Consider the following 46,631-nt stretch of genomic DNA (forward strand, 5'->3'; position numbering starts at 1 on the left):
TTGGCGAGGATGTGGTGCGCGAACTCAATCGCCTGGGAATGCTGGTGGATCTGAGCCATGTCAGCGAAGCGACGATGCTGGACGCGCTGCGGGTGACGAAGGCGCCGGTGATCTTCTCCCACTCCAACGCCCGTGCGCTGTGCGACACGCCGCGCAATGTGTCGGACGCGGTGCTGAAACAGGTGGCGGCCAATGGCGGCATGGTGATGGTCAATTTCGCCGCCCAATATGTGTCCGAAGCCCGCCGCATCTGGGGCGCGGACCGCAGCGCCGAGATCGCCCGCTATAATGCGCCGCCCTTTGGCGGGCTGTATATCGGCAACCCGGACGGTGCGGCAAAGGCGCTGGTAGCGTGGGAGGCAGCGCACCCGGAGCCAGTGGCGACGATCGGACAGGTGGCCGACCATATCGAGCATATCGTCAAGCTGGCGGGCCATGACCATGTCGGCATCGGCAGCGATTTCGACGGGGTTGGCGATCTGCCGGAGGGATTGAGCGGGGTGGAAACCTACCCGGCACTGCTGGCGGAACTGATGCGGCGCGGCTGGAGCGACGCGGATGTCGCCAAGCTGGTCGGCGGCAATGTGCTGCGGGTGATGGAGGCGGCGGAAAAGGTGAGTAGCTCCCTTACCCCTCTCCCTTGAAGGAGAGGGCTGCGGAGACTTGGCTGCTTGCAGCCTTAGTCGCAGCTGGGTGAGGGTGAACAACCTCACGACAGCGCGCCACATCCGCGTCCATCCCCCTCATCCAACTTCGCCTAGGCGGCAGGCCGCCAAGGCTTCGTATCCTTCTCCCCGCCGGGGAGAAGGCTCATGCTAATCAATCTTTCCGCGCCCCCTGCACCTCCGCCACCAGAGCCAAAACCTGTTCCGCGTGCTCCTTCCGGCAGGTCAGCAGGTCGGGCATATAGACGTCGCGCTGGTTATAGATCAGCGGGCTGCCATCGATGCGGGAGCAGTGCAGGCCGTGAGCTTGCGCAACCGCGACGGGGGCCATGCTGTCCCATTCATATTGACCGCCCGAATGGAGGTAGATGTCCGCCTGCCCCAGGATGATCGCCATGGCCTTCGCCCCGGCGCTGCCCATCGGCACCAGTTCCGCGCCCAGTTTTTCCGCCACTGCGACCGCTTCGGCGGCGGGGCGGGTGCGGCTGACGACCATGCGCAGTTTATCGGGCGCGGGCGGGAGGACGCGCGGCTGGTCGGTGCGGATGACGACGCCGCCATCCAAGCCAGGCAGCGCCACCGCGCCGATTGCCGCCTGCCCGTCGATCGCCAGGCCGACATGCACCGCCCAGTCGGCGCGGGCCTCGCCATATTCGCGGGTGCCGTCGACCGGATCGACGATCCAGACCCGCGACTGGCTGAGCCGGTCCTCATTGTCCTTTTCCTCTTCGGACAGGAGGCCGTCCTCCGGCCGCACCTCCCGCAGGGCATGGCACAGGAACTGGTTGGCGGTCTGGTCGCCCGCCTTGCCCAGCGCCTTGGGACTGAACAGCCCCGATTCCCGCACGTCGAGCAGGATTTTTCCAGCAACCTCTGCCAGATGGGCCGCCAGCGCGGCGTCGGTCATGCCGCCGCTCATGGGATCAGCCTCGCGACGATGGCGTCGGCGGCTTCCTCGGCGCTCATCGCCACGGTATCCACGCGGATTTCCGGGTCGAGCGGGGCTTCATAGGGGCTGTCGATGCCGGTGAAGTTTTTGAGCTGCCCCGACCGTGCCTTCTTGTAGAGACCCTTGACGTCGCGCGCTTCGGCATCGGCCAGCGGCGTGTCGATATGCACCTCGATAAACTCGCCCGGCTGCATCATCTGCCGCACCATGTCGCGTTCCGAACGGAAGGGCGAGATGAAGGCGGTGATGACGATCAGCCCCGCATCGGTCATCAGCTTGGCGACTTCGCCCACCCGGCGGATATTTTCCACCCGGTCGGCATCGGTGAAGCCCAGATCCTTGTTCAGGCCATGGCGGACATTGTCGCCGTCGAGCAGGAAGGTGTGACGGTTCATCCGCGCCAGCTTCTTTTCGACCAGGTTGGCGATGGTCGATTTGCCTGCGCCCGACAGCCCGGTGAACCACAGCACGGCTGGCTTCTGGTTCTTAAGACCCGCATGGAAATCGCGGCTGACGTCGGTGGCCTGCCAATGGACATTCTGCGCCCGGCGGAGCGAGAAGTGCAGCATACCCGCCGCGACCGTGGCGTTGCTGATCTTGTCGATCAGGATGAAGCCGCCCAGCGTCCGGTTCTGCGCATAGGCCTCGAACACGATCTGCTTGTCGGTGGACAGGTTGGCGACGCCGATGGCGTTCAGATCCAGCGTCTTGGCCGCCAGATGCTCCATCGTGTTGACGTTGACCTGATATTTGGGCTGCTGGATGGTCGCGGTGACCATCTGCGTGCCGATCTTGAGCCAGTAGGAGCGGCTCGGCAGCATCTCCTCATCCGCCATCCACACGATGGTCGCTTCGAACTGGTCGGCGGCCTGGGGCGGATTGTCGGCGAGCGCGATGACATCGCCGCGCGAACAGTCGATTTCATCCTCAAAACAAAGCGTGACCGACTGGCCAGCGACCGCCTGATCCAGATCGCCATCCATCGTGACGATGCGGCTGATGGTGGAGGTCTTGCCCGATGGCAGGACGCGGATGGCGTCGCCGGGCTTGACCGTGCCGGTCGCGATCAGGCCCGAAAAGCCGCGGAAGTCCAGATTCGGGCGGTTGACCCACTGCACCGGCATACGGAAGGGCTTGTCAGCATCGACCGCGCTGTTGACCTCAACCGTTTCGAGATGCTCGATCAGCGCCGGACCGGTGTACCAGGGCGTGTTTTCCGACGGGCCGGTGATATTGTCGCCCTTGAACCCGGAAATCGGCATCGGCGTGAAGGCGGCGATGCCGATGCTGGCGGCGAACTCGGTATAATCCGCGACGATCTTGTCGAAGATCGCCTGATCATAGCCGACCAGATCCATCTTGTTGACGGCCAGCACGATGTTGCGGATGCCGATCAGGTGGGCGAGATAGGAGTGACGACGGGTTTGCGTCAGGATGCCCTTGCGCGCGTCGATCAGGATGACGGCCAGGTCCGCGGTCGATGCGCCGGTCACCATGTTGCGGGTATATTGTTCGTGGCCGGGCGTATCGGCGACGATGAACTTGCGCTTTTCGGTGGCGAAGAAGCGATAGGCGACGTCGATCGTGATGCCCTGTTCGCGTTCGGCGGCAAGGCCGTCGACGAGGAGCGCGAAGTCAATCTCCTGCCCCTGCGTGCCGACGCGCTTGGAGTCCGCCTCCAGCGCGGCAAGCTGATCCTCGAAGATCATCTTGCTGTCATAGAGCAGGCGGCCGATCAGCGTCGATTTGCCGTCATCCACCGACCCGCAGGTGATGAAGCGCAACATCGTCTTGTGCTGATGCACGTCCAGATAGGCGTCGATATCCTCGGCAATGAGGGAATCGGTCTGATAGACTGAATCGTTGGTGATGATGTCCGACATCAGAAATACCCCTCCTGCTTCTTCTTCTCCATGCCCGCGCCGCCGGCATCCTTGTCGATCGCGCGGCCCTGCCGTTCCGACGTGGTGGTCAGCAGCATTTCCTGGATCACTTCAGGCAGGGTGGCAGCCTCGCTCTCCACCGCGCCGGTGAGCGGATAGCAGCCCAAAGTCCGGAAGCGGATCGAGCGTTCGACCGGCACTTCGCCCGGTTCGAGCGGGAAGCGGTCGTCATCGACCATCAGCAACATGCCGTCACGCTCCACCGTCGGGCGCTTGGCCGAGAAATAGAGCGGGACGATAGGAATGTCGTTCAGATGGATATATTGCCAGATGTCCAGCTCGGTCCAATTGGAGATGGGGAAGATGCGGATGCTCTCGCCCTTGGCTTTGCGGGCATTGTAGAGGTTCCACAGTTCCGGGCGCTGGTTCTTGGGGTCCCAGCCGTGAGAGGCGGTGCGGAAAGAGAAGATGCGCTCCTTGGCGCGGCTTTTTTCCTCGTCGCGCCGCGCGCCGCCAAAGGCTGCGTCGAAGCCGTAGAGATTCAGCGCCTGCTTCAGCCCTTCGGTTTTCCACATGTCGGTGTGCAGTGCGCCATGGTCGAACGGGTTGATGCCCCGGTCCTTGGCTTCCTGATTCTGATAGACCAGCAATTCCATGCCGCTTTCCTGCGCCATCCGGTCACGCAGCTTGTACATTTCTTGGAATTTCCAGGTCGTGTCGACATGCAGCAGCGGGAAGGGCGGCGGCGAAGGATAGAAGGCCTTGCGCGCCAGATGCAGCATCACGGCTGAATCCTTGCCGACGGAATAGAGCATCACCGGCTTTTCTGCCTCCGACACCACTTCCCGCAGGATGTGGATGCTCTCGGCTTCGAGTCGCTCCAGATGGGTCAGGGTTTTTGCGTCTACCATGCGGTCCTCAGCTTGTTTGTGCGCCTCTTATGGCAGCAAAGCCAATGTTCTGGACCTCCCATATGGGAGGATGTATGAGCATCACTCATGCGACTGGATGATGGCGGACTATTGGCGGCCCTGCACGAAGGGATGTTCCAGCAACCGCTGTGGCAGGACTTCCTGGAAAAGCTGCGGCTGCGCACTGGCGCGGTCTATACCACGCTGGTTTTTCGCCCGGTCGATGAGGATGCGATCGTCGAGTTGCACGCCGGGCCGCCGCCGCCGACCCATTTGCACAGTTTGTTCGTCGAAAAATATGGGCGCGACCCTTTCCCCTACCGCCATATGCGCGACGGGCGGGTCTATGCCCTTGCCGAACTGCTGGAAGAGAGCAATCCGGTCCATCGCGCCTTCAACAGCGAATTGCTGGTGCCGCAGGGGATCACCGACATGCGCTCCATCCGCGTCACGGAACCCAGCGGTGTGGATGGCTGGCTGGCCTGCGCGGGCGGGCGGTCCATCGGGCCGGCGGTCAGCGCACTCCTGACCGCGCTGGCACCCCATTTGCGCATCGCGCTGCGCGCCTTCGTCGCGCTGGAGCGGGAGAAATTGCGATCGACGCTGACGTCCGAAGCGTTCGGGCGGCTCAATTTCGGCTGGCTGACGCTCGACGCGCGCTGCCGCATCATCGACATGACCGCCCATGTCGAACAGTTATTCCAGCGCACCAGCGTGCTGCGGCGCGGGCGCTACGACCGGCTGACCCCGGCCTCGCCGCTGATCGACCGCGAACTGACCGCGCTGGTCCGGCACATGGCCGACGATCCCGACAGCCGCCCGCGCGCCATTAACCTGAGCCGTGATCCATGGATGGACATATTGGTCGCGCCGATCCGGGGCCGGTCGGTGTCGGCAGGATCGACCCCGGTGGCAATTGCCTATTTGAGCGGCGATCGCTGGTCACAGGCGGACCGGTGCGAACAGTTGGTCGAACTGTTCGGCCTGTTGCCCAGCGAAGCGCGACTCGCCTGGGCGATCGCGCAGGGCATCCCGATCAGCGAGGCTGCCGCGAACCTGGGCATCACGGTGGAAACCGCGCGCAACTACAGCAAGAAAATCTATGCCAAAACGGGTGCACGGGGCCAGGCGGAACTGGTGCGGATCGTGCTGACCAGCGTGCTGGCGATTGCGTGAGATGAGTAAGGCCCGATGACTACACCATGATCCGTTCGTTTCGAGCGAAGTCGAGAAACGAACGGTGACGGGGCTTCTACCCTCCAACGATCATGACTCACACCACCCCCGCCTCCAGCAGCCTGATCGTTCCCGCGCCCGCATCAATCTCCGCCTGCACACCCACCGGCAGGCTATACTGATTGGCGACATGGCCGAACAGCGCGCCCTGAAAGGCCGGGACGCCCAGCGGCGCCAGATGCTGTTGCAGCACTTCCGACAGAGTGAAGCCGCCATAGGAGGGGCCAGCGGCGGTGCAGCCGCTACACTGGCCGAACACTACGCCCGCCAGCTTCCCCAGCACGCCGCCCAGCGCCAGCTGGGTCAGCATCCGGTCGATGCGATAGGGGGCCTCGTCAATATCCTCGATAAACAGGATCGCGCCGGTGAAATCGGGCAGCCAGCCCGTCCCCATCAGCGCCGCCAGCACGGTGAGGTTGCCGCCGAGCAGCCGCCCGCGCGCCACGCCGGGGCGGAAGGTGCGGATGCGGCCCGTGCGCTGGACCAGCCGGTCCTCCGTGCCCGGCGGATTGGCGAAAGTCGGGGTTTCGCCGTCGAACGCCACCGCCCGGAACGCATCCCAGGACAGCTTGCCCCAGCTGCTCGCGGCATTGGGACCATGGATGGTGGTGAAGCCCGCCTTCGCCGCGAAGGCCAGATGCAGCGCAGTAATATCGGAAAAGCCGACCAGCAGTTTGGGGTTTGCCCGGATTGTCGCGAAATCCAGATAGGGCAGCAGGCGCGCGCAGCCCCAACCGCCGCGCACCGCGAACAGCGCCTTGACCGTGGGATCGGCATACATCGCGTTAATGTCCGCCGCCCGGTCCGCATCCTTGCCCGCCAGATAGCCATGGCGCTGCGCCAGATGGGGGGCGTCCTTTGGCTTCAGCCCCATGGCGAGGATCGTTTCGCGCACCAGATCCAGATCGAACCCGTCATCGGTAAAGCCCGCCGGTTCGATCAGTCCGACCGTGTCGCCGGGGCGCAGACGGGGCGGCTTGACCAGCGCTGGCGGCGCAACCGGGGGTGCCTTGGCCGCCACCAGCATCGCGCCCATCCCGCCCATCAGTGCGCGGCGATCCATGGCAATCGTCAAAAGCTGCTCCTGTCCTTGCGCCGATAGCCGCCACCCGTCCACAACAGGTCTATGTCGGGATAATGGCAATCCCCGGTCGGCGGACGACCAAAGGCCAGAAACACGCAGTCGCCATCGCTTTCGTTCAGCAGATGATGGCCGTTCGCTTCCCCCTTGGGAAAGGCCGCCATATCGCCTGCACGCATGAGCGTGCGGGCGTCATCCTCGACCAGCACCGCCTCCCCCGCCAGCATGACGACGAACTCATCCTCATCCTCATGCCAGTGCCGCTGGGCGGAGGCGCCGCCGGGTTTCAGCACGACATGGCTGACGCCAAAGTCGGTCAGGCCATGGGCCGGTCCCAGCCGCCGCACCCATCGCTCCGCCACGGCCGCGTCATGGGGGGCGGGATAGCCGGTGCTGTTGGTCTGCACGATATGCTCTAGCGCGATCCGGGGCATGACCTGTCCTCCTGCTGCTGGCCAAGCGGTCCTCCATTCGCTAACGCCGGGGCATGACCATGACCAGAGCCAATGATGATGTGGTGGCGCTCGCGCAGCGCCTGCTCGCCTGCCCGTCCGTAACCCCCGCGACCGGCGCGGTGTTCGCCGCGCTGGAGGATATGCTCCTGCCCTTGGGCTTTAGCGTGGACCGTTTCGTCGTGGGCGAAGCGCCCGACGGGCCAGTCGAGAATCTGCTGGCCTGGCGCACCACCGGCGCGGGGCCGCATTTCGCCTTTGCCGGGCATCTGGACGTGGTGCCGCCCGGTCCCGGCTGGACCAACGATCCGTTCGTGCCGGAGATTCGCGGCGACCTGCTCTACGGGCGCGGCGCGGTGGACATGAAGGGATCGATCGCCGCCTTCGTCGCGGCGCTGGCCACCCTGCCCGACGATCTGCCCGGCACGATCAGCCTGATCATCACCGGGGACGAGGAAGGGCCTGCCGTCTATGGCACGCTGGCGCTGATGGAGCGGATGGCGGCGGGCGAATTGCGCCCGGACCTGTGCGTCGTGGGGGAGCCGACATCGTCCGCGCGGCTGGGCGATGTCGTCAAGATCGGGCGTCGCGGGTCGGTCAATATGTGGATCAGCGTCGCAGGCACGCAGGGCCATGTCGCCTATCCGCATCTGGCCGACAATCCGGTGCCCCGTCTGGTCCGTATCCTGGCGGCCATCGACGCGCTGGTGCTGGACGAAGGGACCGACTGGTTCCAGCCCAGCAATATCGAGATTACCGACATGGAGGTCGGCAACCCGACCACCAATGTCATTCCGGGTGCCGCAAATGCGCGCATCTCGATCCGATTCAACGACCAGCATAGTGGCGCGTCGCTGGTAGAGCGGATCAGCGCGATCGCGGCGACCGAAGGCGCCACGGTGATGGCCAAGATCAGCGGCGAACCCTTCCTGACTGCGCCCGGCACATTGTCCAGCTTGGTGTCGGACGCGATTCGGCAGGTGACGGGCGTGGAGGCGGAACTGTCCACCACGGGCGGTACGTCCGACGCCCGATTCCTCTCGCGCCTCTGCCCGGTGGTGGAATTCGGTCTGAACAACGCGACCATGCACAAGCTGGACGAGGCGGTCGCGGTGCAGGATTTGCGCGATCTGGTGGAGATTTACCGGCTGGTCGTGGAACGGGCGTTGGGCTGAGGGGAAGCTATCCCGCCCCCCGCTCCAGCACAGCGGGCTGCGCCGCATAGCGGCTCAGATAATCCTCTTCGCCCGTCGGCATCGCCAGATGATAGCCCTGGAAGAGGGTGCAGCCGATGACGCGCAGCATGTCCATCTGCGCCTGGTTCTCAATGCCTTCGACCACGACTTCCATCCCCAGCCCCTGAATAAGGCCCACGACGGCGGAGCAGATGGTGCGCGCTTCGGCGGAGGTGGCGATATCGCGCACCAGGCTGCGGTCGATCTTGACCCGGTCGACCGGCAGTTCCTTCAGCCGCGACAGGTTGGAATAGCCGGTGCCAAAATCGTCAATGGCGATGCGTACGCCGTCGCGGCGCAGCGCGGCGAGTTGATCCAGCACGCGCGGTTCCATCTCCATCGCCAGCGATTCGGTGATTTCCAGCTCCAGCATCCCGTCCGGCACATGATGCGTGGCGATGGCGTGGCGCAGGCGCAGGAAGAAATCGGCCTGCCCCAGTTCGCGGGTCGAGATATTGACGGCGATCCGTTGATGGATGCCTGCGCTGGACCAGCGGGCAGCGGTTTCGCACACCCGGTTCATGACCCAGTCGCCCAGCGCGACGATGGCCCCGCTTTCCTCCGCCACCGGCACAAACGCACCGGGCATGACGATATTGCGTTCGGGATGCGCCCAGCGCACCAAAGCTTCGGCAGTGACCGCACGGCCAGTCAGGACGTCGATCTGCGGCTGGAACTCCAGCAGAAACTCGTCGCGTTCCAGCGCCAGCAGCAGGTCGCGCTCCAGATCGGCACGATCGGATGCCTCCAGTGCCAGCGCATCGCTATACATTTCGGCACGGCCGCGCCCTTCATGCTTGGCATGATACATGGCTATGTCGGCGGCGCGCAGCAGAGTCGACAGCGTGTCGCCATGATCGGGATAGCAGGCGATGCCGATGGATGCGCCGAGATCAACATGCTGGCTGCCAAGGTCGAACCGTTCGCTCAGCGCGAACTGGATGGCGCGGGCGATCCGCGCGGCGGCGTTGTGGCCCGACAAGGTAGGGAAGAACATCGTGAATTCGTCACCGGCCAGACGACCGATGACCGCGTCGCCCATCCCCGCGCCAATCTGCGCCATCACCACTTCGCGCAGGCGGCCCGCGACGCGCGCGAGCAACTGGTCGCCCGCGGCATGGCCCAGCGTGTCGTTGACGCTTTTGAACCCGTCGAGATCGATGAAGAACAGGGCGGCCATGCCCCCCTCCTCGCGCTCGGCAAGCTGGCGTTCGACCTGGCGACAGAAACTGGTGCGGTTGGCAAGGCCCGTCACCTGATCGAACAGGGCAAGCGCCTGGACATGGTCGAGATTGGTGCGGACCTGGCTGAACAGGCTTTCGAGCGCGACCGACAGATCGGGCAATTCCAGCCCGATTTCGCGTGGCACGCGCGACTGGAGATCGCCATGGGCGGCGGCAAGCAGGCGCTCGGTGGCGGCGTCGATCGCGGTGGCAGTGGTGGCAATGGTGCGGCTGGCGGACGCCCAGCTCATCGTGCCGCAAAGAATCGCGATGATCAGCGCGCGGCCAATCTGGACGATGTCGTCCTGCGCGCCCGGCGTGTAACCCAGCACCAGCGACAGAATGAACACCAGCGCCCCTGCGGCGCAGGCAAAGGCAGCAGCGCGGCTTTTCAACGTAACGCCGTGCATCTGCCTCCTTACCCCCGCAAGCGACCCCGAAAGAGGATCATGATCCGCCGGATATGAAGGACAGTGGTTAAGAAAAGATCAGCGAAAGCCGCGAAACCCGTTATTTTTTGCGACGCAAAACGAGATAAAGCGCGCCGTCGCCGCCATGACGCGGATGGGCGACCCGGACGCTGGCGATGCGGTCGGCATAGGGGCTGGTTTCGAGCCAATGGCCGATTTCCGCGCGGATCACGCCGCGCCGTGACGCCCCATCCGCCGCGTTTTTGGGCGGCTTGCCGGTCACGACGAGGAGGACGCGGGCGTCCCGCGCCAGCCCCGACGCAATCGCCTGATTGAGCCGGACATGCGCCGCCGACAGGCTGTGGCCGTGCAGGTCGATGCTCATGTCCGGGTTGATCGTGCCGCCGCGAATCCGCTTTTCCCAGCCGCTATCCAGCACCGCCGCTGGGGTGCGGATGGGTGCCGGGGCCGGGGTCAAGCGTGGGGGTGGCGTTAACCCTGTTTTGACCGCGACAGCCACTGTCTGGGTCGGGAGCGCTGGCATGACCCGGCCATGCGGGCGGATCGGCCGGACCGATCGGGTCAGCGCGGTCCAGAGCGCGGCTTCATCGGGGGACAGGTGCCGCCGCGCCATCGAACGACCGGTCAGGGTAGGACGAGGCGCGCCGCCGAGCCGATCGGCAGCAACACCAGCGCGCTGCCGCGTGCCGACATGCCGCCCGCAATACCCCGCGCCCGCGCGCCCGCGCCCCAGAAACTGTCGAAGCGGTTGGCGCCCTTGATCGCGCCGCCCGTATCCTGCGCGATCCACACGCCATTGGGTTCGGCGCGGTCGAGCGAGAGCAGCACCGGCGCGCCCAGCGGCACGAATTTGGGGTCGGCGGCAACCGTGCCCTCCGCCGTCACCGGCACGCCCAGTGCGCCGATCGGCCCTGCGCCGGTCAGTTCGCGGAAAAAGACGAAGCTCTTATTCTCGTTCATGATCGCCGCGCCCTCGACCGGATTGGCGCGCAGATAAGCCATGATATCCTGCATCGATCCGGCCTGGATCAGGCCGCGATCCTTCATCAGCTTGCCGATGCCGCTATAGTCGCGGCCATTCTGCCCATCATAGCCGATCCGCATGACGCTGCCGTCGGGCAGGTTGAGCCGCCCGCTGCCCTGCACCTGGAGGAAGAAAAATTCGACCGGATCAGCGGCCCAAGCAAGTTCCAGCCCGCGCCCGGCCAATGCGCCCGCCACGATCTGCGCACGTTCGTCATAGGGGATGAATTTGGTGCCGGACACCTTGCCACGGATCGTGCGGCCTTTCAGGCTCTCGCTGAACTGGCCGAGATCGACGTCGATCAGGTCGGTGGGGCGGCGATAGATCGGCACCTCATAGCCGGGCTGGCGGGTGCGCGATCCGGCGATTTCCGGTTCATAATAGCCGGTGACGAACGCCGCGCCGGTGCCGACCTGCACCGCTTCAAAATAGCGGGAGAAAAACTCGCTTGCGCTGGCTTCAGACCAGCTGGAGGCCGCCGCGCAGGCATTGTTCCAGTCCGATCCCTTGGTCAGGCCGCTCTGGTCGGTGCGGCGCATCAGCGTGGGGCAGGATATGCGGAAGGCTTCGAGCGCCAGCCGCGACCGTTCGCCCGACGGGATCAGGCTGGCGATATCGGGACCGCGCGTCACGCCAAGACCCGCCGCCGTGCTACTGTCCAGCGCCGGATCGGCAGGCACTTCGACGGGCAGGGTCGGACGCGGCGTGGCAGGAGTCGGGCGCGTCGCCTCACCAGATGGTACGGGACGGGACGGGGTGGCGAGGCCACTGGCCGATGGCGGGATCATCCCGCCTGCGCAGGCGGACAGCGCCAGCGCTGCGATCAGCGCGCCCGCCGATTGCCGAACACTCATGCCGCGATCACGCTTCGTCGGTTTCGCTAAGCTTCCAGTTGGGATCGGCGCTGCGAATGTCGCGGGTGAAAGTCCAGATATCGTTGGTGCCGACCGCGTCGGTCATCGATCCGGCGACGACATTGCCGTCCTTGTCGCGGGTGACGGCGGCGATGTCGGCCTCAAACCGCAGCGCGACCTGAGCAATGCGGCCATCGACCGATGCCTCGACAATCTGGGCCTTTTCGATGCGGACCAGCCGGTTGTCGAGGACATGCCCCTCCGCCTCACGGGCGGCGATCGCATCTTCAAACGATGCACGCACATCCTCGTCACACAGCCAAGCCAGTTCATCGCGGTCGCCGCGCCAAAAGGCCTCCAGCACCATGCGATAGGCGCTTTTCGCGCCATCGACGAATTGCGGCACGTCGAAGCTGCGGTCGGCGGCGATCAGCGCGCGGACACCCATTTCAGCGCCGGGTGCGATCAGTCCATCGGCCAGACGCACCGAATCGCCCGCCATTTCAGTGGCGGGGCGCGGTTGCAGGACCGTCACCTTGGCGCGGTCCTCCGCCGGGCGCAGCGCAGGCTCCTGTTCGTGCCCGGTACGCTTGCCGAGAACGGAATAGAGCCGCAGCGCCAGAAAACCGGCGATCATGGCGAGGATGACAATCACATACACGGAAGGCTATACCCTTTGTGTGGGGACAATGTTCCGACCAACATAGGCATGTTTGCACGCAACTTCAAATAGGGGGTTGCACGGCGCGGCATTGCCCTGTCCTTCCGCCCCTGCTAAGCGCGCGGGCATCGCAAAGGGGGGCTTGCCGCCCGCCGGACAACAGGGAAAGCCAGGACAGACGATGGCCGACGAAGTCGACACCAACTACACCGTGAACACCCAGGTCAACGGCGCCGACACTGCGCCGCAGATCGCGCTGATCAGCCAATATGTGAAAGACCTGTCGTTCGAGAATCCGAACGCTCCGGCCTGCTACCAGTGGCCCGACCAACCGCAGATCGACGTCCAGTTCAACATCGGTGCCGACAAGGTCGGCGAAGAAGTGCTGGAAGTCTCGCTGAAGATCGAGGTGAAGGCTGTCGCGCCACAGGGCACCGCCTTTGCCGTCGAGCTGCTCTATGCCGCCCTGTTCGGGATGCGCAACGTGCCGGAGGATCAGGTTCAGCCCTTCATGCTGGCCGAAGCCCCGCGCCTCATCTTCCCCTTCGCCCGCCGCGTGCTGGCCGACGCGATCCGCGACGGCGGCTTCCCGCCGCTGCTGCTCGACCCGATCGACTTTGGCGCTCTGTATTTGCAGCAGGCGCAGCAGATGGAAACGACCGCTGGCGAGCCTGCCGGTCACGCCTGACATCCATCTTCAACCGTTCGTGCTGAGTAGGGACTGAGCTTGTCGAAGGCCCGTATCGAAGCATCCGCACTATCCTTCGATACGCCGCTTCGACAAGCTCAGCGGCTACTCAGGACGAACGGGGTTTATATCGTGAGAGGGCGGCTATGGGCCTGCTGAGAGCCACCTCCACCATCGGCGGACTGACGCTGGTCAGCCGGATTTTGGGGATGGTGCGCGACATGCTGGTGGCGCGCTTTCTGGGCGCGGGGCTGGCGTCCGATGCCTTCCTGATCGCCTGGCGCCTGCCCAACCTGTTCCGCGCCCTCTTTGCCGAGGGCGCTTTTGCCGCCGTGTTCGTGCCGATGTTCAACCGGACGATGGCGGAAGGGGACAAGGACGCACCGGGCAGTGGCAAGGCGGTCGCGGTCGCCTTTGCCGGGCAGATCTTGTCGATCCTGTTCCCGGTGCTGGTCCTTTTTTCGCTGCTCATGATGGCGCTGGCCGCGCCGGTGGTCTGGGCGATGACCGGGGGCTTCCCCGATGGTGGCCCGGCCAAGTTCGATCTGGCCGTCACGCTGACCCGTATCACCTTCCCCTATCTGGCGCTGATCAGCCTTGTGTCGCTGCTCGGCGGCATATTGAATTCGCTCGATCGCTTCTGGGTCAATGCCGCCGCCCCGGTGCTGCTCAACCTGTGCATGATCGGCGCGGTGGTGTTTTTTCGCGGCGCGACCCCGATCGAGACCGCGCATACGCAGGCGATTGCGGTCACCGTCTCCGGGCTGTTGCAACTGCTGTGGCTGATCTGGGCCTGCCGCCGCGCGGGCGTGGTGCTGCGGCTCCAGCGGCCGCGCCTTTCGCCGCAGGTGCGCCGGTTGCTGGCGCTGATCGGCCCGGCGGCGCTGGGCGCGGGCGCGATCCAGTTCAACCTGTTGATCTCGACCAGCCTCGCCGCTCGCTTCCTGCCGCAGGGGGCCGTGAGTTATCTTTATTATGCCGACCGGCTGAACCAGTTGCCGCTGGGCCTGATCGGTATTGGCGTTGGCACCGCCATCCTGCCTGCCCTCTCGCGCCAGATCGGGTCGGGCAATGAACAGGCCGCCAGCCATACCCAGAACCGGGCGATGGAGCTGGCGCTGTTCCTGGCCCTGCCCGCTGCCGTCGCGCTATGCCTCTCGGCAACGCCACTGATCCGCGGGCTGCTCCAGCATGGTGCCTTTACCGCGACCGACACGATCGGTGCAGCAGGTGCACTCGCCGCCTTTGCCCTGGGCGTTCCCGCCTATGTCCTGATCAAGGTGCTGACACCCGGCTTCTACGCGCGACAGGACACCAGGACGCCGGTGCGGGTCGCGGTATTCTCCATGCTGTTCAATCTGGTCGGCAACCTCACCCTGATCTGGCCGTTCGGCCATGTCGGCGTGGCCATCTCCACCGCGATCGCCGCGTGGGTCAATGTGCTGATCCTCTACTGGCTGCTCCATCGCCGCGACCAGTTGCGGATGGACGCGCGGTTCCGGGGCAAGGCGCTGCGCATCATCCTGGCCAGCGCGATCATGGGCGGGGCGCTGCTGCTGCTCAATCCGCTGGTCGATCCCTATATGGCAGGCAACCTGACCCAGCGCGTCGTCGCGCTTGGCCTGTTGTGCGGCATTGGCGGTCTGGTCTATGGGGCGGCGGCCCTGATCGTCCGGGCCTATAGTATCACCGAATTGCGTGGCGCCCTGCGCCGTGCGCCCAAAGCGAGTTAATCGACCCATGCGCGTCCTTTCCGGCATCCAGCCCACCGGCAATCTGCACCTTGGCAATTATCTGGGCGCGATCCGCAACTGGGTGAAGATGCAGGACGAAATGGATGCGGACTCGCAATGCTTCTTCTTCCTCGCCGATATGCACTCCATCACCGTGCATGAGGGGCGCGAACAGCGTATCTGCAACGTGCGCGACATGGCCGCCGCGCTGGTCGCCGCCGGGATCGATCCCGACCGGTCGGTCCTGTTCAACCAGGCGCGCGTTCCCGCCCATGCGGAGCTCTGCTGGTTATTGAACGGCACCGCGCGGATCGGCTGGCTTAACCGCATGACCCAGTTCAAGGACAAGGCAGGCAAGGATCGCGAAGGCGCATCGGTCGGCCTGTTCGTCTACCCCGTGCTGCAAGCCGCCGACATATTGCTCTATCAGGCGACCCATGTGCCGGTGGGCGAGGACCAGAAACAGCATCTGGAACTGTGCCGCGACATCGCGACCAAGTTCAACACGGATTTCGGCGCAGACGTTTTCACCCTGCCCGCGCCGATCATCCCAAAGGAAAGCGCGCGCATCATGTCGCTGCGCGATGGGACGGCGAAAATGTCCAAGTCCGATCCGTCCGACCTCAGCCGCATCAACCTGACCGACGATGATGATGCGATCATGGCCAAGGTGAAGAAAGCCAAGAGCGATCAGGACATGCTGCCTGAGACAGCCGAAGGGCTGGCGGGACGTCCCGAAGCAGGCAATCTGGTCGGCATATTGGCGACGATGACCGGTCGCACCACCGACGCGGTCTGCGCCGAATTTGCCGGCAAGGGCTTTGGCGCATTCAAGCCGGTGCTCGGCGAAGTGCTGGTCGAAACGCTCCGCCCGATTCGCCAGCGCTTTCTGGAGCTGCGCACCGAGGACGCGGCACTCGACGCGATCCTGGACAAGGGCGCAGCCAGGGCGGCGACGGCGGCAGAACCCACGCTGCGTGCGGCCTATGATGCGATGGGGTTGATGCGCTGACGGGTTTGACCGGTCGGCAACGTCCCTGACCTGACAGAACATGCTTTGCGCCCGTTCGGTTACTTCGTGCGTTCAAATGATGTTCAGTTGCGTTTTGCTATCGCACGGCGCACATAGTTCATTAGGCTCCATGCCTGGTACAGGACGCAGAAAAATGACCCGTTTCAAGAAGTTCGGCATGTTCGCGGCGCCCGCTCTGGCGCTGGCGGCGCTTTCTGGCTGCGCCACCCCGTTCAAGGCTGATGTGGCGCGCTTTCAGCAGCTCCCGGCCCCGGCTGGCCAGAGCTTCACGATCGTCGCGGATAATCCGCAACTGGCTGGCGGCCTTGAATTTTCCCATTATGCCGCGCTGGTTGGCCAGCGGCTGAGCCAGACCGGCTATGTCGCGGCCAGCGATCCGGCCAGCGCTGACCTGATCGTCCGCGTAGCCTATGATGTCGATAATGGCCGGGAGAAGATACGCTCGACCGGCTTTGGCGGCGGCTGGGGCGCGGACCCCTTCATGTATGGCGGCGGCTGGGGGATGCGCGGTCGCTGGGGTCGGCCATGGGGCTATGGCTTTTATGATCCCTGGCTGTTCGGCGGCAGCGGCTTCAACGATGTATCGAGCTACACCGTCTATACCAGCGACCTCAGCATGAAGATTGATCGCGCCGCCGACAATCGCCGCCTGTTCGAGGGCAAGGCGAGCGCGCGGTCGCTGTCCAACAAGCTGACCTATCTGGTCCCCAACCTGATCGACGCGATGTTCACCAATTTCCCCGGCCAGAATGGCGAGGATGTGAAGATCACCCTGCCGCCCGAAAAAAAGGGCTGACACAGGCACAAGCTACGGGGCGGCTCCCAGCCTGACCCGATTGGCCCGGCGATCTTATGTGGTCGCCGGGCCTTCTTTTTTGGCGAGGAGCGTACCCCGCCCCCTTTCCCTTGAGGGAGAGGGATGCGCAGACTTGGCAGCTTGCTGCCCTAGTCGTAGCTGGGAGAGGGTGTCCCAGCCTCCCAGTAGAACGCACGTCCAGCGTCGAACCCCCTCATCCAACTGCGCCTAACCTCACTGCGTTCGGCAAGGCTCCATATCCTTCTCCCCACCGGGGAGAAGGCGCGGGTGCGCATTTTTTCCTGTCCTCTTGGCCACAACAGCCGTTAGCCTGTCCCCGCGCTTCGTTGCGTGGGGGAAGCTAAGCCTATGTCCTTGACCGTCCGCATCCTGATCGCGTTGCTGCTGGGCTTGAGTTGCGGCATTGCGCTGACCGAATGGGGCGGGGCGTGGGAGGGGGATGCCGTCGCGCTGGCGCAGCCGCTGGGGTCGGCCTGGCTCAATGGTCTCCAGATGCCGCTCATCCCGCTGATCTTCGCGCTGCTGGTGACCGGCATCGCGCAGGCCGCCACGACCGCGCGGACCAGCGGCATGGCCGGGCGGGCGATCCTGTTGTTTGCCATATTGCTCACCGCGTCGGCCACGGTCGCCGCGCTGGTCGGGCCGCTGATGCTGCATCTCTGGCCGGTGCCGCCCGGCGCGGTCGGCGCGCTGACCGGGGCGGAGGGCATATCGGAGGTGCCGGATGTGCGCCCGTCGGCGCAATGGCTGCTGGGCTTCATCCCGACCAATCCGATCCGGTCGGCGGCTGATGGCCAGGTGGTCGCGGTAGTGCTATTCGCATTGATCTTCGGCTTTGCAGTCACCCGCATTGCCGACGCCCGCCGCGCGCAGTTGACGGAGATGTTTCAGGCGCTGGCCGATGCGCTGCTGGTGGTCGTCGGCTGGGTGCTATGGCTGGCCCCGATCGGCGTGTTCGCGCTAGCGCTGGTGGCGGGCGCAAGGTCCGGCCTCGCGACCGCCGGCGCGCTGCTCCATTATATCGGCTTCATCGTGCTGATCTGCCTCATCGTCACGCTGCTGGTCTATCCGCTGGCGGTGCTGCTGGGGCGGATCGCGCCGGGCCGTTTCGCCCGCGCTGTCCTGCCCGCGCAAGCCATCGCCTTCTCGACCCAAAGCTCGATCGCGTCGCTCCCCGCGATGATCCAGGCGAGCGACAGGCCGCTGGCAGTGCGCGAAACCAGCCGCTCGATCGTCCTGCCGCTTGCCATCTCGCTGTTCCGCATCACCAGCCCGCCCGCCAATCTGGCGGTCGCCCTCTATGTCGCCGCGATGAACGGGGTGGCGCTGGGGCCAACGCAGTTGGTGATGGGCGTATTGGTCGCCGCGATCGTCAGCCTAGCAGCGGTCGGCCTGCCCAGCCAGATCACCTTCTTCACCACTACCGGCCCCATTTGCCTCGCCATGGGCGTCCCGGTCGAGGCACTGCCGCTGCTGCTGGCGGTGGAAACGGTGCCCGATATTTTCCGCACCGTCGGCAATGTGACGGCGGATATGGCAGTGGCGCGGATCGTGGATCAGCACGGTGAGGCCAGAGAATAACCACAGCGTGCTCCCGCGCAGGCGGGAGCCCAGATCCGACGCCTGAACTGGGTTCCCGCCTGCGCGGGAACACCGCACCCTGCGTTACGGCACCCTGCGTTACGGCACCCGGCGCGCCGTGAGAATCTTCACCGGGGTTTCGAGCATCTGGCCCTTCATCACCCCTTCCCCTGCTGTCGCGGATTTGGGCGCGGTCAGGATGGCTTTCACCACATCCAACCCCTCGACCACATGGGCGAACACGGCAAAGCCCTGATTGTCGCCCGCCGCATCCGTGTGCGCATCCATAGCGGGCATCTTGCCCAGCACGATGAAGAAGTCGGCGGTCGCGCTGCCCGGCGCATAGCGGGCCATCGACAAAGCACCATCATCATGGGTGAGACCGGTCTGCATCGTGGGTTCATGCTTGATCGGCGGCAACAGCCGCTTGGGATCATTTTGCGCCCCGCCCTGGACAAAGCCATAGTCCGCCGCGCCGACGCCGCGATAAAAGCTGGTGCCGTCGAGGCGCTTGCCGTCGACATAAGCGAGGAAATTGGCGGCGGTCACTGGTGCCTTGTCGGCATGGACCGCGACGATGATTCGCCCGGCGCTGGTGTCGATCGCAACGCGCGCATCGCCCTGCGCCATGGCAGGGAGAGGCAGAAAGAGGGCGATGAGAAGGAGCAGGGCGCGAATCATGCGCCTAGCCTAGCTGCTCCAATGCCGGACGCCAGAGGGTTTGATCACCCCTCCAGCTGGCGCAGCAGCGCGCGCACGTCGGCGTCGATGTCCGGGTTGCTCTCGCGCAGCCCCTCGATCGTGCGGACGGCGTGGATGACGGTGCTGTGGTCGCGCCCGCCAAAGATGCGGCCGATTTCGGGCAGGGAACGCGGTGTCATCTTCTTGGCCAGATACATGGCGACCTGACGCGGGCGGGCGACGGCGCGGGCGCGGCGCTTGGATCGCATTTCCGACGCGTCGATCTTGTAATGGGCAGCGCACACCTTCTGGATTTCATCGACGGTGATGCGCCGAGCATTGGCGCGCACCGCATCGGCCAGCATCCCCTGCGCAAAGTCGAGGTCGATCGCGCGGCCGGTCAACTGGCCATAGGCAACCAGCTTGTTGAATGCGCCTTCCAACTCACGGACGTTCGAGCGAATCGAGCGGGCAAGGAAATCGATGACCGCGTCAGGCACCGGCGGATCGCCCGCAACGGCACGCTTGGCCTCCAAGATGGCGAGGCGCAGGTCGAGATCAGCCGGCAATATGTCGGCGACCAGTCCGCCCGCAAGGCGCGACAGGATGCGCGCGTCGATCGATTCAAGCCGCTGGGGCGGACGATCGGCGGTCACGACGATGCGCGCGCCCGAATCGATGAGGTCATTGATCGTGTGGAGAAATTCCTCCTGCGTCGATCCCTTGCCCGCGATGAACTGGATGTCGTCGATCAGCAGCAGCCGGGCGGCGCGCAGCCGCGCCTTGAACGCCATCGTCTCATTCGCCCGCATCGCATTCACAAATTCCATCATGAAGCGTTCGGCCGACATGTAGAGAACCGGCGCTGCGGGCGAATGGTCCGAAAAGGCGCGGGCAATGGCATGGAGCAGATGCGTCTTGCCCTGGCCCGTGCCGCCATGGATGAACAGCGGGCTGAACCGGGGTTCCGCTTCCCCCGCCATCGCCAGCGCTGCCGAGCAGGCGAGCCGGTTGCTGTCACCGGTGACAAAATCCGCAAAGCCATGGCGCGGCTGGAAATTGGAGGCGACCGGTTTTGGCGCAGGCGCGGCGACTGGTTCGACAGGGACGACTTCGAGCAGGCGTGGTCCGGTCGCATCGGCCGCGCGATGCAGACGCACTTCGCGCACGCCGACATTGGCCGCGCGCCATGCCATGCGCAGCCGGTCGCCAAATTGGCCGGACACGAAATTGGCGCTGAAATCGGTGGCGACGAGCAGGTCAAGCGTCTGCGATTCGGGGCAATAGTCGCCCAGCCGAACGGGCTTCAACCACTGGTCGAACATGCGCGCGCCAATGTCGCGGCGCAGCCCGGCGCGGATAGCGGCCCAAGCGGCCTCAAGGCTGGAATCAGCCTGGCTCCCCTCTCCGTCCTGCCAAGCTGTCACTAACGCATGATCCTTCATAGACTTCGCCGACCCTACCCGCTGCCCCCCGGTTATGGGCAGGAAAAATACGCACGACACCCGATCGGAAAAGCCCCCGCTTTACCGAGTATGATGCGTCAACCAGTCACATGACGACCGCCCAAAGGTGATTCGATGGCGGCCGGATTTCAAAAATAGACAGGGGTGCAGGGTTGGATCAAGGGCGGGGGCATTCAAAAAAATGAAATAAAGCCGTTGACTCGGCAAACCCACGGAAAATGAAGGACAATGAAATTATCATTGTTTTTCAGTGTCTTGCTTATGCGCGGCTATGCTGCATCGCATCGAATCGCGGGAAATGCGCGTGTCTGCAATATGACTGGCCTGTGACCGACGCTGACGGAACGACAAAAAGCCCGCCCCAACGATGGGGGCGGGCCTTGTCTGTGCAGATACTGACCCGGAAGGGTTCAGGCGAGTGCGCTGACAGCCTTGGTCAGGCGGCCGAACTTGCGCGCAGCCGTATTCTTGTGCAGCACGCCACGGGCGACACCGCGCGCCAGCTCGGGCTGCACGGTCTGCAGCGCGGTAGCGGCGGCTTCCTTGTCACCGGTGGCAAGCGCGGCTTCCACCTTCTTCACCAGGGTGCGGATCCGGCTGATGCGGGCGCCATTGATGGCAGCGCGACGTTCGTTGCGGCGGATGCGCTTCTTGGCTTGCGGCGTATTGGCCATTTAGAGTCCTCGGTTCTCGTCAATATATGAAAAGAGACCAGTCGGACTCGCCAACCCGCCTCGTGAAGGTGCGCGCCTTACAGCGGTTCATTCCGGTCGTCAACCGGTGGGCAGTATCCTACTTCTGGCATTTCGGGCAGAAAAAGGTCGATCGACCGCCATCCACCCGGCGTTGCACCGTGCCGCCGCACGGGCATATCTCGCCTTCGCGGCCATAGACACGCCATTGTTTGGAAAAATAGCCCAGTTCGCCGTCCGGCCGCGCATAATCGCGCAGCGTCGATCCCCCCGCAATGATGGCGGCGGCCAGCACTTCGCGAATCGCATCGACCAGCAGGGTCAGGCGCGGGCGGCTGATCTTCCCCGCCGCGCGGGTCGGCGCGATGCCCGCCATGTTGAGCGCCTCGCACACATAGATATTGCCCAGCCCAGCGACGATTCGCTGGTCGAGCAGCGCCGCCTTGATCGACGTCGCCTTGCCCGCCAACGCGCGCGCCAACACCGTCGCGTCGAAATCCGGTCCCAGCGGCTCCGGTCCCATCCGGGTGAAGGGGCTATAGGCTTCCCACGCATCGCTGCGCACCAGATCGACCGAGCCAAAGCGGCGCGGATCGTTGAGCGCCAGCCGCCGCCCGGCACCGGTTTCCAGAATCAGATGGTCATGGGGGCCGATTGCGGTCGGGTCCACTCGCCAGCGCCCCGACATGCCGAGGTGAAATATCATCATGTCGCCCCGATCGGTGGCGATCAGCCCATATTTGGCGCGCCGGGTCAGCGCCGTCACGGTCGCCCCGGTCAGCCGCTGGCGCAGGTCCACCGGGATCGGAAAGCGCAGGTCCGCGCGGCGCGGTTCGACACGGGCAAGCACCGCGCCCTCCAGCACGGATCGCAGCCCCGCCACGGTGGTTTCGACTTCGGGAAGTTCTGGCATAAGGACCATCTAGGCAAAGCCGTTGCCAATTCCCAGCTTCTTGGCTGGAACGACGCGCAATCTCTGTCTAGAGGATCATCCCATGAGCGAAACAGCATCCTTTGGCTATCGGGACGTCGATGCCGCCGAAAAACAGGGCATGGTCCGTGAGGTCTTTTCCAACGTCGCGGCCAAATATGACCTGATGAACGACGCCATGTCGATGGGCGCGCACCGGCTATGGAAGGACCAGTTCGTTGCCCGCGTAAAATCGCGGCCCGGCGAGGCGATCCTGGACATGGCGGGCGGCACCGGCGACATCGCTTTCCGGATGCACAAACATGGTGCCCATGTGACCGTGTCGGACATCAACCCGCAAATGCTGGGCGTGGGCATGGAGCGGGCGAAGAAGAAGGGGCTGGAAGGCCTGCTCTGGTCCGAACAAAATGCCGAAGAGCTGACCTTTTCCGACCGCAGCTTCGACGCCTATACGATCGCCTTTGGCATCCGCAACGTCACCCATATCGACAAGGCATTGGCGGAAGCGCACCGGGTGCTGAAATTTGGTGGGCGCTTCTTCTGCCTGGAGTTTTCGACCACGGCTTGGCCGGGCTTTTCGGACGTTTATGACGTCTATTCGCATAAGCTGGTCCCGCAACTGGGCAAGCTGTTCGCCAATGATGCCGACAGCTACCGCTATCTGATCGAATCGATCCGCCGCTTCCCGCCCATGCCCCAGTTCGAGGGGATGATCCGCGACGCCGGATTCGTGAATACAAAGGTCGAGCCGATATTGGGCGGGCTGGTGGCGATCCATTCGGGCTGGAAGATTTGATTCCCGCATGACCGCCCACATCACCCATATCTGGCGGCTCCTCAAATGGGGTCGCACGCTGGCGCGCCATGGCGCTTTGCGCGGGATCGAGCGTGATCCGATGACGCCTGCGCCAGTGCGGCGGCTGGTGCGGCTGGCGCGGTTCGGCGCGCGGGTTCCCAAGCAGCCCCGCTATGCCGATGCCTTCCAGTCGATCGGCCCGGCCGCGATCAAGCTGGGGCAAACGCTGGCGACCCGGCCCGATCTGGTGGGCGACGCCGCTGCGCTCGACCTGCTGCGCTTGCAGGATGCCTTGCCGCCTGTCCCCTTCGCTACGATCCGGGGGGAGATAGAGGCGAGCTTCGGCAAGCCGCTGGAGCAGATTTACGCCCGTTTCGACGAAGTGCCGGTCGGCGCGGCCTCGATCGCGCAGGTCCATCGTGCGCTCACCACCGACGGACGCGACGTCGCGGTCAAGGTGATCCGCCCCGGCGTCACCGAACAGTTCAACCGCGATATCCAGACCTATGAATGGGCGGCCGCCCATGTCGAGCAACTGGGTGGCGAAATCGCCCGGCTGCGTCCGCGCATGGTCATCGCCAATATGAAACGCTGGACCGCGCGCGAGCTGGATTTGCGGCGCGAGGCGGCGTCCGCGTCCGAACTGGCCGAAGCGATGGTCGCGGAACCGGGCTATCGCGTCCCCGCGATCGACTGGGACCGCACGACCGGCAAGGTCATGACGATGGCCTGGATCGACGGCATCAAGATTAGCGACCGGGACGCGCTGATCGCGGCGGGGCATGACCTGCCCGCCATCGCCGCGCGGCTCGTCAACGCCTTCCTGCGTCAGGCGATCGCCGAGGGCTTCTTCCACGCCGACATGCATCAGGGCAATTTGTTCGTCTGCCCCGACGGTGACATCGTCGCGATCGATTTCGGCATCATGGGGCGGATCGACCGGCGCGCGCGCATGTGGCTGGCGGAGATTCTCTACGGCCTGATTACCGGCAACTATAAGCGCGTGGCCGAGATTCACTTCGAGGCGCAATATGTGCCCGCCCATCATAATGTCGCCGAATTCGCGACCGCCCTGCGTGCGGTGGGCGAACCGATGCGCGGCAAGCCGGTGCGCGAATTGTCGGTCGGCGGGATGCTGGACGGCCTGTTCGCCATCACCCGCGATTTCGACATGCAGACCCAGCCGCATCTGCTGCTGCTGCAAAAGACGATGGTGATGGTGGAGGGGGTAGCAACCTCGCTCGACCCCGACATCAACCTGTGGGAAACCAGCGGCCCCTATGTGAAGGGCTGGCTGCGCGACGAACTCGGCCCGGAAGCCAAGGCCGCCGACACGCTGATCGAAAATTGGCGGACGTTGCAGCGACTGCCAGCATTGGTCCGCCGGATCGAGGACGCCTTCCCGGAAAAAGGCGGCGCACCACCCCCTCCACCGCTGAGCGAGGTAAAGCTGATCCGCGTTGGTGGCGGCTGGCGCTACGCGCTGGTGGCGGCGTTGGCGGCGGCGGCTGGCGTTGGGGCGACATTGCTATTATCTTCATCGTTATGACCCGCGAAGAAGCCATTGCCCGGATCAAGATGCGGTCGGCGGCCCTCTGTCTCTTGAAACGGACGCGGATTGCCCAATGACCCCCCGCATCCTCCTCATCATTTCCGGCGGTATCGCGGCGTATAAGGCGCTCGAACTCGTCCGACTGCTGCGCAAGCGCGGTATGACCGTGCGGGCGGTGTTGACGCGATCAGCGCAGCAATTCGTGACGCCGCTCTCGTTGGGGGTGCTGACCGAAAATCCCGTCTTTACCGACCTGTTCAACCTGAAGGACGAGCAGGAAATCGGCCATATCCAATTGAGCCGTCAGGCCGACCTGGTCGTGGTTGCGCCCGCGACGGCCAATATCCTCGCCAAGATGGCGAACGGCATAGCCGATGATCTGGCCACCACCCTGCTGCTGGCAACCGACAAGCCAGTGCTGGCGGTGCCCGCGATGAACGTGCGGATGTGGCACCACCGCGCGACCCAGCGCAATCTGGAGCGGCTCCACGCCGATGGCGTCCACATCATGACGCCCGACGATGGCGAGATGGCGTGCGGCGAATATGGCACCGGGCGACTGCCGGACCCTGAGCGGATCGCTGCGGAGGTGGAGCGGTTGCTCGCCTTGCCCAAGCAGGACGATCCGCTGGCGGGGCAGCCGGATTTTGCGGAGGGTGCGCAGCGTTCCTCGACTTCGCTCGAAACGAATGCAGCTAGTTTGACCGGGCGGCATATCCTCATTACCGCCGGCCCCACACACGAACCGATCGACCCGGTGCGCTACATCGCCAATCGATCGTCGGGCAAGCAGGGTTTCGCCATCGCCGCCGCCGCCGCGCGGGCGGGTGCGCGGGTAACTTTGGTGGCCGGGCCGGTGCATCTGCCAACCCCCGACGGCGTCACCCGCATCGATGTGCAAACCGCCCGCGAGATGCTGGGCGCGGTCGAAAACGCGCTCCCTGCCGACGCCGCGATCATGGTCGCCGCCGTCGCCGACTGGCGCACCGCTGACGCCGCCGGCCAGAAGCTGAAAAAGGACGGTTCAGGCCAGCCCGCCCCGCTCACGCTCGTCGAAAACCCGGATATTCTTGCAACGCTGGGCCATCACGCGCAGCGCCCCGCCCTGCTCATCGGCTTTGCCGCCGAGACCCAGAATATCGCCGGTCATGCGCAGGCCAAGCTGGCGCGCAAGGGGGCGGACTGGATCGTCGCCAATGACGTGTCGGGCGACGTGATGGGGGGCGACGCCAACGCCGTGCAGATCGTTACCGCATCCGGCATCGAAACCTGGCCTGTCCTGCCCAAGGGCCAGGTCGCTGACAAACTTATCGCAAAGGTCGCCGATGCCCTCTCCCCTCGCCCCCATTGATATCCAATTGAAGCGCCTGCCCCATGGCGCAGGCCTGCCCGTCCCCGCCTATGCCACCGCCCATGCGGCGGGCATGGACGTCGTCGCGGCAGAGGAATTGGTGCTGCCACCGGGCGGGCGTCATGCCGTCGCCACCGGCTTTGCGATGGCGATCCCCGAAGGCTATGAGGTTCAGGTCCGCCCCCGCTCCGGCCTTGCGCTCAAGCATGGTATCAGCCTGCCCAATACGCCTGGCACGATCGACGCCGATTATCGCGGCGAGTTGAAGATCATCCTCGTCAACCTGGGCGATGCCCCCTTCCCGATCCAGCGCGGCGACCGCATCGCCCAGCTGGTCGTCGCGCCGGTGCAGCTTGCCAGCTTCACAGAGGTCGATATGCTGGACGATACCGCGCGGGGACAGGGCGGCTTTGGTTCGACAGGAGTGTGATACGCGATGACGATGCTGCTTTCGCTGATGCTGGCTGCGACCCCGGTGGCCGATGCCTTGCCGCCCATGCCGCAGGATCTGTCCAGCGTTCCGGTCATTGAAGGCTGGCTGGGGCGCAAGATTTCACCGCGCTGGTCGGAAGATGTCGCCAAACTCTATCGCCGTGGCGAGTGTAGTGGTGCACGGCCCTATGAGGGGTCGCGCCTGCTGGAAATCGATGTTCTGTTTCTGCTGTCGGAGGACGGCAAGCCACTGAAGATCGCACCGGTCAACGCCAATTGCCCGGACGTGGAAAAGTTCGTCAGTCGTCGCATCCTCGGCACACTGGGCAATTCTTTCCGCAACAATGGTCAGGCCGTGGTGAAACCCGTCATGGTGGACGGGCGCACCATTGGCACGGCCCGCCAAACCGCCGATGACAATCGCCCGACAGGCCCGGTCTGGATGCGCTCGCAGGTCCGCTTCCTCTGGTCCGACGCGCCATGACGCTGAGCGACGATCAGCTGGAGCGCTATGCCCGTCATATCATCCTGAAGGAAATTGGCGGCGCGGGACAGGCGCGGCTCCTGTCCGCCGATGTCGCGGTGATCGGCGCGGGCGGCATTGGCAGCCCGGCGATCCTCTATCTCGCCGCCGCTGGCGTCGGCACCATCCGCGTGATCGACGATGACGCGGTGGCTTTGTCCAACCTGCAACGGCAGGTCGTGTTCGGCACGGCGGATGTCGGCGCGCCCAAGGCTGAGGTCGCGATGGCGGCGGTCGCGCGGCTGAACCCGGACGTCAAGCTGATCCCGATCAACGCGCGGATCGACGCGGACAATGCCACACTGATGCTGCGCGACGCGGACGTCGTGCTGGACGGCAGCGACAGTTTCACGACCCGACTGGCGGTCGCCGACGCGGCGCAACGGCTGCGCATCCCGCTCGTGTCAGCGGCGGTCGGGCCGTTCGAGGGACAGATCGCCACCTATCGCGGCTGGGAAGCGGACAAGCCCTGCTATCGCTGCCTGGTCGGCGCGCCCCAGGACGCGTCGGAACGCAATTGCGCCGAAACCGGCGTCATCGGCGCGCTGACTGGCGCGATGGGCAGTCTGGCCGCGCTGGAGGTGATCCGCGCCCTCGTGCCGTTCGGCGCGGACATGGCCGGGCGGCTGCTGATCGCCGATCTTCTGTCCATGCGGTTCCGCACGCTGGACGTCCCCAAAGACCCCGCCTGCCCGGCCTGCGCCGTGCAACTATGCGTCCCTTAAGGATTATCGTCACCACCGCTGACGCTGAACGGCTGCGCGGCGCGCTGGTGCTGGCGAGTGCGCAGGCCGCGTTGGGCGGAGCGGCGGCGATTTTCCTGCAACTCGATGCCGTCGCCCTGCTCCGCCCACCAGTCACCACGCCACAGGACATGGCGCACCGCGCGGCGGGACTGCCCGACCTCGCCACTCTGTTGACCGAAGCACAGGCGCTCGGCGTTACCATCAGCGCCTGCCAGAGCGGACTGGCGCTGTGCGCTATGACGGCGGATGCGCTGCCGCCTGGCGTCGATGTCGGGGGGCCTGTGGCGTTCATGCAGGCGACCGGCGATGATGCGCGGCTGCTGATCGCCTGACGGCATCCCACGCCTCCCCTTCCCTTGACAGGCCAGACCGCCCATTTATGGGGAAGGCGCGGCATTTGCGGCCGCGCTAAGCTTAGCCTTTCAAGGAAATCCTGTGTCCGCCATGCTCAAAATCACTCTGCCCGACGGTAACGTGCGCGAAGTCGCGCCCGGCACTACCCCGGCGGATATTGCAGCGGCGATCGGGCCGGGGCTGGCCAAGGCGGCGATCGCGGCGCGGGTCGATGGCGAGCTGCGCGATATCAACCGCCCGCTGGAGCAGGACGCGACGCTGGCGCTGGTCACGGCGAAGGATGAGGCCGACGCGCTGGAACTGGCGCGGCATGACTTCGCGCATATCCTGGCCGAAGCGGTGCAGACCCTGTTCCCCGGCACGCAGATCACCTTTGGCCCGTCCACCGACGACGGCTTCTATTATGATTTCGCGCCCAACCCCGAACACGGCCCCTTCACCGACGAAGATTTGCCCGCGATCGAAGCGAAAATGCGCGAGATCATCGCCGCCAACAAGCCGCTGCGCCGCGAAGTCATCGCCCGCGACACGCTGATCGCGCAATGGCAGGCGGCGGGCGAGACGTTCAAGGCGCAGTGGGCCGCCGAACTGCCGCAGGGCGAGGAGCTGACCGTCTATCATAGCGGTGACGGCTGGTATGACATGTGCCGTGGTCCGCATCTCGCCTCGACCGGGCGGCTCGACCCGTCGGCCTTCAAGCTGACGCGGGTGTCGGGCGCTTATTGGCGCGGCGACCAGAATAACGCGATGCTGTCCCGCATCTACGGCACCGGCTGGCTCAACAAGAAGCAGCTGGCCGAACATCTGACGCGGCTGGAAGAAGCCGCCAAGCGCGACCATCGAAAGCTCGGCGCGGAGATGGACCTGTTCCACCTTCAGGCCGAAGCGCATGGCAGCGTATTCTGGCACCCCAAGGGCTATCTGATCTGGCGTCAGCTGGAGGCCTATATGCGCCGCGCGATCGACGATGCGGGCTATCGCGAGGTCAAGACGCCGCAGGTGATGGACGCGCGCCAGTGGGAAACGTCGGGCCATTGGGGCAAATATCGCGAAAATATGTTCGTCATTCCCGACGAAGTGCCGAACGTGGACGATGAAGGCCCGCTGGTGTCGGACGATGCCGACTGGATGGCATTGAAGCCCATGAACTGCCCGGCGCATGTGCTGATCTTCCGCCAGGGGATCAAAAGCTATCGCGACCTGCCCTTGCGCTTCTACGAAAATGGCTGCTGCCACCGCAACGAGCCGCATGGCGCGCTGCACGGGCTGATGCGGGTGCGGCAATTCACCCAGGATGACGCGCATATCTTCTGCCGCGAGGACCAGATTGTCGAGGAAGTCCGCGCCTTTTGCGCGCTGGCCGACCGCATCTACAAGGATTTCGGCTTCACCTACTCGATCAAGCTGGCGCTGCGCCCCGAAAAGCGCTTCGGCAGCGAGGAGATGTGGGACAAGGCGGAGAATGAGCTGCGCGCCGCCGTCGCCGCCGCGGGTCTCAACACGCCGGAGTTTGGCTGGGAGGAACTGCCGGGCGAAGGCGCTTTCTACGCGCCCAAGCTGGAATGGCACCTGACCGATGCGATCGGCCGGACATGGCAGGTCGGCACGATCCAGTCGGACCGCGTCCTGCCCGAACGACTCGACGCCAGCTATGTCGGCGAAGATGGCGAGCGCCATCGCCCCGTCATGCTCCACCGCGCCATTTTCGGCAGCTATGAACGCTTTATCGGCATTTTGATCGAACATTATGCCGGGCGCTTCCCGGCCTGGCTCGCCCCGGTGCAGGCCGTGGTCGCGACCATCGTGTCGGACGCGGATGACTATGCGGGCGAGGTGCTGGCGAAGCTGCGCGCGGCGGGCATCCGCGCCGAAGCGGACCTGCGCAACGAGAAGATCAATTACAAGGTGCGCGAACATAGCCTGGCCAAGGTCCCCAACCTGCTGGTCGTGGGCCGGCGGGAGGCGGAGGAAGGCAAGGTCGCGCTGCGGGTGCTGGGCAGCGACGGCCAGAGCTTCCTTTCGCTCGACGAGGCGATTTCCCGCCTTGCAAATGAAGCCCTCGCGCCCGATATGCTGTAGCGGCAGCAATGCCACAGGGTTCGTGATTCCTTGACTGAGGATCACGGACCCCTTTGCGCTTTGCCAAAAAGCCGCTAAGAGCCACTCGTTTTTGCAACGACCATAGGAGATACTGCTATACGTCCCCCAATGATGCGCCGCCCGCTGGCGCCGCCGCCGAAATCCGGCCCTCGCTACAATGAATTCATCACGGTCCCCAAAGTCCGCGTGATTGACGGGGAAGGCGAGAATCTGGGTGTGATGTTTACGCAGGAAGCGATCGAACAGGCGGCCGATGTCGGCCTGGACCTGGTCGAAGTATCGCCCACCGCGGACCCGCCGGTCTGCAAGTTTCTGGACATCGGCAAGTATAAGTACGAAGCCCAGAAAAAGGCGAATATCGCCCGCAAGACGCAAAAGACGCAGGAACTCAAAGAGATCAAGATGCGTCCGAACATCGACGATCATGACTATGATACGAAGATGAAGAAGGTGCATGACTTCATCGGTGACGGCGACAAGGTGAAGATCACCCTGCGCTTCCGTGGCCGCGAACTCAGCCACCAGCAGCTCGGCATGGCCCTACTCCAGCGCGTCGCGGAAAATGTCGCCGAAGTCGCCAAGGTCGAAGCCTATCCCCGCATGGAAGGCCGCCAGATGCTGATGGTGCTGGCCCCGAAATAAGCGCGGGCTTCCGGGTTGAAAGATAGAGGGCGGTGCCGCGAGGCGCCGCCCTTTTTCATTGTGGCTGGCGCTGATCCGGGCGGCCGGAAATAGGAAATGCAGGGCTTAACTTCGCATATTTCCCGGTAAATCGGACATATGATTTCCTACATTTGTAATTTTGTTGTGCGCGAGGCTGGCGCGTGAATGGACGGTTGAAAGAGCCAAGGCGACTTTATCAGAGGTATGGGGTTGTAGGACAGGCGTGGGCTAGAGCGTGGCTCGATGGCGGGGCATTACCGCTTTGCGCCATCGTCGGTCATTGGACTTGCCGACCGATGATCGCGAAAGCCGCCTTTCGTTGGTCGCGGTCGCCCCGCGTGCGGGAACGGCTGAGATGTTGGACGGACCGGAATGTTGGACTCGGAAGTTGGTAGGCATGAAGCTGCCACCCATTTGATATTCCTGACTTACCCGCAATCGCGCGCTAAGGCTTCACCTTGCATCATATTTTACCGTCTCGTCGTCCTGGCCGGGACCCAGCTGGTCCTTTGGAGTAATTGGGGATTGCGTCCCTGGAATTCTGCCTTACGTTATCCAATCTGTGGCGCATAAATGACAATGTGCGAAAATTGTTACGGCGGCGTTTACGTTAGATCTGTGCGGTGCTATATTACTGGTATCCCAATCGAAAGTGCGGGAGTAGGTTGTTTATAACGTCAACAATTATTTTCGAGATGGTGCGGTTCATAGTAGCCTCACTTAAGAAGATGGTTGGAAGATTGGCCATGACGAAAGTCGCGGCAATCATACCGACATTATACACGATTATGTTCGAACAAAGTCCCATTAGAGTGTTTTGGCGCTCGACAGACACCTGTGCTGGGGGAAGAGCGCTTCCGAAAGGAAAGATCCGCATGGGACGCGGATTGCTCTTCCCCCCTCTCGTGGAGCGGGCGTGGTCGATTGGATTCCGACACTTAAGCATTACCCGCACTTCGATAAGCCTATACGGCCAAAAGATATCGAAAAGCTGGTATGTGATCCCGATGCGGTTGCACGCAACAGCTTCTATCCGTTCATGCGGTTTGAAGAAAAGTGGCAACCGTTCCGCGACAAACAAGGCGGCAAGCCCGACAAGAAGGTGCGGGAACTGCGATTCGCAAGCCGACGCGACGCTTATATCTATTCCTACTATCGGCACATTCTTCGCGAGCCTTACGAAGCAGCCTTGGCGGCACGGGGCCTTGGCGACAACGTAATAGCGTATCGCAAGCTGACAACGTCGGAGGGCAAAGGGAAGTCCAACATCGACTTCGCTCTTGACGCCTTCAACGTCATACGTGGCTACGGCAACGCGGCAGTTGTGACGCTCGATATCAGCAAGTTTTTCGAGAGTATCGACCACGAATTGCTGCGGCAGAAATGGTGCGGATTGCTGGGGGTGGCAGAATTGCCGCTCGATCATGCGGCAGTTTTCCGCGCTATTACACGATATGCGATCGTCGATCGGGACGCGGCCTACGAGCGGCTCGGCTATCTCACATGGCAAGCAAAAGGTTCGAGTAGAATTCCCGTTTACAAGACGGGCTTCAAGGACATGCCGCGACAGCTATGTACTAATGCCGATTTTCGCGAGAAGATTTGCGGCAAAGGCGGGGCGGTCGCGAGCTTGATCGAAACGAACAAAAATCATTTCGGCATCCCACAGGGTTCGCCAATCTCTGATATGCTCGCGAACCTGTACCTAATCGACTTCGACAGCGCGTTGAAAGCGTACGTCGATGCGATCGACGGGGCATTTTTTCGTTACTCCGACGATATTATCATTGTCATTCCCGGCGGCGAAACGGAAGCGTTAGCCGCGCGTGACTTCGCTATGGCGGAGATTCAAAAGCACGGACCGCAGATCGTTATCAAATCGAAGAAAACGTCTGTGCTGAAATACTCCCCCGCCCCCGGCGGACAGGCGTTCGAGAGGCTGCACGGCGAGCAAGGCCGAAACGGCCTCGAATACCTCGGTTTTCGATACGACGGACGTGCAGCATACCTACGCGATGCAACGCTATCGCGGTTGTATAGGAAAGTAACACGGTCGATACGTGCCGAGGCGCGTGCGTTAGTGCGGCGATATTCTGGCAAGGATCAAGCATATATCGAGAGCCAATTTGACGCCCCCAAATTTATGCAACGGTACGGACGAGTCGAGGAATTCGACCCTACCGCCAGCTACGACACATGGACGTTTTGGACGTACGCAAAGCGCGCTATCGAAACATTCGGGCCGCTTGGGAGACCCATCAGCGGGCAGTTGAAGAACTACGGTCGGATTGTCCGCACCCGAATGGCGCACGAGATTGCTAACGCCCTCGCCAATAAGTGAGTCCGATTAGCGGCGTTAATCCACAGATCCGTTTCGAGATTCTCTATGCTATCCCATACGATGCGGGGATGATGACGACACCTTACCAAATCCCCAAACTGAACCAGTGCCAGCTTTCAAGGTGCGATCTTGGTGCCGAGAATGTCGCCTTTGTTGGCGGGAGGCGACGCCGCGCGAACGGCAGCTATTCTCATATTCTGTGCCAGACCCGACGTTCCCCCACCAGCCCTCACCACGCAACCGCCTCAAGCCGACGGCTTGTCCTGATACAGCGCCGGAAACATCGCCTTGAACGCCGCCAGCTTGGGTGCGTCCCAGCGCATGATGTAGGGATGGCGCGGGTTCTTGCGCATGAAGTCCTGATGATAGGCGTCAGCGTCCTGGAAGCCGGTGAAGCGTTCCACCTTGGTCACCACCGGGTCGCGCCACAGGCCTGCCTTGCTGAGCTGCGCCAGATAGGCGGTCGCTGCCTTGCCCTGCTCGGCGTTCAGCGGGAAGAGCGCGCTGCGATATTGGGTGCCATGGTCTGGTCCCTGATAGTTGAGCGTCGTGGGATCGGCGATGACCGAGAAGAAGATACGCAGCAGCGTGGCGTAGCTGACCTGTTTGGGGTCGTAGGTGACGCGGACGGCTTCGGCAAAGCCGGTGTCGCCGCCGCTGACCATCTCATAATCGACGCGGCGGTTGGCCGGGCCACCGGCAAAGCCGGACTTGACCAGATGAACGCCCTTCACATGGGAAAAGACGCCCTCCACGCCCCAATAGCAGCCGCCCGCGAACACAGCGGTTTCCAGCTTGCGGGTGGGCGCGGCATCGATGGCGGCGACAGGGGCCAGGACCGGGCGCTCGGCGCGCGCAGGGGACGCGACGGCGAGCGCCGCGAGAATGGCGAGGCTGATGCCGTCAGAGCGCCGCATGATTGGTGCTGGTCGCGGCAATCGCCGGGGAGCTGAGGATCGGCTGTTCATCGGGCTGGAGCAGTACCATGCCGACGGCACCGATCGCAAACCCGCCCAGAAAGCGCAGGAACAATTCGGATTTCAAAAATGCCATCATGGCCTGTGCCTTTCTTATTCTTTGGTTTCGGCGGTTCAGGCCGATCGGTTACACCCCGCTGCCTTGCCCCTTGCTGAATATCGCGCCGCACAGGTGCGGCTTTCGACCAGAACAAGGGACAGAACGACGAACGGGGCGTCGCCTTAAATCAGTTTCACTATGCAACGTGGATATAGAGCCTCCCGCGCTGTCTGCAAGACGGCGCGGGTGGAAAAGGACCGTTTCTGTTTGTGTGGGAATGGGGGCGTTGGCGTCTGAACGCCCCGCCCCTCCACCACTGGCTTCGCCAGCGGTCCCCCTCCCCAAGCACGCTTGGGGAGGACTGTTATTTCAGCGCGGCGCAGGCTTCCTGGATGCGGGTGCAGGCCTTTTTCAGCACCTCTTCCGACGTCGCATAGCTGATGCGGAAGGCGGGGGAGAGGCCGAAGGCCGCGCCATGGACGGCGGCGACCTTGGCTTCGTCCAGGAAATAGCCGATCAGCGTTTCGTCGCTGTCGATCGTCACCCCCTTGGGCGTCACCTTGCCGATCACGCCGCTGGCGTCGGGATAGACGTAGAAAGCGCCTTCGGGCGTCGGGCAATCGAGACCCGGCGCGTCATTGAGCATCGCGACGACCATGTCGCGGCGCTTCTTGAAGGCGGCGTTGCGGTCCTCCAGAAAATCCTGCGGCCCGGTGAGCGCGGCGACCGCGGCGGCCTGGCTGATCGAGCAGGGGTTGCTGGTCGACTGCGATTGCAGCTTGCCCATCGCCTTGATGATCCATTCGGGACCACCGGCAAAACCGATGCGCCAGCCGGTCATGGAGAAAGCCTTGGAGCAGCCATTGACCGTCAGCGTGCGGTCATAGAGTTCCGGGCAGACCTGCGCGATGGTGGCGAAGGGCGTCGTCGCATACCAGACATGCTCATACATATCGTCGGTCATGATGAGGACATGGGGATGGCGCAGGAGCACGTCCGCCAGTTCCTTCAGTTCCGCCGCCGAATAGGCCGCGCCACTGGGGTTGGACGGCGAGTTCAGCATCACCCATTTGGTGCGCGGTGTGATCGCGGCGTCCAGCTGGGCGGCGGTGATCTTGTAGCCCTGGCTCGCCGGACCTTCGATGAACACCGGGGTGCCGCCGGCAAAGTTCACGATGTCGGGATAGCTGACCCAGTAAGGCGCAGGGATGATGACCTCATCGCCCACATCCACGGTCGCGACCAGCGCATTGAACAAGGTGTGCTTGCCACCGGAATTCACCGTGATCTGGCTGCGCTTGTAGGCCAGGCCATTGTCGCGCTGGAATTTGAACATCACCGCTTCCTTGACGTCGGCGGTGCCGTCCACGTCGGTATAGCGGGTCAGGTTGTTGCGGATGGCGGCAATGCCCGCTTCCTTGACGAAATCGGGCGTGTCGAAGTCCGGCTCCCCCGCCGACAGGCCAATCACGTCCACGCCCTGCGCCTTGAGCGCATTCACCCGCGCGCTCATGGCGAGCGTGGCGGAAGGCTGGATACGACCAAGGGCGGCGGAAGTCTGGCTCATGGTAATTATCTTTCTCCAAAGCGATTTCAAAGCGGGCGGCACCGCCCGCTGACTCGGAAATCGCGACAGCAAATGACTAAATCCCCTTGTCCGCCTGTAAAGCGGACGCGACGCCCCTTAGTGCGCAACGGACGCAGGGGCAACCGCCAGTTGGCGCGTCGTGGCTTTACGGCAGAAAGATGTGGCTAATGCGCCCGCGTCGCGGCAACCATGCCGCGCGCGGCGTTGCCGATGAAGAAGCCATTGTCCAGATCATGCGGGCGCAGGTCGGCCTCGACCGCCTCCCCCATGTCGATCAGGCTCTGGCGCAAGATGCCGGGCAACAGGCCGCGCGACAGTGGCGGGGTGAGCAATTTGTCGCCGCGCTCGACGAAGATCGAGGAATAGCAGCCCTCGGTCAGATAGCCCTGCGCGTCGATCAACGCGACTTCATAGGTGCCGCCGCGCGCCAGCGCATCGCGATAGAGCGACCGGTCGGTGGTCTTGTGCAGCAGCCGCAGGTCGTCGGCAGGCGCATGGCGCGGCACCACCTTGACCGGGACGATCGCGGCGGGCCAGGCGATCCGGTCGCGCACCTCGATCGCCACCGCGCCGCCGCGCGACACCATCAGCCGCACCCGGCTATGGTCGCGCAGGCGGAAGGTCGCGGCCTGCAATTCGTTGCGCACGCCATGACGATCGAAGGCAAAGCCGAGCGCGTCGGCGCTCGCCTTCAACCTTGTCAGGTGCAGCTCCAGCAACCTGATGCCTTCGAGCGGATCGAAGGCCATGGTTTCGAGCAGATCATAGCGTCCATCGGCCAGTGACATTCCCACTATTCCAAGCCGTTGGCGGCAACTATGTCAAGCGCCAGCAAGAAACCGCCCCTTGGCCAGACATTCCGCCCATTCCGAACCGGCCTCTGAATCCACTACCAGACCAGAGCCAAGCCCCAGACGTCCGACGCCCGCGCCTTCATCGATGGTCAGCGTGCGGATCGCGACGTTGAACGCGGCGTCGCCATCCGGGTCGATCCAGCCCATGGAGCCGGTATAGACGCCACGCGCATGGGGTTCGAGCGCGTCGAGTATCTCCATCGCCCGCACCTTGGGCGCGCCGGTGATCGAACCGCAGGGGAACAGCACCCGCAGCACATCGACCGGCGACAGGCCGGGCAGGATGCGCGCGCGCACGGTCGACACCAGCTGGTGGACGGTGGGATAGGTCTCCACCTTGAACAGGTCCGGCACGGTCACGCTGCCCGCGCGCGACACGCGCGACAGGTCGTTGCGCAGCAGATCGACGATCATCAGATTTTCCGCGCGCTGCTTGGCGTCGCTTTGCAGCCATTGGGCCAGCGCCGCGTCCTGTTCAGCATCGGCATGGCGGGTCGCCGTACCCTTCATCGGCCGTGCGGTCAGCTGGCCGCGCACCAGCGTGAAGAAGAGTTCGGGCGAAAAGGACAGCAACGCCTGTCCGCCGGTGCGGATCACCCCGCCATAGCCCGCCGCCGCGCGGGGGCGGATCGCGGCATAGAGCGCCATCGGATCGCCGATGACGCTCGTTTCGCAGGGGAAGGTCAGGTTCGCCTGATAAATGTCCCCCGCGCGGATATAGTCCTGCACCGCGTCGAACGCCGCGCGATACTCGGCCTCGTCGATCAGCGGGCGGGGTGGCGTCACGCTGGCCCCGGCCGGATCGGGCAGCAGGTCAGGCAGCGTCCCCGGCGCGATCAGCCGCACCCCTTCAAACAGGCCGAACCACAGCAGCGGCCCGGCGCTACTGTCGGCCTGACGACGGCGGGCGATCGGCGCGAGCCGCTCCTCCAGCGCAAGGCCGGCCTCATAGGCCATGTAGCCTGCGACATGCAGCCCGCTCTCGCGCGCGTCGGCCAACAGGTCGAGCGCGGGCTGGACCTCGTCCATGCTATGCGCCGCGATGATACCCACCGGATCGCGATAGAGCCGCGCCGGAGCAGCGCCACGCACGCGCGCATCGTCGAACAGGGCAAAGACTTCGGACGGACCGGGGAGACGCATGGCGGCTTATTAACAGGCTTTTGCGCGGGCGAAAGGGTAACTAGTGGCCCGATTCTGACATTCGACACCTTTTGAGGCCAAGTTGCGCTCGAATGTCAGAATCTTCCAGGGCCACTAGAAATTATTGATTCTGGTGGATTTTACGATTTTGCCATTTGCAGACCCATCCCGGCGTCCAGGGGATGCAAATGGCAAAATCAATCCACCAGTGGGAATATGCTATGTTGCGCCGCATGGTCGCAGCCCCTACCTCAGCGCCTATGCCCGACCAGACCCCCAAAGCCGCCCCCGATCGTCCGCTTGGCGCCGCCATCGGCCTGGCACTGCGCGGGCGCTGCCCGGCCTGTGGCGAGGGACGGATGTTCGCCCGCTTCCTCAAGCCGACAACCGCCTGCGCCCATTGCGGCCAGCGCTGGGACGCGCATCAGGCCGACGATTTCCCGTCCTACATCGTCATCCTGCTGCTCGGACACATACTCGTGCCGCTGATGATAGAGGTGAACAGCGCACTCGACATTCCGCTGGGCTGGCAGGCGGCGATCTGGCCGAGCCTGGCGCTGCTGCTGGCGGTCGCGATGATCCAGCCGGTCAAGGGCGCGGTCATCGCCTTCCAATGGTCCCGACGGATGCACGGGTTTGGGTGATCCCGAAGTTGAGGATCATGACCTGGACACGCCCACCCTTTAAGGCGGGTAAGTCGCCTAGGGAGCTGACTCACCTCACTCGTCACCCTGAACTTGTTTCAGGGTCCATTTCGCCGGATCAAGCGGTGGTTCATGAAGAGAAATGGATGCTGAGCCGAAGGCCAGCGCAGCTAAATAAATTCAGCATGACGAAGTGAAATGACCTTTCACTATGTCCCCAATCACCCCGGCTGACGAATGAAATTCAGTTCCATCGCCTCGCGCAGCGTCTCGTCAATCTCGCGGCGGCCTTCGGCGCCATGGGTGACGACGGTGGTGTCGCAGGTGGCGACGCAGACGCCCTTCTGGAACCCGGCCGAGCTGATCGTCCAGCTGGTGCGGCCGATATGGCCGATCGCGCAATGGACGTCGAACGGATAGGGGAAGTGCGATTCCTCGATGAAATTGAGGTTCACATTCGCCACCAGCCAGCGCACGCCCTGTTCCTGCGGATGGCGGCCCATATGATGGTGGAAACGGATACGCGCGGTCTCGAAGATACCGGAAATCGCCACATTATTGATGTGGCCCATCGTATCGAGATCCTGAAAGCGGGTGTCGATGCTGGTAACGAAGCGATAGGCTTCGGGACTGAAACGCCAGGATTCGGGTTTGGCCATGTCCTGCTTTCCAATAAGATAGGGATGGCAATGCCATAGCCATGCTGACGAGTGATGCAATCGCGCCCGCGAAAATGGCGCGACTGCGACCTTTATGACACAATCTGGCGCAAGATGCGCGCGCATCACAAGACTGTCACGCAGACGACGCCAATCCGTCAAGCTCCTAACATTGCAGTGCAACATCACGCGCCTACGGCCCCGGACCAAGCCGATCACGGTCATCCAAGGGGAAATTTCATGCGTCCTGCCACTGCCCTGCTGCTCGCCTCCACCATGCTGGCCGCCACGCCCGCCTTCGCCCAGACAGCTGCGCCCGTCACGCCCGCCGCAGAGGCAGCGCCGGACGATGCGACGATCATCGTCTTTGGTCGCGGCGAGACCCGCCAGGTGCAGGAAATACAGGCGCGTGAGATTGTCGTGCTGACGCCCGGCACCAATCCGCTCAAAGCCATCGAAAAGCTGCCCAGCGTCAATTTCCAGTCGGCCGACCCGTTCGGCAATTATGAATGGTCGCAGCGCGTTACCATCCGCAGCTTCAACCAGAACCAGCTGGGCTTCACCTTCGACGGCATCCCGCTGGGCGACATGAGCTATGGCAACCATAATGGCCTGCACATCACCCGCGCCATCAGCAGCGAAAATATCGGCAGCGTGCGCGTGTCGCAGGGTGCCGGTTCGCTCGGTACGCAGGCGACCGGCAATCTGGGCGGCACGGTCGAGACCTTCTCGGCCGACCCGACCGGCGAACTGGGCGCGCAGGGCGGCCTGACCTATGGCAGCAACGAAACGATCCGCGCCTTCGCCCGCCTCAATCTGGGGACCAAGGATGGCGTGCGCGGCTATGTCTCCTACGGCTATGGATCGACCGACAAATATAAAGGCCAGGGCACGCAGGACCAGCATATGGGCAATGCCAAGGTGATCGTGCCCGTAGGCGAGGCCCAGATTGACGGCTGGCTGAGCTATTCGGACCGCCGTGAACAGGATTATCAGGACATGTCGATGGGCATGATCAATCGGCTCGGCTGGGATTGGGACAACACCTATCCCGACTATACCCGTGCGATCGACTATGCCGCCCGCCTGAATGACGTGGACCGGATCAGCAACAGCGGTGGATCGCCCTTCCCCGATGGCCGTTTCGACTATAGCGGCGCGAGCGTCGCCACCGGCCAGACCTACCCCGGCAATGTCACCAGCGCCGACGACGCCTATTATGACGCATCGGGCCTGCGCAAGGACTGGCTGGGCGCGATCGGCTTCACCACCCCGCTGGGCGAACAGGCCAAGCTGAACCTCAAAGGCTATTATCACAATAATAGCGGCATGGGCCTGTGGGCGACCCCCTATGTCCCCAGCCCCAATGGCGTTCCCATGTCGGTGCGCACCACCGAATATGAAATGGACCGGATCGGCGGCTTCGGCAGCGTCGATTTCACGATCGGTCGCCAGACCCTGAACCTCGGCGCATGGTATGAAAATAACAAGTTCAACCAGGCCCGCCGCTTCTACGCCTTTGCCAGCCGCACGGAACCCGGCCTGTCGTTCCGCGACTATCCGAAGAACCCCTTCGCCACCCAGTGGGAATTCGACTTCACCACCGACACGTTCCAATATCATGTGCAGGACAAGATCGATTTGGGGCTAGTGACGATCAACCTGGGGTGGAAGGGCTTTTCGGTCACCAACAAGGCAGAGGCCGTCATGCAGGCCAGCTTCCCGCAGGGCAAGATCAAGGCGCAGGACTGGTTCCAGCCCACCGCCGGTTTCGTCGTGAAAGTCAGCCCAGAAGCGGAAGTCTTTGGCGGCTTCAGCCAGTCGACCCGCGCCTTTGCCAGCGCCACCACGACCGGCCCCTTCTCGACCAACCAGGCCGGGTTCGATGCGATCAAGGATGATCTGAAACCCGAACAGTCCGACACCTATGAACTGGGCCTGCGCTACAATACGCCCATCTTCAACGGCACGCTGGGCGCCTATCTCGTCAACTTCCGCAACCGCCTGCTCGCGGTACAGGTCGGATCGGCGATCCAGGGCAACCCGTCGGCACTCCAGAATGTCGGCGGCGTCCGCGCCATCGGCGTCGAGGCGGCGGGCGACCTGAAGCTGGGCGGCGGCTTTGGCCTTTATGCCAGCTACAGCTACACCGACGCGACCTATCGCGACGATGTGGTGAACGGCAACGGCGTGCTGGTCGCCGCGATCAAGGACAAGACCGTGGTGGACAGCCCCAAACATATGGCACGCGGCGAGTTCAACTATGACGATGGCCAGCGCTTCTTCCGCGTCGGCCTCAACTATATGTCGCGTCGCTACTATAGCTACACCAACGATGCGTCGGTCCCCGGCCGCCTGATCGTGGACGCCTCGCTCGGCTATCGCTTCACCGACAAGCTGGAGGTGCAGCTCAACGCCACCAACCTGTTCGACAAACGCTATGTCGGCACCATCGGTTCGGGCGGCTTTGGCAATAGCGGCGACGCCCAGACCCTGCTGGTCGGCGCCCCGCAACAGTTCTTCGCCACGCTGAAGGCCGGGTTCTAAACACTGTATCTCCCCTCCCCTTCAGGGGAGGGGCCGGGGGTGGGGGCTATCATTCGGGCGCAGCCAGTGAAGGCACGCCCCACCCCAACCCCTCCCCTCAAGGGGAGGGGCTCAAGAAGGACAGCAATCCCCATGAAAAAGACCGAGCTCCTCGCCACCGCCCTCGCCGCCTGCATCCCGCAAGCGGCGCTGGCGGACCCCGTCCTCCTCATCTCGATCGACGGGCTGCGCCCCGGCGACGTGCTGGATGCCGACAAGCGCGGCCTTTCCCTCCCCAATCTGCGCCGCTTCGTGACGCAGGGCGCGCACGCATCGGGCGTCACGGGCGTGTTGCCGACACTGACCTATCCCAGCCACACGACGCTGATGACCGGCACCACCCCGGCCAGGCATGGCATCGTCGCCAATAACAGTTTCGATCCCACCGGCATCAACCAGGGCGGCTGGTACTGGTATGCACAGGACATCAAGGTGCCGACCCTGTGGGAGGCCGCGACCAGGGCGGGCCTGTCCACCGGCAATATCCACTGGCCGGTCAGCGTCGCGGCGAAGGGCGTGACGTGGAACCTGCCGCAAATCTGGCGCACCGGTCACGCCGACGACGCCAAGCTACTGGACGCGCTGGCAACGCCGGGCCTGAAAGCCGAACTGGAGGCGAAAGTCGGGGCGCCCTACGCCATGGGGATCGACGAAAGCCTGCCCGGCGACCAGCTGCGCGGCCGCTTCGCCACCGCCCTGATCGCCGCGCACAAGCCGCAATTCCTGACCGTTTACCTCACCGCGCTCGACCATGAGCAACATGCCATGGGACCGGACACCCAAGCCGCCAAAGCGGTGCTGGAAAAGATCGACGCGATCGTCGGCGATCTGGTGGCCGCGGAAATGCAGGCGCATCCCGACGCCGTCATCGCGCTGGTCAGCGACCATGGCTTCGAAGCGACCCAAACAGCGATCAACCTCTACCGCCCCTTCATCGACGCGGGCCTGATCACGCTGGACAAGGATGGCAAGGTCGCCTCTTGGCTGGCCATGCCCTGGATATCGGGCGGATCGGCCGCGATCATGCTGGCCCGGCCTGACGACGGGGCGCTGGCGGTGCGGGTGAAGGCGCTGCTCGACACGCTCGCCGCCAATCCGGCCAACGGCATCATACAGGTCGCTGACAAGGCGCAGATCGCCGCGATGGGCGGCAATCCGCAGGCGACCTATTATATCAACCTCGCCCCCGGCTACGTCACCGACGTCTATCGCGGGTCCACCGCGCCGGTGGTCGCGCGCAGTCCGGTCAAGGGGATGCATGGCTATTTCCCCGGCCCCGCCAATCTGCGCGCGACCTTCATGGTCATGGGCAAGGGCATCGCACGGAACAAGGATCTGGGCCTGATCGACATGCGCGCGATCGCGCCCACGCTGGCCAAGGTGATGGGCGCGTCCCTGCCCGACGCGGACGCCGAAGCGATCACCCTCAAGCCATAGGCAACGCTGCGTTTCCCGGCAGGGCGATGGACTTCGCCCCGCGCGCGGCATAGCTTCCGCGCCAAGTCCATCCTGCCGGGGTTTTCATGCAACGCTACAGCCTTGTCGCCATCATCCTGCACTGGGCGATCGCCGCCCTGCTCGCCTTCCAGATCAGCGTCGGCTGGGCGCTGGAGGATCTGGGCGCGCGCGGCTTTGCGCTCTACCAGTGGCACAAGTCGGTCGGCATCACGATATTGCTGCTGACCCTGCTGCGGATCGTGGTGCGCTACTGGAAGCCACGCCCGGCCAAACTGGAGGGCGGCTGGCAGGGCGCGCTGGCGTCGGGCGTGCATGTCGGACTCTACGCCTTCATGCTGGGCGCGCCGCTGACCGGCTGGGCGCTGGTGTCGACCGCCAAGGTCAAGGTGCCGACCCTGCTGTTCGGCGTCCTGCCCCTGCCCCATCTACCGCTGCCCGCCAGCGCGCATGAGCTGGCGGAGGGCGGCCATGGCCTGATCGCCTGGCTCGGCATCGCGCTGTTCCTGCTCCATGTCGCGGGCGCGCTGCGCCATCATTTTCTGATGCGCGACGGGCTGATCTGGCGGATGATACCGGGCCGCTCGACCGCGCTGCTGATCGCGCTCCCCGCGCTGATCCTGCTGGGTCTGGTCGTCGGCAAAGCGATCCTGCCCGCCCCCGCGCCAAAGGCCAGCGCTGCGGTCGAAGCGCCCGAAACCCCGCAAAATATCGCCGAACCCGCCAACCTCGTGGGGGCCGCACCAGACAACGCCGCCGCCAACGCCACCGAAGCCGCGCCGGAAGAACCCGTCGGCCCGCCCCCCGCCTGGACCGTGCAACCCGGCGGCAAAATCGGCTTTTCCGTCGGCAATGATGGCCAGACGATCAGCGGCAGCTTTGCCAAATGGACCGCCGCGATCGGCATGGACCCGGACCATCCCGAAACCGCCGACATCAAGGTGACGATCGACATGGCCAGCGCCAGCGTCGGCGATGCCTATCAGGACGGGATGCTGCCGGGCGACGAATTTTTCGCCGTCGCCAGCCACCCGACCGCAACCTTCACCGCGAAGGGCGCGGAGAAAAGGGGCGCGAACGCCTATCGCGCCACCGGCACGCTCAGCCTCAAAGGCGTCGCCAAGCCCCAGACGATCCGCTTCACCCTGTCGGGCGACGGCGCGACCCGCAAGGTCACCGGCACCGCCACCATTGCCCGCGCCGCCTTTGGCGTCGGCAATGGCGAGAGCAGCGGCGGCCTGGCCCCGCAGGTGGCGCTGACCTTCGCCTTCACGGCGAAACGAAAGGATTGAAATTCCCCGTTCGCTTCGAGCGAAGTCGAGAAGCAACTAGCGCAGCGCAGGCGTGTCTCGACTTCGCTCGACACGAACGGAGGGGTGTGATCTAGGCTTGCCACTTTCCGTGAGGGATTAGAATGATACGCCTGCTCCTCCTCGCTCTCGCTATGGCGGCCACCTCTCCCACCCCGGTCGCGGCCCAAGCCTTCATGTTCGAAAGCGGCACATCGCTGCTCGCCAAATGCCGCAACAAGGCGCCCGAATATGCGCTGGCCTGCACCGCCTATATCGTCGGCGTGGTCGACGGCATTCGCAAGGACAGCTTCATCGGTCGGGGTCGCCCGATCTGCTGGCCGGACAAGATGAGCGCCGACGACGCCCGCCGCACGGTCGTCGCCTATCTCGAACGCTGGCCCGACCAGCGGCGCGGCCCCGCCTCCGTGCTGGTCAGCGTGGCGCTCAACGACCGCTATCCATGCCAGAAATAGCCGCTCGATCAGTCTGATCGAAAGGATCATTGCGCATGGGCGCTGCAAGACTGCTATAAACTTGCCTTGAACGGCGCGGCGGCGTAGGTGCGGCCCCTGTTTTTTTGGTTCATTTTGGGAGACTCGTCGTGGCGGCGAAATGGACGCCGGATAGCTGGCGCGCGCATAAGGGCATTCAGATGCCCACTTACAGGGACACGCAGGCGCTCGCCGCCGTGGAGGCCCAGCTTGGCCAGTTTCCGCCGCTCGTCTTTGCAGGCGAGGCGCGCAACCTGAAAACGGACCTGGCCAGGGTCGCGGCCGGCGAAGCCTTCCTGTTGCAGGGCGGCGATTGCGCCGAAAGCTTTGCCGAGTTCCACCCGAACAATATCCGCGACACGTTCCGCGTGCTGCTCCAGATGGCGGTGGTGCTGACCTTCGCCTCGAAACTGCCGGTGGTGAAGGTTGGCCGCATGGCAGGCCAGTTCGCCAAGCCCCGCTCGGCCGATACCGAAACGATCGGCGGGGTCGAGCTGCCCAGCTATCGCGGCGACAATGTCAACGACATCGCCTTCACCGCACAAGGGCGCGAGCCGGACCCGCAGCGGATGGTGCAGGCCTATAACCAGTCGGCGGCCACGCTCAACCTGCTGCGCGCCTTCTCGACCGGCGGCTATGCCAGCCTGGATCGCGTCCATGGCTGGATGCTCGATTTCATGGGCCGTAGTCCGTGGGCCGCGAAGTTCGAGCAGATGGCCGACCAGATCGGCCAGGCACTCGATTTCATGCGCGCCTGCGGCCTGTCGGCGGAAACCGTGCCGCAGCTTGGCGGAACCAGCTTCTACACCAGCCATGAAGCGCTGCTGTTGCCGTTCGAACAGGCCTTGACCCGGCAGGACAGCCTGACCGGCGACTGGTATGACACGTCCGCCCACATGCTGTGGATCGGCGACCGCACCCGTTTCGAAGGGTCGGCCCACATCGAATATCTGCGCGGCATCGGCAATCCCATCGGCATGAAGTGCGGCCCCAGCCTGGAGCCGGACGCGCTCATCCGCTTGCTCGACGTGGTGAACCCAGGGCGGGAAGCGGGGCGGATCACGCTCATCACCCGCTATGGCCATGACAAGATCGAGGCGGGCCTGCCCAAGCTGGTCCGCGCGGTGATGCGCGAAGGCCATCCGGTGGTCTGGTCCTGTGACCCGATGCATGGCAATGTCGTCAAGGCGGCCAATGGCTACAAGACGCGCCCCTTCGAGCGCATCCTGGCCGAAGTCCGCGGCTTCTTCGCCGTCCACCGCGCCGAGGGCAGCTTCGGCGGCGGCATCCACGCCGAAATGACCGGCCAGAACGTCACCGAATGCACCGGCGGCGCCATCGCCATCACCGACGAAGGGCTGGCGGATCGCTACCACACCCATTGCGACCCGCGTTTGAACGCGGCGCAGAGCCTGGAGCTGGCCTTCCTGCTGGCCGAAATGTTGAATGAAGAACTGAAAGAACGCCGCGCCGCGGCTTGAGGATTGCTTGATGCTCCCCTCCCGCCAGCGGGAGGGGGGACGCGCGCTTCAAAAGGCCCCTACCTTTCACGGAAGATAGTTTCTGGCCAAGTTGGGTGGATTGCGGAATGGCAGCGTTCGGTTTGCGGTGTAGGAAATCGGACGCTCAATTCGCATTCCGTTCACCGCACCAATCGCATCGCCAGCTATGTGTTTTAGCGCCTTATGTCTGTTGAGACCCAAGTTGAACAGTGCCAGCGGAACACGCAGAGAACGTGAGCTGGTAAGTATCTGATATCGCTGGGCGTGGATTTGGTGGCAAAACCGGGTGTGCTAACAACATTTTGCCTGTGACTG

The 46,631-nt window shown here is 64.0% G+C and carries 43 protein-coding genes (1 of these 43 running past the window's edge); 24 read left to right on the plus strand and 19 right to left on the minus strand.

Features of this window, described 5'->3' with window-relative positions:
* Window positions 1-644: the 3' portion of a dipeptidase gene (locus Q0D44_RS09970; RefSeq protein ID WP_294136044.1), read on the plus strand. 586 nt of this gene lie to the left of the window's left edge; the window shows 644 of its 1,230 coding nt (coding positions 587-1,230); its start codon lies off the left edge, out of view; it ends in the stop codon at window positions 642-644.
* 175 nt (window positions 645-819) lie between these two features.
* On the opposite strand, the gene Q0D44_RS09975 is transcribed toward Q0D44_RS09970, so the two are convergent.
* Genes Q0D44_RS09975 through cysD form a run of 3 tightly spaced genes read right to left on the minus strand, consistent with a single transcriptional unit; the run spans window position 820 to window position 4,408 of the window.
* Complete coding sequence (locus tag Q0D44_RS09975; protein ID WP_294136048.1) at window positions 820-1,584, minus strand: 3'(2'),5'-bisphosphate nucleotidase CysQ; 765 nt, start codon at window positions 1,582-1,584, stop codon at window positions 820-822.
* The gene (gene cysN, locus Q0D44_RS09980) at window positions 1,581-3,497 is read right to left on the minus strand and encodes a sulfate adenylyltransferase subunit CysN (RefSeq protein ID WP_294136051.1); all 1,917 of its coding nucleotides are present in this window, start codon (window positions 3,495-3,497) and stop codon (window positions 1,581-1,583) included. Before cysN ends, Q0D44_RS09975 begins: the two co-directional genes overlap by 4 nt.
* Window positions 3,497-4,408, minus strand: a complete 912-nt coding sequence (cysD, locus tag Q0D44_RS09985; RefSeq protein WP_294136054.1) for a sulfate adenylyltransferase subunit CysD — start codon at window positions 4,406-4,408, stop codon at window positions 3,497-3,499. Before cysD ends, cysN begins: the two co-directional genes overlap by 1 nt.
* Before the next feature lie 87 nt (window positions 4,409-4,495).
* Here cysD and Q0D44_RS09990 point away from each other — a divergent pair, with 87 nt between their 5' ends.
* On the plus strand, window positions 4,496-5,584 hold the full coding sequence (locus Q0D44_RS09990; protein WP_294136057.1) for a helix-turn-helix transcriptional regulator: 1,089 nt from the start codon (window positions 4,496-4,498) through the stop codon (window positions 5,582-5,584).
* A gap of 97 nt (window positions 5,585-5,681) precedes the next feature.
* Here Q0D44_RS09990 and Q0D44_RS09995 read toward each other — a convergent pair whose 3' ends face one another.
* Window positions 5,682-6,689 carry an LD-carboxypeptidase gene (locus Q0D44_RS09995; RefSeq protein WP_294136198.1) on the minus strand — a complete coding sequence of 336 codons (1,008 nt, stop codon included), beginning with the start codon at window positions 6,687-6,689 and terminating at the stop codon, window positions 5,682-5,684.
* A 26-nt stretch (window positions 6,690-6,715) separates the two neighbouring features.
* On the minus strand, window positions 6,716-7,159 hold the full coding sequence (locus Q0D44_RS10000) for a cupin domain-containing protein (protein WP_294136060.1): 444 nt from the start codon (window positions 7,157-7,159) through the stop codon (window positions 6,716-6,718).
* A 53-nt stretch (window positions 7,160-7,212) separates the two neighbouring features.
* Between Q0D44_RS10000 and dapE the strand changes: the two genes are divergently transcribed.
* Window positions 7,213-8,352, plus strand: coding sequence for a succinyl-diaminopimelate desuccinylase (gene dapE / locus Q0D44_RS10005; protein WP_294136063.1), 1,140 nt, complete (start codon window positions 7,213-7,215; stop codon window positions 8,350-8,352).
* Between the two features lie 7 nt (window positions 8,353-8,359).
* On the opposite strand, the gene Q0D44_RS10010 is transcribed toward dapE, so the two are convergent.
* The 4 genes from Q0D44_RS10010 to Q0D44_RS10025 all read right to left on the minus strand — a co-directional run bounded on the left by Q0D44_RS10010 (window position 8,360) and on the right by Q0D44_RS10025 (window position 12,605).
* Window positions 8,360-10,045 (minus strand): EAL domain-containing protein, encoded by a 1,686-nt coding sequence (locus Q0D44_RS10010; RefSeq protein WP_294136066.1) that lies wholly within the window; start codon window positions 10,043-10,045, stop codon window positions 8,360-8,362.
* A gap of 100 nt (window positions 10,046-10,145) precedes the next feature.
* On the minus strand, window positions 10,146-10,679 hold the full coding sequence (locus tag Q0D44_RS10015) for a Smr/MutS family protein (RefSeq protein ID WP_294136068.1): 534 nt from the start codon (window positions 10,677-10,679) through the stop codon (window positions 10,146-10,148).
* An 11-nt stretch (window positions 10,680-10,690) separates the two neighbouring features.
* Window positions 10,691-11,944 carry a murein transglycosylase A gene (locus Q0D44_RS10020; RefSeq protein ID WP_294136071.1) on the minus strand — a complete coding sequence of 418 codons (1,254 nt, stop codon included), beginning with the start codon at window positions 11,942-11,944 and terminating at the stop codon, window positions 10,691-10,693.
* Between the two features lie 7 nt (window positions 11,945-11,951).
* Window positions 11,952-12,605: a Tim44/TimA family putative adaptor protein gene (locus tag Q0D44_RS10025; RefSeq protein ID WP_294136074.1), complete on the minus strand. Its 654-nt coding sequence runs from the start codon at window positions 12,603-12,605 to the stop codon at window positions 11,952-11,954.
* 181 nt (window positions 12,606-12,786) lie between these two features.
* Here Q0D44_RS10025 and secB point away from each other — a divergent pair, with 181 nt between their 5' ends.
* The 5 genes from secB to Q0D44_RS10050 all read left to right on the plus strand — a co-directional run bounded on the left by secB (window position 12,787) and on the right by Q0D44_RS10050 (window position 18,457).
* Window positions 12,787-13,293 (plus strand): protein-export chaperone SecB, encoded by a 507-nt coding sequence (gene secB / locus Q0D44_RS10030; protein WP_217673567.1) that lies wholly within the window; start codon window positions 12,787-12,789, stop codon window positions 13,291-13,293.
* 146 nt (window positions 13,294-13,439) lie between these two features.
* Window positions 13,440-15,026, plus strand: a complete 1,587-nt coding sequence (gene murJ, locus Q0D44_RS10035; protein ID WP_294136081.1) for a murein biosynthesis integral membrane protein MurJ — start codon at window positions 13,440-13,442, stop codon at window positions 15,024-15,026.
* Window positions 15,027-15,033: 7 nt separating this feature from the next.
* Entirely contained in the window at window positions 15,034-16,038 is a 1,005-nt protein-coding gene (gene trpS, locus Q0D44_RS10040; RefSeq protein WP_294136084.1) for a tryptophan--tRNA ligase, read from the plus strand.
* Window positions 16,039-16,192: 154 nt separating this feature from the next.
* Window positions 16,193-16,855, plus strand: coding sequence for a DUF4136 domain-containing protein (locus Q0D44_RS10045; protein WP_294136087.1), 663 nt, complete (start codon window positions 16,193-16,195; stop codon window positions 16,853-16,855).
* A 369-nt stretch (window positions 16,856-17,224) separates the two neighbouring features.
* Complete coding sequence (locus Q0D44_RS10050; protein ID WP_294136090.1) at window positions 17,225-18,457, plus strand: dicarboxylate/amino acid:cation symporter; 1,233 nt, start codon at window positions 17,225-17,227, stop codon at window positions 18,455-18,457.
* A 99-nt stretch (window positions 18,458-18,556) separates the two neighbouring features.
* Here Q0D44_RS10050 and Q0D44_RS10055 read toward each other — a convergent pair whose 3' ends face one another.
* The 4 genes from Q0D44_RS10055 to mutM form a co-directional block, all read right to left on the minus strand.
* On the minus strand, window positions 18,557-19,138 hold the full coding sequence (locus tag Q0D44_RS10055) for a peptidylprolyl isomerase (RefSeq protein ID WP_294136092.1): 582 nt from the start codon (window positions 19,136-19,138) through the stop codon (window positions 18,557-18,559).
* A 44-nt stretch (window positions 19,139-19,182) separates the two neighbouring features.
* On the minus strand, window positions 19,183-20,583 hold the full coding sequence (gene dnaA, locus Q0D44_RS10060; RefSeq protein ID WP_294136096.1) for a chromosomal replication initiator protein DnaA: 1,401 nt from the start codon (window positions 20,581-20,583) through the stop codon (window positions 19,183-19,185).
* 431 nt (window positions 20,584-21,014) lie between these two features.
* Window positions 21,015-21,278: a 30S ribosomal protein S20 gene (gene rpsT / locus Q0D44_RS10065; protein ID WP_006955720.1), complete on the minus strand. Its 264-nt coding sequence runs from the start codon at window positions 21,276-21,278 to the stop codon at window positions 21,015-21,017.
* Window positions 21,279-21,396: 118 nt separating this feature from the next.
* Complete coding sequence (gene mutM, locus Q0D44_RS10070) at window positions 21,397-22,209, minus strand: bifunctional DNA-formamidopyrimidine glycosylase/DNA-(apurinic or apyrimidinic site) lyase (RefSeq protein WP_294136107.1); 813 nt, start codon at window positions 22,207-22,209, stop codon at window positions 21,397-21,399.
* 82 nt (window positions 22,210-22,291) lie between these two features.
* Between mutM and Q0D44_RS10075 the strand changes: the two genes are divergently transcribed.
* The 10 genes from Q0D44_RS10075 (at window position 22,292) to Q0D44_RS10120 (ending at window position 33,085) form a co-directional block, all read left to right on the plus strand.
* A complete protein-coding gene (locus tag Q0D44_RS10075) occupies window positions 22,292-23,023 on the plus strand; it encodes a class I SAM-dependent methyltransferase (RefSeq protein WP_294136109.1) in 732 nt (243 codons plus the stop codon).
* 7 nt (window positions 23,024-23,030) lie between these two features.
* Window positions 23,031-24,572 (plus strand): 2-polyprenylphenol 6-hydroxylase, encoded by a 1,542-nt coding sequence (gene ubiB / locus Q0D44_RS10080; RefSeq protein ID WP_294136111.1) that lies wholly within the window; start codon window positions 23,031-23,033, stop codon window positions 24,570-24,572.
* Window positions 24,573-24,648: 76 nt separating this feature from the next.
* Window positions 24,649-25,926: a bifunctional phosphopantothenoylcysteine decarboxylase/phosphopantothenate synthase gene (locus Q0D44_RS10085; RefSeq protein WP_294136113.1), complete on the plus strand. Its 1,278-nt coding sequence runs from the start codon at window positions 24,649-24,651 to the stop codon at window positions 25,924-25,926.
* A complete protein-coding gene (gene dut / locus Q0D44_RS10090; protein WP_294136116.1) occupies window positions 25,901-26,356 on the plus strand; it encodes a dUTP diphosphatase in 456 nt (151 codons plus the stop codon). The genes Q0D44_RS10085 and dut overlap by 26 nt, the downstream gene beginning before the upstream one ends.
* A 6-nt stretch (window positions 26,357-26,362) precedes the next feature.
* Window positions 26,363-26,842 (plus strand): hypothetical protein, encoded by a 480-nt coding sequence (locus tag Q0D44_RS10095; RefSeq protein WP_294136119.1) that lies wholly within the window; start codon window positions 26,363-26,365, stop codon window positions 26,840-26,842.
* Window positions 26,839-27,606: a HesA/MoeB/ThiF family protein gene (locus Q0D44_RS10100; protein WP_294136122.1), complete on the plus strand. Its 768-nt coding sequence runs from the start codon at window positions 26,839-26,841 to the stop codon at window positions 27,604-27,606. Before Q0D44_RS10095 ends, Q0D44_RS10100 begins: the two co-directional genes overlap by 4 nt.
* Complete coding sequence (locus Q0D44_RS10105) at window positions 27,594-27,959, plus strand: DsrE family protein (protein WP_294136124.1); 366 nt, start codon at window positions 27,594-27,596, stop codon at window positions 27,957-27,959. Before Q0D44_RS10100 ends, Q0D44_RS10105 begins: the two co-directional genes overlap by 13 nt.
* A gap of 112 nt (window positions 27,960-28,071) precedes the next feature.
* Window positions 28,072-30,060 carry a threonine--tRNA ligase gene (thrS, locus tag Q0D44_RS10110; protein WP_294136126.1) on the plus strand — a complete coding sequence of 663 codons (1,989 nt, stop codon included), beginning with the start codon at window positions 28,072-28,074 and terminating at the stop codon, window positions 30,058-30,060.
* Between the two features lie 129 nt (window positions 30,061-30,189).
* Window positions 30,190-30,723, plus strand: a complete 534-nt coding sequence (gene infC / locus Q0D44_RS10115; RefSeq protein ID WP_006955743.1) for a translation initiation factor IF-3 — start codon at window positions 30,190-30,192, stop codon at window positions 30,721-30,723.
* Between the two features lie 937 nt (window positions 30,724-31,660).
* Window positions 31,661-33,085, plus strand: coding sequence for a hypothetical protein (locus Q0D44_RS10120; protein WP_294136137.1), 1,425 nt, complete (start codon window positions 31,661-31,663; stop codon window positions 33,083-33,085).
* A gap of 245 nt (window positions 33,086-33,330) precedes the next feature.
* Here Q0D44_RS10120 and msrA read toward each other — a convergent pair whose 3' ends face one another.
* The 5 genes from msrA to pabB all read right to left on the minus strand — a co-directional run bounded on the left by msrA (window position 33,331) and on the right by pabB (window position 37,687).
* Window positions 33,331-34,002 (minus strand): peptide-methionine (S)-S-oxide reductase MsrA, encoded by a 672-nt coding sequence (msrA, locus tag Q0D44_RS10125; RefSeq protein WP_294136139.1) that lies wholly within the window; start codon window positions 34,000-34,002, stop codon window positions 33,331-33,333.
* Window positions 33,989-34,141 (minus strand): hypothetical protein, encoded by a 153-nt coding sequence (locus Q0D44_RS10130; protein ID WP_182914030.1) that lies wholly within the window; start codon window positions 34,139-34,141, stop codon window positions 33,989-33,991. The genes msrA and Q0D44_RS10130 overlap by 14 nt, the downstream gene beginning before the upstream one ends.
* Before the next feature lie 325 nt (window positions 34,142-34,466).
* Window positions 34,467-35,669, minus strand: a complete 1,203-nt coding sequence (locus Q0D44_RS10135) for a pyridoxal phosphate-dependent aminotransferase (RefSeq protein WP_294136149.1) — start codon at window positions 35,667-35,669, stop codon at window positions 34,467-34,469.
* Window positions 35,670-35,854: 185 nt separating this feature from the next.
* The gene (locus Q0D44_RS10140) at window positions 35,855-36,478 is read right to left on the minus strand and encodes an aminotransferase class IV (protein ID WP_294136150.1); all 624 of its coding nucleotides are present in this window, start codon (window positions 36,476-36,478) and stop codon (window positions 35,855-35,857) included.
* Window positions 36,479-36,511: 33 nt separating this feature from the next.
* Entirely contained in the window at window positions 36,512-37,687 is a 1,176-nt protein-coding gene (gene pabB, locus Q0D44_RS10145; RefSeq protein WP_294136152.1) for an aminodeoxychorismate synthase component I, read from the minus strand.
* Between the two features lie 260 nt (window positions 37,688-37,947).
* On the opposite strand from pabB, the gene Q0D44_RS10150 reads away from it, so the two are divergent.
* Entirely contained in the window at window positions 37,948-38,331 is a 384-nt protein-coding gene (locus Q0D44_RS10150) for a DUF983 domain-containing protein (RefSeq protein ID WP_217673592.1), read from the plus strand.
* A 221-nt stretch (window positions 38,332-38,552) separates the two neighbouring features.
* Here Q0D44_RS10150 and Q0D44_RS10155 read toward each other — a convergent pair whose 3' ends face one another.
* Complete coding sequence (locus Q0D44_RS10155; RefSeq protein ID WP_119749153.1) at window positions 38,553-38,990, minus strand: thioesterase family protein; 438 nt, start codon at window positions 38,988-38,990, stop codon at window positions 38,553-38,555.
* 240 nt (window positions 38,991-39,230) lie between these two features.
* On the opposite strand from Q0D44_RS10155, the gene Q0D44_RS10160 reads away from it, so the two are divergent.
* The 5 genes from Q0D44_RS10160 to Q0D44_RS10180 all read left to right on the plus strand — a co-directional run bounded on the left by Q0D44_RS10160 (window position 39,231) and on the right by Q0D44_RS10180 (window position 46,295).
* A complete protein-coding gene (locus tag Q0D44_RS10160) occupies window positions 39,231-41,537 on the plus strand; it encodes a TonB-dependent receptor (RefSeq protein ID WP_294136155.1) in 2,307 nt (768 codons plus the stop codon).
* 132 nt (window positions 41,538-41,669) lie between these two features.
* Window positions 41,670-43,013, plus strand: coding sequence for an ectonucleotide pyrophosphatase/phosphodiesterase (locus tag Q0D44_RS10165; protein ID WP_294136157.1), 1,344 nt, complete (start codon window positions 41,670-41,672; stop codon window positions 43,011-43,013).
* Window positions 43,014-43,099: 86 nt separating this feature from the next.
* Entirely contained in the window at window positions 43,100-44,323 is a 1,224-nt protein-coding gene (locus Q0D44_RS10170) for a YceI family protein (protein WP_294136159.1), read from the plus strand.
* 122 nt (window positions 44,324-44,445) lie between these two features.
* Window positions 44,446-44,796 (plus strand): Rap1a/Tai family immunity protein, encoded by a 351-nt coding sequence (locus Q0D44_RS10175; protein ID WP_294136161.1) that lies wholly within the window; start codon window positions 44,446-44,448, stop codon window positions 44,794-44,796.
* A gap of 128 nt (window positions 44,797-44,924) precedes the next feature.
* The gene (locus tag Q0D44_RS10180; RefSeq protein ID WP_294136164.1) at window positions 44,925-46,295 is read left to right on the plus strand and encodes a class II 3-deoxy-7-phosphoheptulonate synthase; all 1,371 of its coding nucleotides are present in this window, start codon (window positions 44,925-44,927) and stop codon (window positions 46,293-46,295) included.
* The last annotated feature ends 336 nt before the right edge of the window (window positions 46,296-46,631 follow it).

The organism is Sphingobium sp. (assembly GCA_023266575.1).
Taxonomy (GTDB): Bacteria; Pseudomonadota; Alphaproteobacteria; order Sphingomonadales; family Sphingomonadaceae; genus Sphingobium.

Excerpts from the sequence above, each read along its gene's own strand:
- Q0D44_RS09975 (WP_294136048.1), bottom strand. The coding sequence starts at position 1,584 with ATGAGCGGCGGCATGACCGACGCCGCGCTGGCGGCCCATCTGGCAGAG.
- cysN (WP_294136051.1), bottom strand. The coding sequence starts at position 3,497 with ATGTCGGACATCATCACCAACGATTCAGTCTATCAGACCGATTCCCTC.
- cysD (WP_294136054.1), bottom strand. The coding sequence starts at position 4,408 with ATGGTAGACGCAAAAACCCTGACCCATCTGGAGCGACTCGAAGCCGAG.
- Q0D44_RS09990 (WP_294136057.1), top strand. The coding sequence starts at position 4,496 with ATGCGACTGGATGATGGCGGACTATTGGCGGCCCTGCACGAAGGGATG.
- Q0D44_RS09995 (WP_294136198.1), bottom strand. The coding sequence starts at position 6,689 with ATGGGCGGGATGGGCGCGATGCTGGTGGCGGCCAAGGCACCCCCGGTT.
- Q0D44_RS10000 (WP_294136060.1), bottom strand. The coding sequence starts at position 7,159 with ATGCCCCGGATCGCGCTAGAGCATATCGTGCAGACCAACAGCACCGGC.
- dapE (WP_294136063.1), top strand. The coding sequence starts at position 7,213 with ATGACCATGACCAGAGCCAATGATGATGTGGTGGCGCTCGCGCAGCGC.
- Q0D44_RS10010 (WP_294136066.1), bottom strand. The coding sequence starts at position 10,045 with ATGCACGGCGTTACGTTGAAAAGCCGCGCTGCTGCCTTTGCCTGCGCC.
- Q0D44_RS10015 (WP_294136068.1), bottom strand. The coding sequence starts at position 10,679 with ATGGCGCGGCGGCACCTGTCCCCCGATGAAGCCGCGCTCTGGACCGCG.
- Q0D44_RS10020 (WP_294136071.1), bottom strand. The coding sequence starts at position 11,944 with ATGAGTGTTCGGCAATCGGCGGGCGCGCTGATCGCAGCGCTGGCGCTG.
- secB (WP_217673567.1), top strand. The coding sequence starts at position 12,787 with ATGGCCGACGAAGTCGACACCAACTACACCGTGAACACCCAGGTCAAC.
- murJ (WP_294136081.1), top strand. The coding sequence starts at position 13,440 with ATGGGCCTGCTGAGAGCCACCTCCACCATCGGCGGACTGACGCTGGTC.
- trpS (WP_294136084.1), top strand. The coding sequence starts at position 15,034 with ATGCGCGTCCTTTCCGGCATCCAGCCCACCGGCAATCTGCACCTTGGC.
- Q0D44_RS10045 (WP_294136087.1), top strand. The coding sequence starts at position 16,193 with ATGACCCGTTTCAAGAAGTTCGGCATGTTCGCGGCGCCCGCTCTGGCG.
- Q0D44_RS10050 (WP_294136090.1), top strand. The coding sequence starts at position 17,225 with ATGTCCTTGACCGTCCGCATCCTGATCGCGTTGCTGCTGGGCTTGAGT.
- Q0D44_RS10055 (WP_294136092.1), bottom strand. The coding sequence starts at position 19,138 with ATGATTCGCGCCCTGCTCCTTCTCATCGCCCTCTTTCTGCCTCTCCCT.
- dnaA (WP_294136096.1), bottom strand. The coding sequence starts at position 20,583 with ATGAAGGATCATGCGTTAGTGACAGCTTGGCAGGACGGAGAGGGGAGC.
- rpsT (WP_006955720.1), bottom strand. The coding sequence starts at position 21,278 with ATGGCCAATACGCCGCAAGCCAAGAAGCGCATCCGCCGCAACGAACGT.
- mutM (WP_294136107.1), bottom strand. The coding sequence starts at position 22,209 with ATGCCAGAACTTCCCGAAGTCGAAACCACCGTGGCGGGGCTGCGATCC.
- Q0D44_RS10075 (WP_294136109.1), top strand. The coding sequence starts at position 22,292 with ATGAGCGAAACAGCATCCTTTGGCTATCGGGACGTCGATGCCGCCGAA.
- ubiB (WP_294136111.1), top strand. The coding sequence starts at position 23,031 with ATGACCGCCCACATCACCCATATCTGGCGGCTCCTCAAATGGGGTCGC.
- Q0D44_RS10085 (WP_294136113.1), top strand. The coding sequence starts at position 24,649 with ATGACCCCCCGCATCCTCCTCATCATTTCCGGCGGTATCGCGGCGTAT.
- dut (WP_294136116.1), top strand. The coding sequence starts at position 25,901 with ATGCCCTCTCCCCTCGCCCCCATTGATATCCAATTGAAGCGCCTGCCC.
- Q0D44_RS10095 (WP_294136119.1), top strand. The coding sequence starts at position 26,363 with ATGACGATGCTGCTTTCGCTGATGCTGGCTGCGACCCCGGTGGCCGAT.
- Q0D44_RS10100 (WP_294136122.1), top strand. The coding sequence starts at position 26,839 with ATGACGCTGAGCGACGATCAGCTGGAGCGCTATGCCCGTCATATCATC.
- Q0D44_RS10105 (WP_294136124.1), top strand. The coding sequence starts at position 27,594 with ATGCGTCCCTTAAGGATTATCGTCACCACCGCTGACGCTGAACGGCTG.
- thrS (WP_294136126.1), top strand. The coding sequence starts at position 28,072 with ATGCTCAAAATCACTCTGCCCGACGGTAACGTGCGCGAAGTCGCGCCC.
- infC (WP_006955743.1), top strand. The coding sequence starts at position 30,190 with ATGATGCGCCGCCCGCTGGCGCCGCCGCCGAAATCCGGCCCTCGCTAC.
- msrA (WP_294136139.1), bottom strand. The coding sequence starts at position 34,002 with ATGCGGCGCTCTGACGGCATCAGCCTCGCCATTCTCGCGGCGCTCGCC.
- Q0D44_RS10130 (WP_182914030.1), bottom strand. The coding sequence starts at position 34,141 with ATGATGGCATTTTTGAAATCCGAATTGTTCCTGCGCTTTCTGGGCGGG.
- Q0D44_RS10135 (WP_294136149.1), bottom strand. The coding sequence starts at position 35,669 with ATGAGCCAGACTTCCGCCGCCCTTGGTCGTATCCAGCCTTCCGCCACG.
- Q0D44_RS10140 (WP_294136150.1), bottom strand. The coding sequence starts at position 36,478 with ATGTCACTGGCCGATGGACGCTATGATCTGCTCGAAACCATGGCCTTC.
- pabB (WP_294136152.1), bottom strand. The coding sequence starts at position 37,687 with ATGCGTCTCCCCGGTCCGTCCGAAGTCTTTGCCCTGTTCGACGATGCG.
- Q0D44_RS10150 (WP_217673592.1), top strand. The coding sequence starts at position 37,948 with ATGCCCGACCAGACCCCCAAAGCCGCCCCCGATCGTCCGCTTGGCGCC.
- Q0D44_RS10155 (WP_119749153.1), bottom strand. The coding sequence starts at position 38,990 with ATGGCCAAACCCGAATCCTGGCGTTTCAGTCCCGAAGCCTATCGCTTC.
- Q0D44_RS10160 (WP_294136155.1), top strand. The coding sequence starts at position 39,231 with ATGCGTCCTGCCACTGCCCTGCTGCTCGCCTCCACCATGCTGGCCGCC.
- Q0D44_RS10165 (WP_294136157.1), top strand. The coding sequence starts at position 41,670 with ATGAAAAAGACCGAGCTCCTCGCCACCGCCCTCGCCGCCTGCATCCCG.
- Q0D44_RS10170 (WP_294136159.1), top strand. The coding sequence starts at position 43,100 with ATGCAACGCTACAGCCTTGTCGCCATCATCCTGCACTGGGCGATCGCC.
- Q0D44_RS10175 (WP_294136161.1), top strand. The coding sequence starts at position 44,446 with ATGATACGCCTGCTCCTCCTCGCTCTCGCTATGGCGGCCACCTCTCCC.